The sequence below is a fragment of the Pseudoflavonifractor intestinihominis genome, assembly GCF_040096055.1.
Lineage (GTDB): Bacteria > Bacillota > Clostridia > Oscillospirales > Oscillospiraceae > Pseudoflavonifractor > Pseudoflavonifractor intestinihominis.
Genome location: NZ_JBBMFK010000012.1, coordinates 1 through 56139, shown reverse-complemented (window position 1 = coordinate 56139; position 56139 = coordinate 1). Strand labels below are relative to the sequence as shown.

Here is a 56139-nt window from a genome sequence, read left to right as displayed (position 1 = left end):
AGTGCGCCATTGCCCTGCGGGCCATTGCGGCGGGCATGGCCGACTGATATACAAAGTGTAATTATACAAAATGTAATCACTGAGACAGCGGCAAAAAATTGGCTTTATCGGCCTAGATACCGAGAAAAATAGAACATTTATCGACAGAAAGGGCGGGCTCCGAAGAGCCCGCCCTTTCCCTATGTAGATATAGTTAACATAACCTGTTTTACATAATATTTTGTCATAATACACAAAAATAATTTTTTTGCTTTATATTTCTTGCGTTGATTCTTCGAAAGGAATATATTATTATTCATAAACTAGGTTAAAAAGAAGGTCTGTCACTTGAAATTGGGATTTATTGGTGCTGGCAATATGTCGGGCGCAATTTTGGACGGCGTTTTAAAGGGCGGCCTTCTCCAGGCGGAGCAGCTGTGGGTCTCCAACCGCCACCAGGATAAGCTGGAGCGCTTTGCCCGACTGGGCGTCCACACCACCACGGACAACTGCCGGGTGGCCCGTGAAGCTGATCTGGTCATCCTTGGCATCAAGCCCCAGATGTTCGGCGAGGTGCTGCCCCAGATTGCGGATGAGGTGAAGGGCAAAGGCGTGCTCTCCATTTCGCCCGGGTACTCCCTGGCTTGGCTGCGGGAGCAGCTGCCCGGCTGTCACGTGATGCGGGCCATGCCCAACACGCCGCTGCTGGTGGGAAAGGGCTGTACCGCCCTGGCGCAGAAGAGCGGCGATGTGCCCGAGGACCTCTTCGAGGAGGTAAAGGCCGTGTTCTCTTCCGCGGGCGAGGTGTTTGTGGTGCCGGAGGATCTGATCGACGCGGTGATCGCCATCGCCGGCTCCTCGCCGGCCTATTTCTTCCGTATGGCCGACGCCATGGTGCAGGCCGGACAGGCCCTGGGCCTGGAGCCGGAGCAGGCGCTGCGTATGGCAGCCCTCACCATGGAGGGCTCGGCCCGCATGCTGCTGGAGAGCGGGAAGACCGCCGGGGAGCTGGCTCGGCAGGTATGTTCGCCCGGCGGCACCACGCTGGCGGCTCTGACCGCCTTTGACGACCACCACTTTGAGGGGATGGTGAACGAGGCCATGGAGCGCTGTGTCCGCCGCTCTCAGGAGCTGGGCAAGTAAGGCTGTCCTTCTAATTCCTCCGGGGCACGCATAGGCTGTCGTGGAGGTGACGGCCATGCGCAGAGCTGTGGCAGGGGTGTGGGATGTCCCAGCGGAGGGCGGAGGACCCGCCCTTGCAGTGATCGGGGTCTGCTTTTTCCTGGGCAGCGCGGCAGGGTGCCTGCTGGCCGCCGCAGCGGGAGGCAGCGGTGCGGAGAGCCTGACGGCCTACGTTCAGGGTTTTCTCTCAGCCGCAGGGGAGGGGAGCGTACAGCCGCCCGCCCTGCTTCCGCTGATGTGGGATGTGCTCCGCTGGCCCATTTTTACGGTGGCTCTGGGGTTTACCGCCCTGGGGGTACTCGGTATTCCAATCTTATTTTCCGTCCGGGGATTTCTGTTGTCCTTTGCAGTGTCCTCCTTTGTTCGAATGTTCGGCAGTGAGGGCTGCTTTGCGGCCGCGCTGATTTTCGGTGTATCCGGGGCAGTCAGCATCCCGACGCTCTTTGTTCTGGGCGTTCAGGGGCTGGCGGCGTCGGCCCGCCTGGCCGGGCGGACCATGGGGGAGAGCAGGAGAGGCTCCCCCTTCGGCCGGGCCTACTTTTTGCGCTGCGGCATGTGCGCCGGGGCGTTCTGTGTGTGTATACTGCTGGAATATCTGGCGGTCCCCACCCTTGTGGCGTGGGCGGCCGGAATGCTGGCGGCATAGGCGTGTCCCTGCCAAAGGGCAGAGCCGCCGAATTCTACATAGGATGGAGACGCGGCAGGGGATGGATTATTTAAAAGAGTATGAGTCATACCTGAAGACAGAGAAAAAGGCGTCCCTCAACACACTCAGCTCCTACCTGCGGGATATCCACCAGTACGCAGGCTGGCTGGAGGGGGAGAACCTGACGGCGGAACAGGCCGGGCAGGCGGATGTGGAGCGATATGTGAAGCATCTGTCCGCCAAGGGGAAGTCTGTGGCCACGGTGACCAGAAGTCTGGCCTCTATGAAGTCCTTTTACAATTTCCTGATCGGCGCCGGTGTGGTGACCGTCAATCCGGTGCGGGGGATTACCCCCGCCAAGGTGGAGCGCAAGCTGCCCCAGATCCTCACCAGCAAAGAGGTGGACCTGTTTCTGGAACAGCCCGACCCCTCCGACGCCAAGGGCTGCCGGGACAAGGCCATGCTGGAGCTGCTGTATGCCACAGGAATCCGGGTGTCCGAACTAATCGGATTGAACCTGGAGCATGTCAATCTGTCCGCGGGCTTCGTCCGCTGCGTGGGGCGGAACAAGGAGCGGATCATCCCGCTCTATCCCGCCGCTGTGCGCGCCCTGACCAACTATGTGACCCAGGTCCGGCCCCAGATGATCGAGCACCCCGACGAGAAGGCCCTGTTTGTGAATATGAACGGGGAGCGCATGAGCCGCCAGGGCTTTTGGAAGATCATCAAGCATTATCAGGAGAAGGCGGGCATCCGCAAGGACATCACGCCCCACACCCTGCGTCACTCCTTTGCGGCCCATCTGCTGGAGAACGGTGCGGACCTGCGGTCCATCCAGGAGATGCTGGGCCACGCCGACATCTCGTCCACTCAGATATACGCCCAGCTGGTGAACCAGAAGCTGAAAGACGTGTACAACAAAGCCCACCCCCGGGCATAAGATGAGAGTGGATACCGGATTTTTATTTACAATTCTCCTTCTAAAACAGCAGACGCCGCGGCAAAATCTGCCGCGGCGTCTGCTGTTGCTGTACGCAATTCTTTGTTGCGCCATATCCTCTGCCGTGATAAAATAAGATCCGTATGTATACCCAGGAGGTTGCCATGATCATTTTGGGAATAGACCCGGGCTTCGCCATCGTGGGCTTCGGGGTGCTGGAGGCGGTGCCGGGGCGGCAGAGGCTGATCCGGTGCGGCGCCATCACCACTCCGGCAGGGCTGCCGCTGCCCACCAGGCTGCTCCAGATCTCCGACGATATGGCCACCCTGCTCCGGCAGTTCAGGCCGGAGGCCATGGCGGTGGAGGAGCTGTTCTTCAACCAGAACGTGACCACCGGCATCGGCGTGGCCCAGGCCAGAGGGGTCATCCTGACCGAAGCGGAGCGGGCCGGCGTCCCTATTTTTGAGTACAGCCCGTCCCAGGTCAAGCAGGCGGTGGTGGGGTACGGCAAGGCGGAAAAACGGCAGGTGATGGACATGACCAAACACCTGTTGGGGCTGAAGGACGTGCCCAAGCCGGATGACGCGGCGGACGCCGTGGCCATCGCCCTGTGCCATGCCCGCTCGTCCTCGTCCCGATTGTCCCTGCTGGACTCCGCCCGGCCGGGCAGCGGGCGGTACGCCGCCCGGGACGACCGCCGCTGATAACCGACAAAACACTTGTGAGGAACCGATATGTTTTACTATGTGAAAGGCCCTGTGGTCCACATGGCGCCCTACCTGGCCGTTGTGGACTGCGGCGGGGTGGGCTATGCCTGCCGCACCACCAACAGCACCCTTGCCCGGCTGCGGAAAGGGGAGGCCGCCACACTCTACACCCACCTCAACGTCCGGGAGGACGCCATGGAGCTCTACGGCTTTGCCAGTGAGAACGAGCTCAGCTGCTTCCAGCTGCTCATCGGTGTGTCCGGCGTGGGCCCCAAGGCGGCGCTGTCCATCCTGTCCTCCACCACTCCCGAGGGACTGGCCACGTCCATCATCACCGGTGACGAGAAGTCCCTCACCGTGGCCCCCGGCATCGGCAAGAAGATCGCCCAGCGCATCATTCTGGAGCTGAAGGATAAGCTGGCCAAGGGTCAGCTCTCCACCCCCGGCGGTGAGAGCTACGGCGGTACCGGCGTGACGGTCATCCCCCAGAACAAGGCCAGCGAGGCCGCGGCCGCTCTGGCTGTTTTGGGATACAGCCAGGCCGAGGCGGCAGCCGCCCTGAAGAACATCGATATGGAGGCCCTGGCCCTGGAGGAGATCATCAAGCAGGCGCTGAAGAAGATGGTGAAGTAAGCGTAAAAACAGCCGGGGGACATGAGGTCCGTCCGGAAGAGGAAGTGAGCATTTGAGCATCGATTTTTCGGAGAGCGGCTTTGAGACGGAAGAGCCTCTGGTGACCACGTCCCTGACCCGGGACGATGAGAACGAGGGCTCTCTCCGCCCCAAGACCCTCTCGGAGTACATCGGCCAGAAGAAGGCTAAGGGCAACCTGGAGATCTTCATCCAGGCGGCCAAGATGCGGGGGGAGCCCCTGGACCACGTGCTGCTCCACGGCCCCCCGGGCCTGGGCAAGACCACCCTGTCCGGTATCATTGCCAACGAGATGGGGGTCAATATCCGCATCACCTCCGGCCCCGCCATTGAAAAGCCGGGAGATCTGGCGGCCCTGCTGACCAACCTGCAGGAAAACGACATCCTGTTCGTGGATGAGATCCACCGGCTCAACCGCTCGGTGGAGGAGATCCTCTATCCCGCCATGGAGGACTTTGCCATCGACATCATCATCGGCAAGGGTCCCTCCGCCAACTCCATCCGGCTGGATCTGCCCAAATTTACCCTCATCGGCGCCACCACCCGGGCAGGGCAGCTGTCCGCCCCTCTGCGGGACCGGTTCGGCGTCACGCTACGGCTGGAGCTATATACCCCCGAGGAGCTGGCCCTGATCGTCACCCGCTCGGCGGGCATCCTGGGGGTGCCCATTGAGGCGGATGGCGCCATGGAGATCGCCCGGCGGAGCCGGGGCACACCCCGTATTGCCAACCGCATGCTCCGCCGGGTGCGGGACTTCGCCCAGGTGCGGGCGGGGGGCGTCATTACCCGGGATGTGGCCGACCAGGCCCTCAGCGCTCTGGAGGTGGACTATCTGGGACTGGACGCCGTGGACCGCCGGATGCTTACCAGCATCATCGAACACTACGGCGGCGGCCCTGTGGGCCTGGAGACCCTGGCGGCCACCATCAACGAGGAGGCCGTCACCCTGGAGGATGTGTACGAGCCCTATCTGATGCAGATGGGCTTTCTCACCCGCACGCCCAGAGGGCGCTGTGTCACCCGCCGGGCCTATGAGCATCTGGGGCTGCCCGTGCCCCGTGGCGACGGTCTGGACCAGCTGTCGTTCTGACGAAAAGCCAACACGGGACTGTGTCCCAGAAAATAAACAGCGCAGAAAGGATTGTTTCTGAATATGGGAAAATTGTTCGGTACTGATGGAATCCGCGGCGTGGTCAACGCCGGACTGGACGCCGACCTGGCCTATAAGGTGGGTCTGGCGGCTGCTCAGGTGCTCACCAAGGAGGGCAACCACAAGCCGCTGGTGGCCATCGGCAAGGACACCCGCATCTCCTCCGACCTGCTGGAGGGCGCCCTGATCGCCGGCCTCTGCTCTGCTGGCGCGGATGTACTCCATCTGGGCGTCATCCCCACCCCTGCCGTGGCCTGGATCACGGTGGACAACAACGCCGATGCGGGCATCGTCATCTCTGCCTCCCACAATCCCTTTGAGCACAACGGCATCAAGATCTTCAACGGCCAGGGCTTCAAACTCTCCGACGCCCTGGAAGGGGAGATCGAGGACATCATCCTCTCCGGCAAGGAGGTGCCCCTGAAGACCCACGGCGACATCGGCCGGGTCATCTACGCCGACCAGAAGGAGCGGGAGGACTATATCGACCACCTGGCCTCCACCGTGACCAGCGACCTGGGCGGGATGCGCATCCTGGTGGACTGCGCCAACGGCGCCTCCTCCGCCACTGCCGCCCGGCTGTTCGACCGCTTCCCTGAGCTGCACACCGACGTCATCAACGCCGACCCTGACGGCGTGAATATCAACAACGGCTGCGGCTCCACCCACCTGGACAAACTGTGCACCATGGTCAAGGCCGGCGGTTACGACCTGGGTCTGGCCTTTGACGGCGACGCCGACCGCTGCCTGGCCTGCGACGAGATGGGCAACGAGATCGACGGCGACCAGATCATGGCTGTCTGCGGTCAGGACCTGATGAGCAGGGGAGAGCTGCCTGGCAACGCCGTGGTGGCCACCGTGATGAGCAACCTGGGTCTGCATGTATTCTGCCGGGAGCACGGAATGCAGCTGCTGTGCACCGACGTGGGCGACCGGAACGTGCTGGAGAAGATGGAGGAGTGCGGCTATGTGCTGGGCGGCGAGCAGTCCGGCCATATGATCTTCCGCCGTTACGCCACCACTGGCGACGGCCAGCTGACCGCCCTTCAGCTTCTCGCCCTGCTGCACGCCTCGGGCAAGAAGGCCTCCGAGCTGGTGGCGGACTGCAAGCGCTATCCCCAGCTGCTGGTGAACGTGGCCGTGGCCGATAAGGCCAAAAAGGCGGAGATCATGGCCAACGCAGATCTGAAGGCCGCCATCGCCCAGCAGGAGGCCCGGCTGGCAGGGGACGGCCGTATCCTGGTCCGTCCCTCCGGCACCGAGGCCCTGATTCGGGTGATGGTGGAGGCCAAGGACGAGGAAACCGCCAAGTCCTGCGCGCACGAATTGGCAAATCTGATTAAAACACTCTGAGATTTTTCAGGCGCTTTAAAATAATTTGCATAAAACTATTGACAAATACCGGTTCTTCTGCTTTAATAGGTAAGGAGATTTGGAATGAAGCCACAGGATCAGGACTACCAAAAGCTGTCAGATGAGGCACTGTGTATCCAGGCTGCGTCAGGGGATCGCCTGGCGGAAGAGACCTTGGTCATCCGGTACAACCGCTTGGTGCGCATGTGTTCCCGCCCGCTCTTCCTGGCCGGGGGAGACAGTGAAGACCTGATTCAGGAGGGGATGGTTGGCCTGCTGGCCGCCATTCGGGTCTATGACCCGTCCAAAGGTGCTTCTTTTCATACTTATGCGGAGACCTGCATAAGGAACCGTCTCCTGTCCGCGGTGAAGGCGGCGTCCCGCGATAAGCACACGCCGCTGAACAACTACATCTCATTCGAAACCCCTTTCTTTGATGGAAAGACCGACCACTATGCTTATGGTACAGACCAGGAGCGTCTGGAGAACCCTGAGACCATTATGATCGGCAGGGAAGAGCTCCGGGAGCGCTTGGGTGTGCTGAAGGGCCAGCTGTCCGGTTTCGAAGCGAAAGTCCTCGGACTGTATCTGAACGGACTGTCCTATGATGAGATTGCAGCCGAGGTAAAACGGTCCCCGAAATCGGTGGACAACGCTGTCCAGCGCATCAGGCGCAAGGTGGCGAGGCATTTCCAGTCTGGCGATATCAGCGCAAGCTGAACGCAAATATTACATGTCCCAGCAAAGTAGGTTTATCCTGACCTGGGCAAAGAGTCAAAGAGAGGGTATCATCATGTTTGAAGACAAGACACTCGTATGCAAGGAATGTGGCAAGGAGTTCGTGTTCACCGCTGGTGAGCAGGAGTTCTATGCCGAGCGCGGCTTCCAGAACGAGCCCCAGCGCTGCAAGTCCTGCCGTGACGCCCGCAAGAACGCCGCCCGTGGCCCCCGTGAGTACTTCACCGCCACCTGCGCTGCCTGCGGCGGCGAGGCCCGGGTTCCCTTCGAGCCCAAGTCCGATCGTCCCGTCTACTGCAGCGAGTGCTTTGCTCGTATGCGTGGGCAGCAGTAATTCGCGCGATAAAAACGCCCGGTGCATGTGCACCGGGCGTTTTTCATCTGTCCGAAGCCGAGAAAAATCGAAGATGGAAGAAAAAACAGAATCTCCATCTTGCATTATTGAAGGAATTAGGATATACTACCCATATCCTAGAGATTTACGGAGGTAACCACCCATGGTTCAGATTACGAAGGATACCATTATCGGCGACATCCTGGACATCGCCCCCGAGACCGCGCCCCTGTTCCTCTCCATCGGCATGCACTGCCTGGGCTGCCCCTCTTCCCGTGGCGAGACCGTGGAGCAGGCCTGCATGGTCCACGGCGTGGACGTGGACGCGCTGCTGGCTGAGCTGAACAAGATGACCGCCGGCGCTGCCCAGTAATCAATACCGCAAGAGAGAGCGGCTCCGGCCGCTCTCTTTTTTTAAACAGAAGAGGTGAAGACGTTGCGCGTTTATGAGCTTTCGCCCCGGCTTCAGTCGGTGGCGGATCTGGTGCCGGAGGGGGCCCGTTTTGCAGATGTGGGTACGGACCACGCCTATCTCCCGGTCTGGTTGGTGCTGCAGGGGAAGATCGACCGGGCGGTGGTATCCGACCTGCGGGAAGGGCCGTTGAACCGGGCCCGGCAGACCGCAGCCCACTACGATGTGGAGGAGAAGCTCTCCTTCCGGCTCTGCGACGGCCTGGCGGGCATCTCTCCCGATGAGGCGGACACCATCTCCATCGCCGGAATGGGCGGGGAGACCATCGCGGAGATCCTCACCGCGGCCCCCTGGGCAGGGCAGGAGGGCCGCCGGCTGATCCTCCAGCCCATGACGGCTCAGGAGCAGCTCCGGGCCTGGCTTTGGGACCACGGCTTCCGTATCCAGCGGGAGGTGCTGACCCAGGAGGGGCGGACGGTCTATGTCACGCTCCTGGCCGTGCCGGGGGAGGATGGACCCTACACGCCCGCCGAGGCCTGGGCCGGGCGGCAGCATCAGGGCATGGACGCGCCGCTGAGAGGGCAGTATCTGGAGAAGCTGCTCCGCCGGGCGGAGGCCGCCGCCGCCGGCGTGGTCCGGTCCAGCAAGCCGGAAGACGCCGCCCGGGCCAGGGAACTGGAAGAGGTGGCCGCAGGCCTGCGGCAGATGAGAGAGGAGTGGAATACATGGCAACGGTAATGGACGTATATCGCTTTCTGGATGAAAAAGCCCCTTTTAATACTCAGATGAGTTTTGACAACGCCGGGTTCCTGGTGGGGCGCGGTGACAAGGAGGTGCGCACCATTCTGGTGGCCCTGGACATCACCGGGGCAGTGGTGGAGGAGGCCGCCCAGGTGGGCGCGGAGCTGATCGTATCCCACCATCCGGTCATCTTTATCCCTGCCAGGCACGTCACCGACCAGGACTCTGCCGGGCGCAAGCTGCTGGCGCTCCTGGAGCACAATATCGCCGCCATCTGCGCCCATACCAATCTGGACATCGCCCCCGGCGGCGTCAATGATGCCCTGGCCCAGGCCCTGGGGCTGGAGCAAATCGGGCCCTTCAGCGAGGACGGTTTGGGCCGTACCGGCGTAATCTCCGGCGCGCCCAGCGCGGAGGCCTTTGCCGCTCAGGTGAAGGAGCGGCTGGGCGCCAACGGCGTCCGCTTTGTGGATGGGGGCCGCCCGGTCCGGAAGGTGGCCGTGGGCGGCGGTGCCTGCGGAGACATGGTCTCCACCGCGGTGGCCTGCGGATGCGACACCTTTGTCACCTCGGACGTCAAGTACCACGAATTCCAGGATGCGGAGGCGCTGGGCCTGAATCTGATCGACGCCGGACACTATCCCACAGAGAATGTGGTGTGCCCTGTGCTGGCGGACTGGCTCCAGAAGGGCTTCCCCGGCCTGCGGGTGTACCTGTCCTACCGCCACCATGAGGTGTTTTCCTACTGCTGACGGCCTGCGAGGGGTTGAAAAGCGTACTTTTTTGTGGTATACTGTCATACGCGAATTTTCAAGAGAGGAAGTATTCCAATGTCTGGACATTCCAAATGGCACAATATACAGAAGACCAAGGGCGCCGCGGACGCCAAGCGTTCTCAGATTTTTACCAAGATCGCCCGTGAGATGATCGTGGCGGTCAAGACCGGCGGCAGCGGGGATCCCGCCAACAACTCCCGTCTGGCCACCGTCATCGCCAAGGCCAAGGCCGCCAACATGCCCAACGACAACATCAAGCGCACCATCGACAAGGCGCTGGGCTCCGGCAACACCGACAGCTATGAGAACGTGGTGTACGAGGGCTATGGTCCCTGCGGCGTGGCCGTGATCGTGGAGGCCCTCACCGACAACCGCAACCGCACCGCTCCCTTTGTCCGCCACATCTTTGACAAGTACGGCGGAAACCTGGGCGCCACCGGCTGTGTGTCCTGGTCCTTTGACCAGAAGGGCGTGATCGTCATCGAGCGGGAGGACCTGGACGAGGACACCGTGATGATGGACGCTCTGGATGCCGGCGCTGACGATATGAGCGCGGACGAGGACTGCTTCGAGATCACCACCTCTCCCGATGCCTTTGGCGACGTGCTGGCCAAGCTGGAGGAGAAGGGCTATGTGTTCGCCTCTGCCGAGGTGGAGATGGTCCCCCAGAACTACGTCAAGCTGGAGAATGAAGAGGACGTCAAGAACATGGAGAAGCTCATCGACTTCCTGGAGGAAAACGACGACGTCCAGAACGTGTACCACAACTGGGAGCAGGAGTAACCTGCCTGACAGCATCTGAAAAGCGTGCTCTGTGCGAAAGGCGCAGGGCACGCTTTTTGTCTGTATTCCATACTGCCTGCCGGATGATCCGGCAGGCCGTTTTTTGTGTGGGACAAGGATTCATATTCCGCCGTGGACGTTCATAGGATTGTTCCGGTGATACAGGCTGCAAAAGAGGAGGGTTCCTATGGACAGAGGCATGACAGAGGACGCGGGCGCCCGGTTCCGTCAAGCGGCGGCGCTGCTGCCGTCCCGGCTGCGTCAGGCGGCGGAGGGGCTGAGCAGGGAACAGCAGAGCCGGGCGGAGGAGCTGCGGCTGAGGAACGGCTATCCCATCACGGTCTCCGGGCCGGAGGGGGAACAGGTCATCCCGGGCTGTGAGCAGCAGAGGCTGACAGAGCGGGATTTAGGCCAGGTGCTGGAGATTGCCACCCAGGCCTCCGCCCACACGGTACTGGAGCAGGTGCGCAACGGGTTTGTCACAGTCAGGGGCGGGCACCGCATCGGCATCTGCGGCAGCGGCGTGGTGCGGGACGGCGAGGTGTGCAACCTGCGGCGGCTGTCCTCGCTCTCTATTCGGGTGGCCCGCTCAGTGCCGGGCATTTCCGCCGGAATTTTGGACGGGCTCACAGTGGGCGGAGTGCTCCAGAGCACGCTGATCCTCTCGCCGCCCGGCGGCGGGAAGACCACGCTGCTGCGGGACATCATCCGTGCGGTCTCCGACGGGGACGGGGTCGCACCCATGCGGGTAGGCATCGCCGACGAGCGGGGCGAGCTGGCCGCCATGTACGACGGCCTGCCCCAGCTGAACGTGGGGCGCCGTACCGACGTGCTGGACGGCTGTCCCAAGGGGACGGCGCTGCTGATGCTGCTGCGGGGCATGAACCCCCAGGTGCTGGCAGCGGACGAGATCACCGCCCCGGCAGACTGTGCGGCCCTGGAGGCGGCCGCCAACTGCGGCGTGACGCTGCTTGCCACCGCCCACGCCTCCGGTACGGAGGACCTGTCTTCCCGCCCACTGTACCGCCGTCTGCTGGATGGGGGGATCTTCCGGCGGGTCGTTCTCATCCGGGGCAGCGGAAGGAGCCGGACCTATCAGGTGAAGCGGCTGGAGGGGGGAGCGGCGTGCTGAGGCTTTTGGGCGCGGTGCTCCTCACCGGCGGCGCGGGCGCTCTGGGATTCGGCGCGGCAGCACGGCTGAACCGCCATGTGCGCACCCTCCGCCTGCTGACAGAGGCGCTGGAGCGGATGGAGCGGGAGCTCTCCTTCCGCCTCACCTCCATCCCCGAGCTGTTCACCCTTCTGGCTAGCCATCTGGCCCCGCCGGTCGGGCCGTTCTTTGCCCGCTGCCGGGACAGCCTCTGCCACCTAGGAGACGAGCGGCTGGAGGATCTGTGGCGGAGCGCTCTGGCGGACTCCGACCTGGATCTGGAGGGGGAGGAACGGCAGGTCCTGGAGACGCTGGGGGGCATCCTGGGCCGGTACGACGGGGAAGGGCAGACCCAGGCCCTGGCCCTGGCCCGGGCCCAGCTGGAGCAGTGCCTGGAGGCGGCTGTGGCCGAGCGGGCCAGAATGGGCAAGATGTACGGCGCGCTGGGTCTGGCCGCCGGCGCATTTCTGGTGATCGTACTTCTGTGAGGCGCAATACTCCGCCGCAGGGCGGAGGAAAGGGGAAGTTGAACCGCAATGGACGTGGATCTGATTTTTAAAATTGCCGCCATCGGCATTCTGGTCTCCGTACTCAACCAGGTGCTCACCCGCTCCGGGCGGGATGAGCAGGCCACCATGATCACGCTGACCGGTCTGGTGGTGGTGCTGATGATGGTGGTGCAGGAGATCAGCGATCTCTTCAGCCTGGTGAAGAACCTGTTCGGCCTATGACGGACGTCCTGAAAATCGCCGCTGTGGCCATTGCGGCGGCCCTGTGCGCGGTGGTGGTGAAAAAGCAGGTCAGGGAGCTGGCTCTGGTGTTGGCGCTGGCCGCTGGCGCAGTCATCCTTACCGCGGCCCTGGGGGCGCTGGAGAGTGTACGGGCGCTGTTGGACGAGCTGGCCCAGCTGGCAGGGCTGGAACCGGCTGTTCTGGCCCCGGTGGTCAAGACAGTGGGGGTGGCCATCATCACCAGAGTGACGGTTGAGGTCTGCAAAGACGCCGGAGAAGGGGGGATCGCCGCTTTTGTGGAGATCGCCGGTTCAGCGGTGGCGCTGTATCTGGCGCTCCCGCTGGTGCGGGCGGTGCTGTCCGCCATCACCGGATTGCTGTGAGAGGTGTACCAATGAAGGCATACAGAACATGTGCTGTCGCCCTGGCTCTGTTGGCGCTGCTCTGCTGCGGGGCAAGGGCCGTGGAGACAGAGGACACGGTGCTGACCGCCCAGTCGGAGGCGCTGGACCTCCACGGCCTGGAGCAGGCGGCGGAGGAGTACGGCGGCGGACAGGCCATCACACCGGATACCAGCCTGGACGATGGGCTCCAGGCCATTCTGGACACGGGGAGCGACCAGGTGTTCGGCGTAGTGCGCAAGGCAGTGCGCAGCGGTGTGCTGCTGCTGGCGGTGGTGCTGCTGTGCGCCCTGGCCGACGGGATGAAGGCAGCCGGCCAGTTGGGCGGCGGCATAGACGTGGTATCGGTGGCTGGAGCACTGGCTGTCACCGCCGTGGCGGCGGCAGATGTAAACACCCTGGTAGGGCTGGGCCGGGAGGCGCTGGACAACATGGACATGTTCTCCAAGGTGCTTTTGCCCACCATTACCGCCGCGGCCGCTGCCAGCGGAGCGCCCGGCAGGGCGGCAGCCCGGCAGCTTGCCACCGTGCTCTTTTCCGACGTGCTTCTGACCCTGATCACCCGGCTCCTTATCCCGTTGGTCTATGCCTACATCGCCGCCTCAGCCGCCTATGCAGCCCTGGGCAACGAGGGACTCAAGCGCATCGGCGGCGTGCTCAAATGGGTGGTGACGACAGTGCTCACATCGGTGCTCATCCTCTTCGTGGGCTACCTGACTGTCTCCGGCGTCATCGCCGGTACTGCCGACGCGGCCACAGTGAAGGCGGCCAAGTTCGCGGTGTCCAGCGTGGTCCCCGTGGTGGGCGGCATCCTCTCCGATGCAGCGGAGACCGTCCTGGTGGGGGCTTCTGTGCTGCGGAACACGGTGGGGGTGTTCGGCATGCTCACCGTGCTGGGCATCTGCCTGGTGCCCTTCCTCCAGCTGGGCATCCACTACCTGGCCTACAAGCTGACCGCCGCGCTGACCGGCACCGTGTCGGCCGGCCGGGTCACCGGGCTCATTGACAGCATCGGCGGCGCCTTTGGGCTGGTGCTGGGCATGACGGGCGCCTGCGCTCTTTTGATGTTGGTATCCATTGTTTCGGCAATTTCGGTGGTGACGGTATGATAGAACTAATCAGGGACTGGCTGGTGGGTATCACCTGCGGCGCCATCATTGTGGCTTTGGCGGACGGCCTGTCGCCCAACGGGACAGTGCGGAAAATCGGCCGCCTCACCGGTTCCCTTGTGCTGGTGCTGGCCATGATCCAGCCGGTGCTTCGGATCGACAGCCGCACCCTCGCCGGAATTCTGACCGAGTACCGGGTAGAGGCCATGGGGACGGTGGACACGCTGGAGGAGGAGAACGGCAGATTGATGAAAGATATCATAGCCGACGAGACCAGCGCATATATTTTGGACAAGGCGGAGGAGCTGGGCGTTGTCTGCCAGGTCCGGGTGACCGCCTGGACAGAGTCGGGGGACTATCCGGTGCCCGATGGGGTTGAGATCACAGGCGACCTGACTCAGGGGGAGCAGGCAGCCCTCACCCGGGTAATCGCGGCGGAACTGGCCATCCCCGCTGAACGGCAGTGCTATGTGGAGGATGTGGAATGAAATGGACGTTTCAATGGGAGAGGCTGACCCAGAGGACGGCAGAACTCTTCCAAAAATACAAATATGTGCTTCTGGTTATTGCGGCCGGCATCGTGCTGCTTCTCCTGCCGCTGGGCGGAGACGACAGTTCCCCATCCGGCGGCACAGAGCGCCAGAGCGAAAGCGGCGGTGAGAGCTTTCAGGTGGAGGAGATGGAGCAAAAGCTGGAGCAGGCGCTCTCCAAGGTGGACGGGGCAGGGGAGGTGACAGTGGTTCTCACAGTAAAGAGCGGCGCCCGGCAGATCCTGGCCCAGGACGCCACCCGGTCCGGGGATGAGAGCTCCACCAGCACAGTGGTGGTGTCCACAGGCTCAGGTACGGAGGACACAGTGGTGCTCCAGCAGGTCTACCCCCAGTACCAAGGTGCGCTGGTGGTCTGTCCGGGGGGCGGCGACCCGGCGGTCTGCCTCAAGCTGGTGGACGCGGTGTCTGCGCTCACCGGGCTGGGCGCCGATAAAATATCCATATGCAAATCAAAATGACGATAAATGGTGAAAGGATTGGTTCAGTATGAAGCTCTGGAAACGAAACGCGGTGGTGGCGGCCATCGTCCTCTTTGTGTGCGTGGCGGTCTACCTCAACTGGTCCTACCACAAGGACAACAACGCGGATGCCGGGAAGACCCTGGGGGAAGCGGCGCTGGTGGGCAGCCAGACCGACGACCCTCTCCTGACCGGAAGCACGGTCTCCGCCTCTCCTTCGCCCTCGCCCAGCGCTGGGGCGGACGGAGAGACCTCCGGCCAGCAGACAGAGAACAGTGCGTCGGAGACGGGGAGCAGCAACTACTTTGACTCCGCCCGGCTCAACCGGCAGCAGGCCAGGGACAGCGCTCTCTCGCTGCTCCAGGAGGCCGCCGGGGATGAGAACGCCGACCAGGCCATGAAGGACGAGGCCAACGCCTCCATCCAGACCATGGCCAGCGTCACGGTCAGCGAGGCCCAGATCGAAAACCTGGTCACGGCCAAGGGCTATGCCGACTGCGTGGCCTTCATCGGAGACAACAGCGTGTCCGTGGTGGTATCCAACAACGGTTTGGGCCTCACCGACGCAGACGTGGCCAAGATCACGGAGATCGTCACCGACGAGACCGGCATGGAGGCCAGCCAGATCAAGATCATCGAAGCCACAGAGGAATAGCGCCGGAACAGCCGGACGGCCAGCCTGCGGGAGAGAAAAACGCAGGCCGGCTGCCCGGCTGTGCGCTTTCGGAAAGGTTTTCAGACAATGGGTAAAAATATGTTTGTTATTTTCGCCGGTTTGTGGTACAATGCTTAAAGATATCGGACCCTATACTGTACGACATAAGGAGTGTGACCTTTATGGGCGAAGGCAGAGAGTATGTTTCCCGCCCCGACGAGATGGGAAATATCCATATATCCGAGGATGTTATGGCGGTCATCGCCGCCGCCGCCGCGCTGGAGGTAGAAGGTGTCGGCAGCCTGGCGGCCAATCTGGGCAATGATCTGGTGGAGATGCTGGGCGGCAAGAAGAACCTGGCCAAGGGCGTCCGCGTCTCCAGCAACGAGGACGGCAGCCTGACCGTCGACGTGGGCATCCTGGTGAAGTACGGCTATACCATCCCCGAGGTGGCCGCCAAGGTGCAGGACGCCGTGTTCTCCAGCCTTGAGAATACCAGCGGCCTGACCCCCGCCTGCGTCAACGTGAACGTCACCGGCATCACCTTTGACCGGGACGCCAAGCGGCCTCAGTAACATCTCCCATAAAAAAGAGCATTGGGCGCGGCCCCCGCGCTCAATGCTTTTTTGCGTACAGGCGCAAAACTGGGGGTTTATCTTTGGTCGGACTTTGTATATAATAGGGTTATATTCATTGGACTATCCATTCATGAGAGAAATAGCAGGGCCGGCAGGACGGCCCGTGACGGAGGAAGAAACATGACCAGGACCAACGCCAGAGAAATTGCCGTGCACCTCACCTTTGAGCTCAGCTTTACCGACCAGACTGCCGATGAACTTCTGGATACGGCCCTGACGCGCGCGACCTTTGCGCTCATCGGGGAGGAAGAGCCTCTTTACGCCGAATATCCCAACGCCAAGCAGCGGGAGTACATAAGCGAGCTGGTGCGGGGGGTGTACCTCCACTGCCCCGAGCTGGACGACTACATCTCCCGCTACGCCATCGGCTGGACCTTCTCCCGGATCCCCCGGGTGGCGGTGGCCGTGATGCGGGTGGCCATGTACGAGATCCTCTACATGCAGGATGTACCCAATGCCGCAGCCATCAACGAAGCCCTGGAGATCGCCAAGGGGTATGAGACTCCTGAGGTCGTCTCTTTCATCAACGGCATTCTGGGCTCCTTTGTCCGCAAGGAGTCCATCCCCGAGCGGGTGTCCCCCTTCCAGGCAGAGGACATTTTTGATGCCGAGCCCGCCGCCGGGGAGGGGGAGGAGGCCCCCCAGGCATGACCGGACTACGCTGCCTGGGCCTTGACACCAGCAATTACACCACCTCCGTAGCTGTATTTGACGGGTCCTCGGGGGAGAATATCGGCCGCCTGCTGGATGTGCCCTCCGGGACTTTGGGCCTGCGCCAGAGCGACGCCCTGTTCCAGCATGTGAAGCGGCTGCCCGGTCTCTTTGAGCAGCTTCGCGGGAAGGAGCTGCTCCGGGATCTGGCCGCTGTGGGCGCCAGCACCCGCCCCAGAGCGGTGGACGGCTCTTACATGCCCTGTTTCCTGGCGGGAGAAGGACAGGGGAGAGCCCTGTCCGCCACCTTGGACGTCCCATTTTTCCCGGTGTCCCACCAGCAGGGGCATATTGCCGCCGCCGCCTGGTCTGCCGGGCGGATGGATCTGCTGGACGCGCCTATTCTGGCCTGGCACCTCTCCGGAGGCACCACGGAACTGCTGTACGTGGAGCCGGAGGGGATCAATGTCCGTGCCCAGGCCATCGGAGGCACCAGCGATATCTCTGCCGGCCAGCTCATCGACCGGACCGGGAAGCTGCTGGGGCTGGATTTTCCCGCGGGAAAGGCTTTGGACGCCCTGGCCCGGGAGTCTCAGAGTGAGAAACGCTTTAAGGTGAAGCTCAACGGCTGTTCTTTTTCTCTCTCCGGCGTGGAGAACCAGGTCAAAGCCCTGGCGGAGCGGGGGGAAGCCCCTGCCGACATTGCACGTTTTGCGCTGAACACCATCGCCGACGCGGTATCCAGAGCCACGGCGGTCGCCCTGGAGGAACATCCCGGACTGAGTGTGCTCTGCTCCGGCGGCGTGGCCTCCAATACGCTGCTGCGGGAGAGGCTGGGGGGCGCGGTCTTTGCCGAGCCCAGATACTCCACGGACAACGCCATGGGCGTAGCCATTCTGGCCTGGCGCAGCCTGCGGGCGGGGGAGCATGTCCATGAGAAATGACACGGTCTACTCAGTCTCCCAGGTCAACCAGTACATCAAAGATCTTCTGGACGGAAACGGCGCCCTCTCCGGCATCTATATCCGGGGCGAGATCTCCAACTACAAGATGTACCCCTCCGGCCATCACTATTTCTCCATGAAGGATGAGGGAGGCGCCATCCGCTGCGTCATGTTCCGCCGGGAGGCGTCCGCGCTTCGGTTCCGCCCGGAGAACGGCATGAAGGTGGTTGCCTTCGGCCGGGTGACGGTGTTTCCCCGGGACGGGCAGTACCAGCTCTACGTCAGCGCCCTGACGCCTGACGGCGTAGGCGACCTCTACGTGGCCTTCGAACAGCTCAAGGCCAAGCTGTACGCCGAGGGTCTGTTTGATCCGGCCCACAAAAAGCTGGTTCCACGTTTTCCGAAGCGCATTGCCCTGGTGACCTCAGCCGCCGGCGCGGCGGTGCGGGATATGCTGCGGATCCTGGGAGCCCGGTGGCCCATGGCTCAGGTGGCCGTGGTACCCGTGCGGGTCCAGGGAGCTGAGGCTCCCGGCGAGATCGCCGCGGCTCTGGGGTGGGTCAACCGGCTGGGCTGGGCCGACCTCATCATCACCGGCCGGGGCGGCGGCTCCATGGAGGACCTGTGGGCCTTCAACGAGGAGGTCGTGGCCCGGGCGATTTACGCCTCCCAGATCCCGGTGATCTCCGCTGTAGGCCATGAGCCGGATGTGACCATTGCCGATTTTGTGGCGGATCTGCGAGCCGCCACACCCTCCAACGCGGCAGAACTGGCCGTCCCCGATCAGAAGGACGTGGCGGGCAGATTGAACCAGCTGTCGGCCCGGATGGACCAGGCTATGACCCGGCGTCTGGGCGAGCTGTCCTCCAAATTGGAGCATCTGTCAGGCAGTCGCGCTTTACAGAATCCCATGAACTATATTGAGGACCGGCGGGTTCTGCTGGACTATCAGCGCACCCGTCTGGCCCACGGCCTCTCTGGCGCGCTGAACCGGGAGCGGCAGCGTTTTGCCCGGCTGGCGGCATCTCTGGATGCCATGAGCCCCCTGAAGGTGCTGGCCAGAGGTTACGCTATCCCACGCCGGGAGGACGGCACGGTGGTGCGATCCAAAACCGATGTGGTGGCAGGGGATACCCTGCACCTGCGGGTGGCGGATGGAGAAATTCCCTGTGTGGTAAAGGAGCATTGACAGATGGCAGAGAAGAAGCTGACCTTTGAACAGGCCATGGCCCGGCTGGAGGAGATCGTGTCCAAGCTGGAGCAGGGTGACGCGCCGCTGGAAGACGCGCTGGCCCTCTTTGAGGAGGGGACAAGCCTGATGAAAAAGTGTTCCACCATGCTGGACAAGGCGGAGCAGAAGGTCATCAAGCTGACCGCAGCTCCGGATGGGACGCCGGTGGAGCAGCCCATGGACCAGGGCGTGTGATTGGTTTTGCCCCAGGAGACGCGGTGTGTGGCGTCTCCTGGGTTTCCCGGCGCGAAACGGGCCGTTTCGGACCGCCGTGCCGAAGTTTTGCAGAACAAAGGAGTCGGGATGATGTACGAAGAAGTGCTTCGCGCGGATTGCGCCCTGGTGGAAAACTATCTGAGGCAGTGTTTTGCGGGACGGGAGTCCCGGGCCGATCTGTATGACGCCATGCTTTACAGCCTTCTGGCGGGCGGAAAGCGTCTCCGGCCCGTGCTGGCGCTGGAGACCTGCCGCATGTGCGGGGGAGACGTGAATACCGCTCTGCCCTTTGCCTGCGCGGTGGAGATGATCCATACTTATTCTCTCATCCACGACGATCTGCCCTGCATGGATGACGACGATCTGCGCCGTGGCCGGCCCACCAATCACAAGGTCTACGGTGAAGCCACGGCGGTCCTGGCCGGAGACGCCCTGCTGACTGCTGCCTTTGAGACCATTGCGGAGCACGGTACGTCCCTCGGTGCGGACAAGGCGCTGGCTGCCTCCGCCTGCCTGGGCCGTGCAGCCGGAGCCCGGGGCATGGTGGGCGGACAGGCGCTGGACATGGCGGGGGAGGGGCACTCTCTCTCCCTGTCAGAAGTGGAGGAACTCCAGCGTCTGAAGACAGGTGCGCTTATCTCCGCGGCAGCCGAGATCGGCTGTATTGTGGCCGGCGGCGGAGCGCAGGAGCGGGCTGCTGTGCGGCGGTACGCCGAACTGTTGGGCCTGGCCTTCCAAATCCGGGACGATATGCTGGATGTAGAGGGTGACGAGGCCAAGCTGGGCAAGCCCATCGGCTCCGACGCCGCCAACGAGAAAGTGACGTTTGTCAGCCTCAAGGGAATGGAAGCATGTGAAGCGCTGGTAAGCGAGAAGACCGAAGTGGCCAAAGAGGCGCTGCAGAGTACCTTCGAGGACGCCGGTTTCCTCTGCTGGCTGGCGGATAAACTGGTGAAACGGGAGAAGTGACCGCATATGGAATTGAATGCCGCCAATTACCATCTGGGCAACTTGATTCTGATTCTGGCCGCCGTGTCCTGGGCCGTGGCCCAGATACTGAAGGTGGTCATCCAGCTTTTGACCAAACGCCGGCTTGACTGGCGCCAGATTTGGGCCAGCGGCGGTATGCCCAGTTCGCACTCCGCCTTTGTCTCCGCCTGTGCCGCGTCCACCGGCATGCTGTACGGCTTTTCCTCGCCCCTCTTTGCCATCGCGGCCGTGGTGGCCATCGTGGTGATGTACGACGCCGCCAACGTCCGCAAGGCCGCCGGTGAGCAGGCCAAGATTCTCAACTATATGATGGACCACTGGAGTGAGATGAAACCGGAGCTCTTTGGAAAAGAGCTGAAAGAACTGCTGGGCCACACGCCCATGCAGGTGATCATGGGGGCGCTGCTGGGGGTCGCCATCGGCCTGGGAGGTACCTTCCTGATCTAATAAGTGATTCATACAGAGGTGCTTATGATTCAGCAAGCGGATATTCCGGATATAAAGAATATAACGGACTGTGAAGCTGAGACGCTTTGCACCCGCCTCCGTGCCAGCCTGATCGACTCGGTCTCCAAAACCGGCGGTCATCTGGCCTCCAACCTGGGCGCGGTAGAGATCACAGTGGCCCTTCACCGGGTGTTTGATTTTACCCGTGACCGGTTGGTCTTTGATGTGGGACACCAGTGCTATACCCATAAGATCCTCACAGGGCGGGCAGACAAGATGTCCAGCCTGCGCACATTCGGCGGCATGTCCGGCTTTCCAAAACCGGCGGAGAGCTGCTGTGATGCCTTTATCGCCGGTCATGCATCCAACTCGGTGTCCGTGGCCACCGGTATGGCCAGGGGACGGACGCTGCTGGGGGATAATTACTATGTGATCGCTCTCATTGGTGACGGCGCGCTTACCGGCGGTCTGGCGTATGAGGGCCTCTCAGATGCCGGCAACAGCGGCGAACGAATGCTCGTCATCCTCAACGACAACGGCATGTCCATCACCAAAAACGTGGGCGGCATTGCTGAACATCTGGCCAGACAGCGCCTGAAGCCCCAGTACCTGCGGTTCAAGAAGGGATATCGTAAGGTAACCGGTACGATACCCGGGGGGAAAACCCTTTACCGCATCACCCACAGGATCAAAAAAGCGGTCAAAGAGACCCTGCTGCCCTGCTCCTTTTTTGAGGATATGGGCTTCACCTATCTGGGCCCGGTGGACGGCCATGACGTGAAGGGACTGACCAGCCTTCTCCGGTATGCGAAGGATATCGAGGGCCCCGTCCTGCTCCATGTAAGGACTGTAAAGGGGAATGGGTATACACCTGCAGAGCGGAATCCGGATCGTTTCCACGGTGTGGGCCGCTTTTGTGTCCAGACGGGAGAGCCGCTGTCGGCAGGGAGCCCCAATTTCTCTGCCGCTTTTGGCGGGACGCTGTGTGAGTTGGCGGAGAAAGACAGCAGGATCTGTGCCATTACAGCGGCCATGCGGGATGGTACAGGGCTGGGGGAGTTTTTCTGCCGCTTTCCGTCCCGCAGCTTTGATGTGGGAATCGCGGAGGGCCACGCCACTGCCATGGCCGCCGGAATGGCCAAGCAGGGTATGGTACCTGTTTTCGCGGTCTACTCCACCTTTCTTCAGCGCGGCTATGACATGCTGATCCATGACGTTGCCATTCAGGGCCTCCATGTGGTCTTTGCGGTGGATCGGGCCGGTCTGGTGGGAGAGGACGGCGAGACCCATCACGGCGTCTTTGATGTGGCATTTCTGGACACAGTCCCGGGCATGACTGTACTCTGCCCGGCCAGTTTTTCTGAGCTGAAGACGATGCTGGCCTATGCCATCCAGGAGGTGCAGGGGCCCGTGGCGCTGCGCTACCCCCGCGGCGGTGAGGGGGCATATACGGCGGATTCCGGCACCGGGCCCGCCGTCCTGCTGCGGCAGGGAAGTGATGTGACGCTGGTCGGGTACGGCGTTATGATAAACGAGGTGCTCCGCTGCGCCGAATTGCTCCAGCAGCAAGGAATATCGGCTGATGTTGTGAAGCTGAATACCATTACACCGATTGATATCCATACGATCCAGAATTCTCTTTCTAAAACCGGTCGCCTGCTCGTGGCGGAAGATGTCATGGATGCCAACTGTGTGGGCCGTCGGATTGCCGCAGAACTGGCCCTGGCCGGTTCGCCGGCCGCCAACGTGGCGCTGTGCAACCTTGGACGTTCTTTTGTGACCCACGGTTCTGTGGCAGAACTGCGAAAGCTCTGCGGATTGGATGGAGAAAGTCTCTGCCGGAAGGCGATGGAGGTCTGTACACGTGGCTAAAAAACGATTGGATGTCCTGCTCTGTGAGCGCGGACTGATGGAGAGCCGTCAGAAGGCGCAGGCTGTCATTATGGCGGGGCAGGTCTATGTGGCGGGCCAGAAGGTGGATAAGGCCGGGGCCCAGACGGAAGAGACCGCCGAAATCGAGGTGCGAGGCAAGACGCTGGCCTATGTCAGCCGCGGCGGACTGAAGCTGGAGAAGGCCATGCAGTCCTTTCCCATTACGCTCTCCGGGGCGATCTGCGGAGATATCGGCGCCTCTACCGGCGGCTTTACAGACTGTATGCTGCAAAACGGCGCTGCCAAAGTCTACGCCGTGGATGTGGGCTATGGACAGCTGGCTTGGAGTCTGCGGAGCGACGAGCGTGTGATCTGCATGGAGCGGACCAACGCCCGGTACCTCACCCACGAACAAATTCCCGATGAGCTGGATTTTGCCAGCATTGACGTCTCCTTTATCTCCCTGCGGCTGATCCTGCCCGCTGTGCGGGGCCTTCTGAAGCCGGATGGACATGTGGTCTGTCTGGTCAAGCCCCAGTTCGAAGCGGGAAAGGAAAAGGTGGGAAAGAAAGGGGTCGTGCGAGATCCGAAGGTCCACCTGGAAGTCCTGGAGCAATTTCTTGTCAACGCCAGAGATGCCGATTTCACTGTAAAGGATATGACCTTTTCACCTGTTCGGGGACCGGAAGGAAACATCGAATACCTGGGGTTCCTGGCTGCCGGAGGTTCAGACGATACCTGGGACGGAGATCTTGAGGCTCTGGTAGCGGCCTCTCATAACGCCTTAGAGAAGGAATGAGTTTATGAAAGTTGTGCTGAGCCCCAACCCATACCGGGACAAGGGGCTGCGGGCGGCTCAGGCCGCGGATCGTATCCTGAAGGCCGCCGGTGTGGAGACCTCCATCTGCCTCCCGTTCATGCCGGAGAAGAGCAGCCGGGTAGAGCTGCCTAAAAACCTGCATTTTTCCGACATGCAGCATGAGCTGGCCGGGGCAGATGTTCTGATCTGCTTTGGCGGTGACGGCACAATCCTCCATGCCGCAAAGGATGCCAATACTTACAATGTCCCGATCCTGGGGGTCAATCTGGGCAGCGTGGGCTTTATGGCGGAGCTGGAGCAGGGCGAGCTGCAGCAGCTGACCAAGCTGGCCTCAGGAAAGTACAGCGTGGAGTCCAGAATGATGCTGGACGTCAAGGTATTTCACGAGGGAAAACAGGTCTATGAGGACATCGCCCTGAATGACGCCGTTATCACCAAGGGAGCGGTGGCCCGAATCATCGATTTCTCTGTATACGGCGACCGAAAACAGATCTCCGACTTTGCAGGCGACGGCGTAGTGGTCTGTACCCCTACGGGCTCCACCGCCTACTCCATGTCAGCTGGCGGCCCCATTGTAGAGCCGACAGCGGAAAATCTGATCGTGACGCCCATCTGTGCCCACGTGCTCCACTCCCGGAGCATGGTGCTCAGCCGCGACAGGACAGTGGCCATCCGAATGGGCCGCCTGGCCAGAAAGACCGCCTATCTGTCGGTAGACGGCGGAAAGGCACACAAGCTCTCCGGCGGCGATGTGGTAGAGGTCAAAAAGTCCAAGGCCCAGACCAGGCTGGTATGTCTCACCGGCCGCAGCTTTTACGATATTCTCCATCAGAAACTTGGAAACGGGTGAAAAGCATGAAAAGTAAGCGACAGGAGGAGATCCTCCGCATTATTGAAGAGGTGGATGTAGAGACCCAGGACCAGCTGCTGGAGCAGCTCCGTCTCCGGGGCGTCACCTCCACCCAGGCCACCATCTCCCGGGATATCAAGGAGCTCCACCTGATCAAAGAGCTGACCGGATACGGGACCTACAAGTATGTGGTGTCCGAGCGCAAGACCTCTCTCAACTTTGCCGGGCGCCTGCGCACGATCTTCAAGGAGGGTGTCACCTCTTTTGACGTGGCGCAGAACATCGTGGTGGTCAAGACCATGCCCGGCCTGGCCTCGGCGGCCTGTGCCGCGGTGGACGGCATGGAGATCCCGGATCTGGTGGGCAGCCTGGCAGGGGACGACACCGCGCTGCTGATCATGCGCACCAATGAGGCGGCCGCCGAGTTCTGCAATGAGATCCACAAAATGCTGAAGTAAGTTCCGCCGGATGGACGGTGATTGCTGTGCTCTCTCTGCTTCATATTGAAAATATCGCGGTGATCGAATCGGCGGATATCCGGTTCGATGCCGGATTCAACGCTCTGACCGGCGAGACCGGCGCGGGAAAATCCATTGTGATCGACGCCATCGGCGCGGTCATCGGCGAGCGCACCAGCCGGGATCTCATCCGTACCGGCGCCAAATCCGCCCTGGTGGAGGCGGTTTTCACCGATCTTCCCAAGCTGTCCTGGTTTGAGGAGAACGGGGAGGGGCCGGACGAGGAGGGCAATCTGATCCTCCGCCGGGAAATTCACCCGGACGGCAAGAATACCTGCCGTCTGGGCGGACGTCTGCTCACGGTGTCACAATTGAAGGCGCTGGGCAGCCAATTGGTCAACATCCACGGCCAGCACGACGGCCAGCAGCTGCTGGACGAACGGTGCCATCTGAGCTATCTGGACTCCTTTGGCGGGACCAGTGAAGCTCTGACGGACTATCAGACGGTCTACGGCGGGCTGACCGCCATCCGGCGGGAGATGGACGCCCTGCGCATGGACGAGGCGGAGCGGGCCAGGCGGATCGACAGTCTCAACTACCAGATCGCGGAGCTGGAACGTGCTCAGCTCAAGGCAGGGGAGGAGGCCGCACTGACCGAGCGCCGCACCCTGCTGCGCAACGCGGGCAAGCTCATCGAGGCAGTGGAGCGGGCCTGCTTTGCCCTGTCTGGAGATGAGGACAGGGACGGCGCGGCATCCCTTCTGGCCACTGCGGAGGACGCACTGGGTCCGGCGGCCAGTATGAGCACAGAGGCGGCCGGGATTCTGGAACAGGTCTCCGAGCTGCGCTGCACGGCGGACGATGTGGCGGAAACCCTGCGGGACCTGCGGGAGAGCTTTGACTTTGAGCCCGGCGAACTGGATGAGCTGGAGAGCCGACTGGATATCATCTACCGCCTGAAAAAGAAATACGGCAGCTCCGAGGAGGAGATGCTGGCTTATCTGGACCGGTGCAAAAAGGAGCTGGATGAGATCCAGTATGCCGACGACACCATTGTCCGCCTGGAAAAGAAATACGCCGTTGCGCTGGAGCAGGCAAAGCGTAAAGCGGAATTACTTTCCGGAGCACGCCATAGGGCGGCTGAGGCCCTCCAGAGCCGGATCCAGAAGGAGCTGGCCCAGCTGGATATGCCCAAGGTCCGCTTCCAGGTGGAGTTCGGCACCAAGTCCTGCGAAGAGGGATTGGACAGCACTGGTATGGACGAGGTGCAGTTCCTCATGTCCGCCAACGTGGGAGAGGCCCTGAAGCCCATCCAGAAGATTGCCTCCGGCGGCGAGTTGGCCCGTATCATGCTGGCGCTGAAAAATGTGCTGGCTGAGAACGATGATGTGACCACCCTGGTCTTTGATGAGGTGGACACCGGTGTCTCCGGCCGTGCCGCCCAGAAAGTGGCGGAGAAGATGGCAGATGTGGCCCGCCACAAGCAGGTGCTGTGTGTCACCCATCTGCCCCAGATCGCCGCCATGGCGGACGTCCATTTCTCTGTTCAGAAGGGAGAACGAAAGGGAAGGACCTTTACAGAGGTTGCCCGGCTGGACCGGGACGCCCGGAAAGCGGAGCTGGCCCGTTTGACCTCCGGAGATGTCATCACCGCCGCTTCGCTGGCCAGCGCGGGGGAACTGCTGGACGGCGCCGCCCTGTATAAGAGCGGCAGAAATGTGACCTGAAAACCTGCTTGTCACGGTGCTCTGTCCATGTGGGGTTGACAAGTTGAAAACACTGTGGTATAGTGCAGATAATTTCAGATTGCCATCGCGATGATGAGGAGAAGTACCCGGCTGCCGCCGTTCAGAGAGCCCCCGTTTTGGTGCGAGGGGGAGGGAGGCGCTGGTGAAATACACCTCGGAGCAGCCGCCTGAACACGGGAGACCGCTATTAGGGCTGTGTCGGGTGCGCCCGTTACCGCGCCGGGGTGTGTTGGCACTCCATGAGGCCGTCTCTGTGAGGAGCCGGCGAACCAGAGGTGGTACCGCGTTGTTTTTACGCCCTCTGTCCGCAATGGACAGGGGGCGTTTTCTGTGTCCGAAGGGGAGTATGGTATGGAACGGGAGACATGCATCCGCTGCGGCGGTGAAATGGCCCACATCGGGCAGGAACAGCTGCAAATGGGAAAATTCAGCTGGCTTTTGGGCGGGCTGGACAATCTTGTCTCGGGTGCTCTGACCGTGGATATCTATTGTTGCCGCCAGTGCAAAAAGCTCGAGTTCTACGCTGTGGAGCCGCCAGAAGCAGAGACTGAAGGCAGCATTGCGCGAATCCCGTGCCCCTACTGCGGCCAGCTCCATGAGATGGATGACGCCAGGTGTCCATACTGCGGAAAAAGACTCTTTTGATGAAATAGAAGAAGGAGAATTGACATGACCATTTACGACGAACTGAAAGCCCGCGGCCTGGTGGCCCAGGTCACCGATGAAGAGGAGATCAAGGAGCTCATCAACAACGGCAAGGCCACCTTCTATATCGGCTTTGATCCCACTGCCGACTCCCTCCATGTGGGCCACTTTATGGCTCTGATGCTGATGCGCCGCCTCCAGAAGGCGGGCAACCGGCCCATCGCCCTCATCGGCGGTGGCACCGGCATGGTGGGCGACCCCTCCGGCCGTACCGATATGCGCTCCATGATGACCGTTGAGACCATCCAGCACAACTGTGAGTGCTTCAAGAAGCAGATGAGCAAGTTCATCGACTTCTCCGAGGGCAAGGCCCTGATGCTCAACAACGCCGACTGGCTGATGAAGCTCAACTATGTGGAGCTGCTGCGTGAGGTGGGCGCCTGCTTCTCCGTCAACAACATGCTGCGGGCGGAGTGCTACAAGCAGCGCATGGAGAAGGGCCTTAGCTTTCTGGAGTTCAACTACATGATCATGCAGTCCTACGACTTCTACCACATGTTCCAGACCGTGGGCTGCAATCTCCAGTGCGGCGGCGACGACCAGTGGTCCAATATGCTGGGTGGCACCGAGCTCATCCGCCGTAAGCTGGGCAAGGATGCCTACGCCATGACCATCACCCTGCTGCTGACCTCTGAGGGCAAGAAGATGGGCAAGACCCAGAAGGGCGCCGTCTGGCTGGACCCGGCCAAGACCACCCCCTACGAGTTCTACCAGTACTGGCGCAACATCGGCGACGCCGACGTGCTCAAGTGCCTGCGGATGCTCACCGACCTGCCTCTGGAGCAGATCGACGAGATGGATAAGTGGGAGGGCGCCCAGCTCAACACCGCCAAGGAGATCCTGGCCTATGAGCTGACCAAGCTGGTCCACAGCGAGGAGGAGGCCGTGAAGGCTCAGGATGCGGCCCGCGCCCTCTTCTCCCAGGGCGGCGACAAGGCCAACATGCCCACCACCACTCTGACCGCTGACGACCTGACCGACGGCGCTGTGGCTGTGCTGGACCTGATGCTCAAGTGTGGTCTGGCCCCCTCCAAGAAGGAGGCCCGCCGTCTGGTGGAGCAGGGCGGCGTGGAGGCCGACGGGGTGAAGGTGACCGACATCACCCGCACCTTTACCGCCGACGAGCTGTCCGGCGAAGGCATCATCCTGAAGAAGGGTAAGAAGGTCTATCATCGCGCTCTGCTGGGCTGATAAGAGACGGGCATCCCCAAGGGGATGCCCGTTTTCCATTGCGTCCTTACACCGGGCATGATACAATAGAACCAAGTGGAAAGGGGAAGTGAAGCATGGAGGAACAGGAGCCCAAGCGAAAATGGTATATTCTGGACGGCCGGGCAGTGTCCAATCTGTTGGTGGTGCTGATCGGCATTCTCTTCTACATGGCGCTGGACAGTTTTGGAGCACTGCAAAAAAAGGTCGATGAGTTTCTGGGTGTGCTCTCTCCCTTTATTGCCGGTTTCGCCATCGCGTATCTGCTCAATACGCCCATGGACTTCTTTGAACGCAGGGTCTACTGCAACCTGAAGCGCAAACGGGGCCTCTCCGTGCTGACGGTGTATCTGATTGCACTCATCGTGGTAGTTATCCTGCTCAACCTGATCCTGCCCCAGGTTGTCGAGAGCGTCGTGGCCCTGGTGAGCAATATGTCCACATACATCAGCAATCTGAATACTTTTGTCCAGGGTCTGATTGACCAGTACCACCTGGAAGGGGAGGGCATTACCGATCTGGTGTCTCTCTATCAGGATGTCCTGAACCGGGCCACCGCGTGGGCATCCCAGAAGATGCCCGAACTGCTGAGCCTGGGCGTCAAAGTGGGCAATGTGGTTATCTCCGCCGTCACGGCGCTGATCTCCTCCATTTATATGCTGGCAGGAAAGGGCAGGCTGGTTCCGCAGCTCAAAAAGATGATCTACGCCTTTCTGCCCACAGCCAAGGCCAACCGCTTTTTAGGGATCTGCCGCCATGCAAACGGCGTATTTGTGGGCTTTATCAACGGAAAACTCATTGACAGCGCCATTATCGGTGTGCTGTGCTTTATTTTGAATCTGATTTTCCGCATTCCGTTCCCCATGCTGGTGGCAGTGGTGGTGGGTGTGACCAATATCATCCCCTTTTTCGGTCCGATCGTGGGCGCCATCCCCTGCGTGATGATCCTGCTGATTGTAGATCCCTGGGCAGCGTTGCGCTTCGGCGTGCTGGTCATTGCTCTCCAGCAGTTTGACGGCAATATTCTGGGCCCCAAGATCCTGGGCGACAGCACAGGCCTCAACGCGATCTGGGTTCTGGTGGCCATCGTGGTGGGCGGAGGACTGTTTGGATTCCCTGGCATGCTATTAGGTGTGCCCACCTTCGCGGTCATCTACGCCCTGGTGCGGGAATGGACCAATAACCGTCTCCAGGCCAAAGGCATCGACGGCAACGGGAATCCGGTTCATACCTCTGGCCAGGGTGAGGACCATCCGAAGGAATAACGTGGATATGCAAAAAAGCTCCGATTCCACATGGAATCGGAGCTTTTCATGCTAAAGTGGCAAGTAAGCCTGTAAGCCGGGTTCTGTCTTTTAAGACAGCCATCTATCTAGCCGTACCGTTGCCGGCACGATCAAGCCGCCTCCTGAGAACGGCCGGGCCGGCCATATGTTCTCCCACGGCGTTGCTCCGGATAGAGGTTACAGCGACGAGCAGTTCCCAGTCGTCGGGCGGGCTCTTACCTCCGCCTTTCCACCCTTACCACGCAGCGCGTGGCGGTATATCTCTGTTGCCCTTTTCCTAGGGTCGCCCCCGGCGGGTGTTACCCGTTATCCTTGCCCTGTGGAGCCCGGACTTTCCTCATATCGGGCCTTTCGGCCTCGATCCGCGGCTGTCCAGCTTACTTGCAACGGGATATATTGTACCGTATGAGAAAGGAAATGTCAAATGAAACTGGGGCATTCTTTTGCAATGCGTATAGTTACGATTGAAATTTATGTGCCTAGGCTATATAATATAAAAGTTAAGGACTGATTTTTCCGAAGGGGGGAATTCCTATGAATTCCACAATACAGGAATATTTAGATTCCCTGCGGGGAAAGCGCATTGCGGTTATCGGCATTGGCGTTTCCAACACGCCGCTGATCAAGATGCTGCTGCGGGCCGGACTGTCCGTGACGGCCTGCGACAAGAAAGAGCGGAAGGACTTTGACGGCCTGATCGAAGAGCTGGAGAGCCTGGGGGCAGAGGTGCGCCTGGGACCCGACTACATGGATGGTCTGGACCAGGACATCATCTTCCGGACCCCTGGTCTGCGGCCCGACGCCACGCCTCTGCTGGCTGCCCGAGAGCGGGGGAGCATCATCACCTCGGAGATGGAGGTGTTCTTCCAGGTCTGTCCCTGTGAGATCATCGCCGTCACCGGAAGCGACGGAAAAACCACCACCACCACGATCATCTCCGAGCTACTGAAAAAGGCCGGGTATAACGTCTACGTGGGCGGCAACATCGGCAAGCCCCTGCTGGCGGAGACCCCCAACATGGAGCCGGACGACATGGTGGTGCTGGAGTTGTCCTCCTTCCAGCTGATGACCATGGATATGAGCCCTGAAATTGCCGTCGTCACCAACGTGGCTCCCAACCATCTGGACGTACATAAGTCTATGGAGGAGTATGTGGCGGCCAAGGAGAACATCTTCTCCCACCAGAGTACAGATGATCTGGCTGTATTCAACTGGGACAACGAGATCACACGGGGCTTTGCCGAGAAGGCGCCCGGAAATGTGATGTGTTTCAGCCGCCGGGAGATCCTGGAGCGGGGCGTCTATGTAAAGGACGAGGCCATCTGGTGTGCTGACCGGGATGGACACCGGAAGGTGCTCCCGCTGTCTGACATTCTCCTGCCCGGCAACCACAACGTGGAGAACTATATGGCCGCCATCGCCGCGGTCAACGGCCTGGTGTCCGACGAGACCATCCGGCTCTTTGCCCGCAGCTTTGGCGGGGTGGAGCACCGTATCGAGCTGGTGCGGGCTGTGGACGGTGTCCGGTACTACAACGACTCCATCGCCTCCAGTCCTACCCGGACCATCGCCGGTCTCCGCTCCTTTGAGGAGAAGGTCATCCTCATCGCCGGCGGATATGATAAGCATATTCCCTTTGACGTGCTTGGCCCTGAGATCATAGAGCATGTAAAGGAACTTATCCTGACAGGCGATACAGCGGAGAAAATCCGTGCGGCAGTGGAAAACGCGCCGGGCTATAACGGTAGCAATCCGCCTATCCGCATGTATCAGGACTTCGAGCAGGCGGTTCTGGCCGCCCACAGCATGGCTCAGCCCGGAGACGTGGTCATTCTCTCCCCGGCCTGCGCCTCCTTCGACCGGTTTAAAAACTTTATGGAGCGGGGCAACACCTTCAAACGGATCGTGCGGGAGCTGTAACCCCCTAGAAAGAGGAAGTGAATCACTTGGATATTCGAAACGCGCTGGAGCGGCTGTGCAGCCAATGTGCACCCTCCGGCTTTGAACGCCCCGCGGCTGAAGTGGCCGCGGAGCTTCTGCGTCCCTTTGTGGACGAGGTGTCCATTGACAGGATGGGCAATGTGATCGGCGTGCGCCGCTGTGGCCGCAAGGATGCGCCCCGGCTGCTGCTGGATGCCCATCTGGACGAGATCGGCCTGATTGTCACTGGTGTGGAAAATGGGTTCCTCCGTTTCCGCAGCATCGGAGGCGTCGATCCCCGGATGCTGCCCGACCGGGAGCTGACCATTCTCACCAATCCCCCCATTTTTGGCGTGGTGGCATGTATGCCCCCCCATGTGCTCAAGAAGGGGGACTCCGACAAGGCTCTCCCCCTGGATAAGCTCTTCATCGACATCGGCATGAGCCAGGATGAGGCGGAAAAGGCCGTGCCTGTAGGTACCCCCATTGTGTACCGGGGCAGCTGCTTCCCCCTGGGGGAGGAACAGATGTGCGGCAAGTCCATGGACGACCGGGCCTGCTTTGTAACCCTGCTCCGGGCGGCTGAGCTGCTGAAGGACAAGGAGCTGGATGTGGACCTCTACATCATGGGCAGCACCAGGGAGGAGGTCTCCGGCGCCGGCGCCAAGGCCGGAACTTTTGCCATTGACCCGGACTATTGCGTCGCGGTGGATGTGACCCACGGCCGGACGCCGGACGGCCCCAAGGACCGCTCCTGCGAGCTGTTCGGCGGCCCTGCCATTGGCATCGGTCCCAATATGACCAGCTGGATGACTCGCCGCATGAAGGCCAAGGCAGAGGAGAACCAGATCCCCTGGCAGCCTGAGGTGATGGCTGGACACACCGGCACCAACGGCTGGCACATGCAGATCAGCCGGGAGGGTGTGGCCACCTCTGTCATCTCTCTGCCGCTGAAGTATATGCATACCCCCATCGAGGTACTGGCCCTGGAGGACGTGGAGTCAGTGGCAAAGCTGCTGGCCGCCTTTACCGAGGGCCTGGGAGAGGAGGCGGAAGCCCTGTGCTGAAAGATACCATTCGTGAGCTGTGCCTGCTGGACGGCGTGTCCAGCTTTGAAGAAGACGTGCGGGCCTACATCAAGGCCGCGGCCGCCCCTTATGCCGACGAGATGCGGGTGGACCCCATGGGCACCCTGATCGTGTTCAAGAAGGGCAAAAAGTCCACCGGTTCCAAGCTGCTGCTGGCCGCCCATATGGATGAGGTGGGCCTTATCATCCGCAGCATCACCGATGATGGCTACCTGAAATTCGCCTGCGTGGGCGGGATCGACCGCCGGGTGCTCATCGGCAAGACCGTCCGGGTGGGGAAGAGCCGCATTCCCGGCGTCATCGGCCTGAAAGCCTACCATCTGGTCAGCGAAGAAGAGGAAAAGAAGGTCCCCAAGGTAGAGGACCTCTATCTGGATATCGGCGCCAGAAGCAAGGAAGATGCGGAGAAGCTGGTTGAGATCGGTGACTTTGCCGCCTTTGACAGCGACTGGACCGAGTTTGGCAGCGGCTTCGTGAAGGCCAAGGCCCTGGATGACCGGGCAGGCTGCGCCGTCATGCTGGAGCTGATGAAGGAGGAGCTGCCCATGGACTGCACCTTTGCCTTTACGGTGCAGGAAGAGGTGGGCTGCCGCGGCGCCTTCGGCGCGGCCTTCTCTGTTGATCCGGAGATCGCCCTGGTACTGGAGACCACCACTGCCGCCGACCTGGCCGGAACGCCCGCCCATAAGCAGGTCTGCATCCTCGGAAAGGGGCCGGTCATTCCCTTTATGGACGGCGGTTCTGTGGCTGACCGGGGGCTCTTTGAACTGATGCGGAATCTTGCTGAGGAAAATCAGATTCCCTGGCAGACCAAGAGCTATATCTCCGGCGGAAACGACGCCGCCGCCATCCAACGCAGCCGGGAAGGCGTGCGTACCATCGTGATGAGCGCCGCAGTCCGTTATCTTCACGCCCCCGCCAGCGTGGCCTGTCTGGGGGACTTTGACCATATCTTAAATCTGGCACGGCTTTTCATCGGGGCCATTGCCGGACAGGAGGAGTAAATCAAAATGGATATTCTAAAGACGCTCCAGGCGCTCGATGCCTGCCACGGCCCCGCCGGCGATGAGTCCGGCATCGCCGATGCTATTGAGGCGCTGGCCGCCCCTTACGCCGACAAGATCAAGCGGGACACCATGGGCAACCTGATTGTACGCAAGAAGGGCAAGGGCCCCAAGATCATGTTTGCCGCCCACATGGACTCCATTGGCTTTGTTGTCACCCACATCGACGAGCACGGCTTTCTCCGGTTCGGCAAGGTGGGCGGACTGCACGCCTTTGACCTGCTGAGCACCCCTGTCCGCTTCAAGAACGGCGTCCGGGGCGTGGTCTGCCTGGATAACGAGGTGGAGCCCAAGGACATGACCCTGGAGGACCTGTATCTGGACATCGGCGCCAAGGACGCCGAGGAGGCCAAGCGCATGGTCCGGGTGGGGGACACCGCCGTCTATGACACGGCTACCTTTGCCGCCGGAGACCGCATTATCTCCCCCTACATGGACAACCGCATCTCCTGTGTGGTGCTGCTGATGGCCCTGGAGCAGCTGAAGGACAGCGACAACGACCTGTACTTCGTCTTTACTGTTCAGGAGGAGCTGGGTCTCCGGGGTGCCCGCACTGCTGCCTTCGGCATTGACCCCGATTTCGGCGTGGCGGTGGATGTGACTCCTGCCGACGACGAGATGAATCCCAAGCACTCCGGCAGCAGCGTGACCGGCGGGGGAGCGGCCATCAAGGTGATGGACGGCTCGGTGATCTGCCACCCCCAGGTAGTCTCTGCAATGGAGAAGCTGGCGGAGGAGAAGGGGATCAACTTCCAGATGGACGTGATCCGGGCCGGCGGCACCGACGCGGGTGCCATCCATCAGACCCGCTCCGGCGTGCCCAGCGGGGGCATTTCCATTCCCTGCCGCTATGTACACTCGCCTGCCGAGATGGTGGACTGCCGGGACGTGGAGGCCTGCGCCGCACTTGTGGCCGCCTTTGCCGAGGCCGGCCACAAGGACTGATTTTTATCCCATATAGGCAAAAACTCAGACAGAATGGAATGTGTAAAAAACAATGCCTTTACAGTTAAGTGACAAGGTTCTCGCTCTGGCGGCCCAGGCCCAGGCTGATCTGCGGCCCCAGTTTGACCGCATTGACGCCATTGCCGAGGAGAACACCCGTAAGGTCCTCTCCGCATTTCAGAAGCACCGGGTGGCGGAGGGCTATTTTGCCGGTACCACCGGTTACGGATATGACGACCTGGGCCGGGACAAACTGGATGAGATCTACGCCGATATCTTTGGTACGGAGGACGCGCTGGTCCGGGTTCAGTTCGTCAACGGCACCCACGCCATCACCTGCGCCCTTTTTGGCGCGCTGAAGCCGGGGGATATCCTGGTTTCCGCTGTCGGAGCGCCCTATGACACCCTTCTGGGTGTCATAGGCGTGGTGCCCAAGGGGCATGGCTCCCTGATGGAGTACGGCGTGGGATACCGTCAAGTTGAATTACTTGACAATGCGCCTGACAAGGCAGGTCTGGCCGCTGCAGTGCGGGATCCCAAGGTAAAAGCCGTACTGATCCAGCGGTCCAAGGGCTATTCCACCCGCTCCTCGCTGTCGGTGGCTGAAATCAGTGAGCTGTGTGCGGTGGTGCGGGAGAACAATCCCGATGCCGCTATTCTGGTAGACAACTGCTACGGCGAGTTTGTCGAAACCATCGAGCCCACACAGGCCGGCGCCGACCTGGTGGTAGGCTCTCTCATCAAGAACCCGGGCGGCGGTCTGGCCCCTGCGGGCGGATATATCGCCGGGCGGCATGACCTGGTAGAGGGGGCTGCCATGCGCCTTACCGCCCCCGGTATCGGCCGGGAGTGCGGCGCCTCTCTGGGCAGCAACCGCAGTCTCTATCAAGGACTTTTCCTTGCCCCCCATACCACAGCCCAGGCGGTCAAGACAGCGGTGTTCGCTGCCCGCATGATGGAGCTACTGGGTTACAAGACGGAGCCCGCCTCCGATGCCGTGCGGCACGACATCATTCAGATGATCCATTTCGGCAGTCCCGAGCCTCTCAAGCGGTTCTGCAAGGGCATCCAGTTCGGCGCTCCCGTGGACTCCTACGTGACCCCCGAGCCCTGGGATATGCCCGGCTACGACTGTCAGGTGATCATGGCCGCCGGCGCCTTCATCCAGGGCGCATCCATCGAGCTGTCCTGTGACGCCCCCATGCGGGAGCCCTACACGGCCTATCTCCAGGGCGGCCTGACCTATGAGAGCGGCAAAGCCGGTGTCATGCTGGCCGTGGAGGAACTGCTGCGGGAGGGCTGAATTTCCCGTTTTAAGACGAGCCCGGCCGCGCATAGACTCTCCATAGGGGGTGACCCGCATGGAGAGATGGCGGCGTTATTTCTGGCCACGCCGGCGGCTCCGGCAGCGCATCAGGCGGCGTGGGAGCGGCATCCAGCTTCTCCTGTCCGCCGCTCTCGGCCTGGGGCTGGCGCTGGTGCTCATCGGTTTTCTGGATAGCAAGGCGCGGCCTGTCATTGCCGCCATGGCGGAGAGCCGGGTAAAAAACATCGTCACGGGCATGATAGAGATGGAAATCGGCAAAACCCTGGCCCGGGAGGCGGTGGCTTATGACGATATTATCACCTTTCGGACCGACAGCAGCGGCCGAATCACCGCCTTTACCAGCGATTCCGCCGAGATGAACCGTCTGCGGACGGAGCTGCTCAGCACAGTCGTCGCCCAGATCGATACGCTGGACACCGGGATGTTGGGCATCCCGCTGGGAAACCTGCTGCCCTTTTCCGCTCTGGCGGAGAAGGGACCGCTGCTTCCGGTACGGATTCGCTCGGTAGGTGGCGCGGAGGCCACGTTTGAGCACGTGTTCACGGCAGCGGGCATCAACCAGACCCACCACCAGATCATGCTGGACCTGACGGTCTCCCTGACTCTGCTGATTCCCGGCGGACCACTGGACACCCAGGTGAGCACGCAGGTCTGCGTGGCGGAGACCGTTCTGGTGGGCGAGGTGCCGGACACCTATCTGGCACTCTCCGGCCAGTCCGGATAAAGTCCGGATAAAATCGTAAGAAAAGCGCAAGAAACCGCCCTTTTTTCTGTGATAGAATGGCATTAAAACAGAAGAGAGAGGTGCCGGAATGAATACGCTGCTGTGGTACTGGGAGATCACCTGGGACTATATTTACGAGATGCTGCCCTGCATGGCGCTGGCCGCCGTGGGCTTTTTTCTGCTTCGGCCCACCCGGCGGCGCCGCCTTGAACGGCTGAATCTGGCCAGCGGCGTCTGGCGGGAGGGTGCGCTGCTGGTCTTTGTGCTCTTCTGCGCCGGACTGGCTGCCCTGACTGTGTTTCCGTCGGGGGTCTGGGGCGCGCTGATGCACGGCTATCCGCCAGCGGAGAGCTGGTTCGGCTGGCATGGCTACGGCATGTACCTTCAGGTCACCATCCTGACGGAGCTGTTGGAGGGCAGTGAATGGGTCCGCTATATGCTGTTGGGCAACGCGGTCATGTTCCTGCCCCTGGGATTTTTCCCGGCGCTGCTGTGGCGGCAGCCCCGGTGGTGGCGGTCCGTTCTGGCTGCCGGAGGCGCCTCGCTGTTCATTGAGATCATACAGATTTTTGTGGGCCGCAGCAGTGATATCAACGATTTGATCCTCAACACCCTGGGTGGTCTGGCTGGATATGGCCTTTACAGGCTGCTGGCCCGGCTGGTCCCCAAGTTTACCCGAAAATTCCAAGTGGAGGTCCCCGATGGACGAGATTCAGGAGATAGCACTGCTCCGGGCGGAGCTGAATAAGGCCAGCTACGAGTACTATGTGCTGGATAACCCCACCATGTCCGACTACGACTTTGACCACAAGCTCCGCCGCCTGGAGGAGCTGGAGCAGGCCCACCCCGACCAGATCACGGAGGATTCCCCCACCCGCCGGGTAGGGGGACAGGTGGCCGAGGGCTTTGCCGAAGTGGTCCACGAGGTGCCGCTGGAGAGCCTTCAGGATGTCTTTGACCTGGAGGAGCTGGGAGATTTTGTCCGCCGGGTTCAGGAGAGTCTGGACGGCGGCGTGGAATTTGATGTGGAGCCCAAGGTGGACGGCCTCTCCGTGGCGCTGGAGTATCAGGACGGCCTCTTTGTCCGGGGTGCCACCCGGGGCGACGGCCGGGTGGGGGAGGACGTGACCGAGAACCTGAAGACCATTCGCTCGCTGCCTCTCCGGCTGCCGGAACCCATTCCCCGCCTCATTGTCCGGGGCGAGGTCTATATGTCCAAGAAGGTCTTTGAACAGCTCAATGAGGAGCGGGAGATCAGAGGTGAAGCCCTCTTTGCCAATCCCCGGAACGCCGCGGCTGGCTCCCTGCGCCAGTTGGACCCCAAGGTGGCGGCGGCCCGCCGGCTGGACATCGTGGTCTTCAACATCCAGAAGGCAGAGGGAGTGGAGTTCCGCACCCACACGGAGACTCTGGACTATCTGGAGCGCCAGCAGTTCCGGGTGATTCCCCGCACCCTGTGCATCAGCATGGAGGAGATCGGTGCCCGCATTGCCGCCATTGGCGATGGTCGCGAGGCGTTTCCATACGACATCGACGGCGCTGTTGTAAAGTTAAATAGCCTTGCAGACAGAAAAGTTCTGGGTTCCACCGCGAAGTTCCCCCGTTGGGCGGCTGCCTATAAGTATCCGCCCGAGCAGAAGGAGAGCGTGGTAGAGGACATTGTGGTCCAGGTCGGGCGGACCGGTGTCCTTACGCCCAAGGCGGTTGTAAAGCCTGTCCGCCTTGCAGGTACCACGGTGACCAACGCCACCCTGCACAACCAGGATTTCATCACAGAGAAGGACATCCGTATCGGGGACACCGTGCTGGTCCAGAAGGCGGGCGAGATCATCCCGGAGATCGTCTCGGTGGTGAAGGATAAGCGGCCCGAGGGGACCGTGCCATACCATCTGCCCGACCGCTGCCCGGTGTGCGGCGCGCCGGTAGCCAGAGACGAGGACGGGGCCCACGTCCGTTGCACCGGCGCGGAATGTCCCGCCCAGCTGCTGCGGCACCTGGCCCACTTCGCCTCCCGGGACGCCATGGACATCGACGGCCTGGGACCTGCGGTCATGGAGGCCCTCATCAACGCCGGTATGGTAAAGACACCTGCGGATCTCTACCATCTGGCACCGGAGGCTGTGGCCCAGCTGGACCGAATGGGGAAGAAGAGCGCGGAAAATCTGGCCGCCGCCATTGACCGCTCCAAGAACGCCGGATTGGCAAGGCTGCTCTTTGCCTTCGGTATCCGCCAGGTGGGGCAGAAGGCGGGCAAAATTCTGGCCGCCTATTTCTCCACCATGGATGCCCTGCTGGCCGCCACCGAGGAGGACTTTACCGCCGTCCCCGATGTGGGCGCCATCACCGCCAAAAGCCTCTGGGAGTGGCTCCACAGCCCCCAGAGCCAGCACCTTATTCAGGCGCTGCGGGAGGCCGGCGTGGTGATGGAGAATACCGACGCTCCCACCGGCGACGCGCTCTCGGGCAAGACCTTTGTGCTGACCGGCGCCCTGGAGCACTTCACCCGTGACGAGGCAGGCGCACAGATTGAGGCACTGGGCGGTAAGGTGTCCAGTTCAGTGTCCAAGAAGACCAGCTATGTGGTGGCAGGTGAGGCCGCCGGCTCCAAACTGAAAAAGGCCCAGGATCTGGGTATTTCGGTGCTGACAGAGGAGGAGTTCCTCGCCATGCTCCGGGAGCTGGGCGCCACAATTTGATTGACCCACAGAGAAAGACAGCGGCAGCGGCCGGCTCCCAGGAGCTGGCCGCTGCTTCTATCTTTCCTGCGTTTTTCTGTACCAGGCCGCTTTTCTGCACCGCTTCCACCCTGCGGACGTATACTGGATTGGGCATGCTCTGGCAGACTGGAAAGTCTGAACGGCGCTGTCCGGACACACCGCAGGAAGGAGGCGCGCTGATGCGTCTGCCCAGCAAACGAGCCGTAAAGACTGCCGCAGCCTGCGCGCTGGGCGCGGCGGTACTGCTCTTTCCCGGAAGCGTGTTAATGCTGGCTGCCGGCACTGCCCTGGGCTTCTGGGGCTGCATCCGGCTGGAACAGCGAAACCATCGGTCACAGTGAGGAGGTATTTGGATGAAAATCGTTGTGGTACGATCCCCAAAGGCGTTTCGTGGTATTCTGAGGGCTATTTTTGGCCTGCGCTGACATATTGCCCACCCCTTGTACATAGAATTTCACAGCATGAAATGGGCGGAAGGCCCCTACAAGGAGTGGAATGCAATGGAGCTGACATTAAACCGCAACAGTCTGAGCTGCTATGATGCCGTGCTGGAGACCACGGTGTTCCATGAGGAGACCATGGAGATGATTGTCCCGGACGCCTGCCCCGATATCCTTCGCATTGTGGATACCGCCGGGATGGTGTGCGTCAAGGACAAGGGGACCCAGGAGGGACGGGCGGAGATCACGGGCACTGCCCGCTGTTCTGTGCTCTACCTGCCGGAAGGGGAGAGCGGACTGCGCCGCATCGAGGCCAATATTCCGTTTTTCTGCACCGCTGACGGCCCTGGCATCACGCCGGGCTGCTCTGTGGTGGCCGTCCCCAGAGTACAGGCGGCCGACACCCGAGTCGTCAACCCCAGAAAAGTGGTGGTGCGGGTCAATCTGGCCATTGACCTGCGGGTGTATGCCAAAGGCGAGAACAGTCTGTGCTCCGGCGCTGAGTGGGAGGCCGGCATGGTGGTGGAGCAGCTGAAGGAGACCCAGGATACTTACACCGCAGTCTGTGTACAGGAGAAACCTTTTACATTCTCTGACGACCTGACCATCTCCGGCAGCCGCCCCGAGGCGGAGGAACTGCTCAAATACCGCCCTGATCTGGTGTGCAGTGAATCCAAGATCATCGGCAACAAACTGATTTTCAAGGGAGAGGTGGTGCTCCATCTCTGCTATCGGGCCGGAGATGGGGCGCTGTGTACCGTGGACTATGAGCTTCCCTTCTCCCAGATCATGGAGGTTTCGGGGGCAGGGGAGGAGGCGGACTGCGACCTGGAGGTCCTCCTGACGGACCTGACCTGCACCCTGAGCCCGGGGGATGGGCGGACCATCTCGGTGTCCATGGGACTGCTGGCCCAGGCCGTGGTGTGGGAGCGTCGGAGCGTGGAGCTGCTGACCGACCTGTACGGTGTCTCCTGCGAGCTGACGCCGGAGTTCCAGCCCTGCACCTTCCACAGCCTGCTGGAGCGGAGCGTCCGCCGGCAGACTGCCCGGGAAATCATGGAGACCGGGACCATGGCCAAGCTGGTATCCGATGCCAGGGTGAGCATCGGCCAGGTGACCCAGGTCAGGGAGGCAGACCGGCTCACCCTTACCGCCGAGGCCATGCTCACAGTGGTATATACCGCCGAGGACAACGAGGTCTACGCTGTGTCCAGGCAGGTGACGGTGCCCTGCCAGCTGGAGCTGCCTGAGGGCAGCACCTGTACCTGCTCCTGCCGGTGTGCGGGGGAGATCTACGCCACCCCCACCAGCGGCGGGATCGAGGTCCGGTTCGATCTGGACTTCGCCTATCTGGCCCAGAGCATCCGGCGGGTCTCCGCCGTGGCGGATGTACAGGTAGGGGAGGCAGAGCCCAGGGAGGACGCGCCGTCCATTGTCCTGCGGGTGGTGAGCCATGAGCGGCTGTGGGACATCGCCAAGGCCTACCGCACCACCATGGATGATATTCTCCAGGCCAACGAGCTGGAAAGCGGCACAGAGCTGGCTGGCCGGCTTCTGCTCATTCCCAAGCGGCGTTGACCACATTCAGGACAAAGTACGCCCTCTCCGCGCTGTCGGAGAGGGCGTTTTTCTGTGCTCAGCAGTGCCTTCCAGTGCCCGGAGGCCCAAATGGAGGCCGGGATTTCCCTGTCATAAACCACGGCTTATCCCCATACCTATATAGGGAAAGCCAGGCTTGCTCGCCCATGCCTGAATCGTCCGCAAGGAGGAGTTGAAGTGGAACACCGTAAGATCTATGAGGATATCGCGCTGCGCACGGAGGGCGATATCTATATCGGCGTGGTGGGGCCGGTCAGGACGGGAAAATCCACCTTTATCAAACGCTTTATGGAGACCCTGGTCATCCCCAACATCGAGAACGTCTACCGCCGGGAGCGGGCCAGGGATGAGCTGCCCCAGAGCGGCTCGGGCCGAACTATCATGACAGCCGAGCCCAAGTTCGTCCCCGAGGAGGCGGTGGAGATCGCCATGGAGGACGGGGCCGCCTTCTCCGTGCGGCTGATCGACTGCGTGGGATATATGGTGCCAGGTGCGGTGGGCTCTCTGGAGGACGCAGCGCCCCGCATGGTCACCACGCCCTGGTTCGACCATGAGATCCCCATGTCTGAGGCCGCCGAGATCGGCACCCGGAAGGTCATCGCCGAGCACTCCACCATCGGCATTGTGGTCACCACCGACGGCACCATCACCGACATTCCCCGGGAGGACTACTTAGAGGCGGAGGAGCGGGTCATCACCGAGCTGAAGGAGCTGGGAAAGCCCTTCCTGGTGGTGCTCAACTCGGCGGAGCCGGGCTCGGAGCGGGCCAGGGCCATCCAGGCCGACCTGGCCTCCCGGTACGATGTCACCTGCATCTGCGTCAACTGCCTGGAGCTGGACGAAAACGCGGTCACCAGCATCATCAAAGGCGTGCTCTACGAGTTCCCGGTGAAGGAGCTGGACCTGTTTCTGCCGTCCTGGGTGGATGCGCTGCCCTACGGGCACCCCATCAAGAGCGGACTGTACGCCGCCATCCGCTCGGCGGCAGAGGGGATGCGGCGAATACGGGACGTGGAGCGGGCAGTCTCCGCCATCGGCCAGTGTGACAACGTGTCCTCCGCCAAGGTCAACACCATCAGCCTGGGCACCGGTCTGGCCTCGGCCTCCCTGGAGCTGCCCAGAGGGCTCTTCTACGACACCATCTCCCAGCAGTCCGGCTTTACCATCCACGACGACGGCGACCTGATGGGCCTGCTCACCGAGCTGTCCGGGGTCAAACGGGAGTACGATAAGGTGGCGGACGCCCTGCGGGAGGTGAAGGAGACCGGGTACGGCATTGTGGTGCCCGGCACAGATGAACTCAAGCTGGAGGAGCCGGAGATCGTCCGGCAGGGGGGACGGTACGGTGTGCGCCTGAAGGCCAGCGCCCCCAGCATCCATATTATATGGAGCAAACAGAAGTGCAGAAGTTCTCAGTCAACAAAGACGGATTACATTTTATGTAAATTGGTTTGTGGCACTGTAGAAGGTGAGCCCGTTGCAGAAAGTAAGCTGCAACGGGCTCACCTTCTCTATTTGATATTGATTTTTTGATATTTTGATATTATTATAATCAAAATACATATTTTTATAGGAGTGATACGTTGTGGGGAAGGAAGGGAAGGAGAAAAAAGCGAGGGGGAAGAAAAAGTATGATTTTGTATACTGGAAGTATGACGGCGGGCAGATCGGTTCTTTCTTAACTGAAGAATATGACCCTATCATGCCTTCCTTGGATTGCAAACGTACTGATTTTTTCAAAAGAGAAATGAAACCAAACAAACATAATAAAATATTGATGGAGGAGTTGGCTCAGAGCAAAAAAATTAAAATTAGGGATTGTGTACAACTGAAGCTTCCGATTGACGGCACCAGCTATCTATCGAAGGGTAAAAAGAAAACAAAGCTAGACATTGACGAGTGCTACAAAGAGTTTGCTAAGATGTTTTCCCCTGAGAAGGGACCGAAAGCAAAAGTGTTTATTGTCAAGCTCTTGGCGGTCGTGCTGTCCAGCTATTTTATCAAGAACGCCTTGCGTCAGAAAGACGTTCTTAATATGTACCCGCTACTTAATGCCTCTGCAGCTTTGTGTGCAGTGATTCGGAACTGCGGATCGGATGACGCAATCTATGCTTTGAGAATACTCTGCCATAGCCTGATGGTATCTACGACAAAAAAGGAAAATGGCGAGTTTAAAATCAAGGCACCCACAGTATTGCCTGTGAAGGGAAAGCAGAAGTTACTCAATAATGCCTGGATTCGCCCAAGAAAAATCGAAACGGATTTTAAATGGCCCGCACCTTATCGGGATACGGCGGTTATGCTAGACGGTCGTTTTTTCCAAAAATCTGATATAAATAATTTCCTGTTTATAAATCCTTGGTGTACTGCTGTAATCTATGCGAAAAAGTTTGAACATACGCGTCTTTGCGTTGAACTTGATGGAAAAAATATGCTGGATCAACTAAAGGTTGATTGGAATATTGATGCTGTTAATAAGCTCATTGCAGAATATATTCCATTTATCAACAATACATTTGACAAGCGTAGCCATGCGAATGACTCACAGGATCGCTCCTATGCAGATATTTGGGTCGAAGCCGGCGAATACCTGGCCAACTACATGATAACGAAAAAAGGAGAAGAGATTGGCTATACTGAACGGTTTAAACAGCGCATCCTCCTGTCTGCTCTGCTTTCCTTTGTCGATTTTATTTCTAGCTCGTGTAACATTTTACCGGACGACGTGCAGAATCTGAAGCGAGAACTGCTGACGGCCCTGCTACCTGGGTGTTGCCCTTCAAAATCTGAGGAAGAAGTCCAGGTAATCCACTTCCCTGCGTTTGATGAAATTTTAAGAGAACTTATATCTCCTGAAAACATGAATCATTTCTATCCAATTACAAAGAAAGGGCAGGTTCACCCAACACAACAACCAGACGGCACAGAAATTTGGGGTTACGTGAGAAAATATAGAGACGAAGAAAGTAATAAGAAAAAAATCAATATTGCATTTTTCAGGGATGTACTGATTAAAATTGTTGAAGAAAAGTATCCGCAATGCGGCAATTTTGGTGAAGTTCTAGCTGTCATCAGAAAAAGAAACCCGGCTTACTTACACAAAACTCCTAATATCAAATGCAGGACAGCGAAAGGTGGAGAGCAGCGTACTATTCTTGCCTGTCGGCTGATTCTGGATGAACTGCCTATTTCGGACGAAGTCAAACAGGCATTTAGACAGATGCTTCCTAAGAATGATAAATAATTTAATCCGGTAATAGAAAAAAGCACGGCACTCGAAAACGCCTTAGTCTCTCGTTTTGAGACTAAGGCGTTTTTTCCATAGTTGGACAAAATTCATCTTTGATTTGCAGCTCAACATCCGTAAAAAAGATGAGAGGAGCTCGCAAAATGTTTACATCAGAAAAACATACCTTATCGCAGGATTGCCTCAAAGAGATCAAACTACAGATTAATCAGCGGCTATTCGAAGCGGGATTGATTTCTAACGATATGTACAGGTTGGCACAGGAGCGGATCGTAAATGGAGAGTAATTTATCATAGCTCTGTAGTCGCTTGCATAATACATATAACCTCTTTTCCTATTTTCTTCTCTATTTCTTCCTGAACTCTCTATATATGGACTTTGGCCGCAGTTTACAGAATTGAGTGAGATACTTCAAACAAAAGCCAAACTGAAGCTTTTAGAAAAATTTTGTGGAATAGGTTCTCATTGATTCCTATTTAATTTTAGGAGAGGACTATGACGCAAAATTTTTCTAAAAGTTCTTTATCACGCCTTTTTATAGTGAAAAGTACGATACCCTCGTACTTTTCACTATAAAAAGGCGTGATTATCTGACTTTTGTTATCTGGAGAAGCACCAAACGCTATTATCTTTTGATTGGCTATAAACAGATATATAGATTATCACGAAAGGAAGTGCTTCTATGGATCTCAAAAAATCAGTCAAACAAGCGACAATTACACTTGGCATCAAAGGTGAGTTGAAAGAAGATCAGTACAAGGCTATCAAGGATGGGATGGATGGTCATGATCTTTTGGTGATTGCACCTACATCCTATGGTAAATCTGTTATACCACAGGTCCTCGCTCTTGTCGAACAAGGACTAACCGTTGTCGTAGTTCCTACATTGTCTCTCCTCCACGACCAGGTAGAACAGCTTGAGCAGCGAAATATCATCGTAGGTGCTATTGCTTCTGACTGTGGGCTATGGACTGAATCTGACATTCAAGATGCATTAGATCAGTATGGCTACCTCATTCTTTACACCACGCCCGAGTCGCTGTGGAAACTAGATGTGTCTAACATTCCAGTATCCCTACTAGTAGTAGATGAATGTCACTGCGTCACGTCTTGGGGATATGGGTTCCGTGAGGACTATCTGAAGATTGGTACTTTTGTGGATCAGCTCTACTACCGCCCGCAAGTTATTGCAATGACGGCTACGGCCCCCATTGCAGACCGTAAGGAAATCAAAAAGCTCCTACATATGAGACATGTAAAAGAGCATGTAGTTAGTCTGTATCGTCCGAAGCTTACATTTTCCGTCCATTCTTTTGTTTCAGAAGATGCACGCCAAAAAAAGTTAAAAAGTCTTCTCAAGCAACACATGAAATCCGACAGCGGCTCCTGTATCGTCTACTGTAATACCAAGGCAAACGCCAAGGACATTTACGATTTGGTAAAGGAGTGGTACCCCAAACACGCTGCGATTTGCCATTCCAACCTACCGAACGGTGAGCGCAAACGGAATGAACAAGCCTTTATGCGTGGAGAACGCCGTATCATGGTAGCGACTTCTGCGTTCGGCATGGGTATCAACAAAGCAGATGTGCGCCTGGTTATCCACTACAACCTCCCATTATCTATCATCGACTACTATCAGCAGGCTGGACGCGCAGGACGGGACGGAGAAAAGGCCAGGTGTATCCTGCTTTACAACAAATCTGACTATGATATGAACCGGTATATAATCGAACAGAACCAAGAATCAAAGGCACTGGACTACTCTCTGAATGCCCTTGACGAGATGAAAGAGTATGCGGATTCCGAGAACGGTTGTATGGTTCAACGGATGCTGACCGTTCTCGGAGACCCGATGGACCACTCCTGTGGTAAATGTACTATTTGTCAGAAAGCGAGGTCAAAGAAATGAGTGAAATTCTGATGGACTTTCAAGCTGGCGTCCACACCTATGAAATTAGCCAGCCACTCACGAAAAAGCAGTTCAAAACGATATACGGCCAAATGTGTGCCAGAGACCGGTTGATCCACAATAAGAAAGGTGGAGATTCCGGCGAGTCCTATGTTCTCCTGGACGAAGAGATGCCAGGTATCACAATTACTCTGTATCGCCCCCAAAAACGTCAAATATACCGGGTGAGTGTCAAAATTGAGCCCTGCCAGGTATTAGGTTCTGATGACCCCACAGAGCTCTACCAGTACTCCTGGAAGTCCTATGAGAAGCTGCAAAAACGCTGTAACCGCTATCTGGAGGAACTTTGCGTCCCCGGCGGTATTGATGATATGCAGATCTGCCGGTGTGATTTGACTTGTAATCTTTTCTTGGATAGCCAGGAGTATGTGGACGAATATCTCCGTATTTTGAAAAAATCTCACCTGATCCCTAAATATCGGGTAGATATATTCAAATGCAATGAGAAAAAGGCAAAAAATCCTCAACAGGCGAATCAACACTCGCACTGTATTCGTTGCAAGCAGGCGTCCCTTCTGTGCTATGACAAGATTGACCAGTTGAAGATGATTGGCCGTTGTCCAGAGAAGTTAGAGGATGCGGCAATTCTGCGGCTGGAAGCACAGTTGTCACGGCCGGCTCTAAAACGGGCTCTTAGTAGCCAAGCACTTTGGTACAACAGTACCCTTTTAAAAGAGGCATCTGGTGAAGCTACCAATGTCATCCAGGGCTATCTGAATAAGATGTTTCCCTGTGACGGTATCCATCTGCGCTATGAAGATGCCGTATCCGCTGTCTCAAAAATTAAGAAGAAAGCACAACAAGAACGAATGTTATATCTGCTCAAAAAAGTGAGCGACACTGCCACACTGGACAGCGCCGCTCAAAAGGTAAAGGATTACTATACAGATGTTAATGACAAAAAACTAAAGAAAATATATGCCAAGTTTAATAAGCAGAACATAAATCCTATTACATTACAGAACAGTAGCCACATTGAAAATATTCCGTCATTCAATGCGCTTGTCCGAGAATAACACATCTCGGTATCAAAGAAACTTCCTAAAAAGTTACGTGAAATAGCACATTATAGTTTGAATGAACTAACATTAATATAAAAAGTGGTGAGTTGCAATTTCTATGATGCTACTGTGTATCACCATTCTTAAATCACGTTAAGGAGACACAATTCACATGAAGTACATTGATTACAAGAATATGAAGGACTTCTACACCATTGATGAGGTTTGTAGGCTGTTTGAGATGGGGAAGAGTGACCTGCAACAGTATTCCGAAAAATACGGTATCAATCCAGTGGAAGATCAGTTCGGAAATTGGGGATTCCCGAGAAAGCAACTCTGTAAATTGCATAATGGAATCTATAAAGAGCAGAGAGCACAAGGTTGGGACAGGCCGCTTTATAATAACAGCAATTCCAAAAAGGGGCCTTGGGAATGAGCCGGGTATTCACAGTGAAGGAAGCCGCCGTTCTGCTCAAGACTACCCGCCAGCAGATCCGTAAAATGATTCAGTCCGGGGAACTTCCTGCGGTAAAGGTAGGCCGTGAGTGGCGGATTCCGGCGGAAGGTTTAAGTATATTTCTAATGACCTAAAAAAGCATAGGCGTGCGGAGAGATACTCCGCACGCCTATATATTTTCATCCTGACCCTCTTGAAGCGTCTTGAGTTCGCTTGTCAGCATAGCAGTGATGACCTTCATCTGGGAGGGTGTAGCAACTTGCCAGAGAGCAACTAATTCATCATTTGTCTCCAAGCCAATTCCTGGGAGAGAATCTATCAGTAATGAGTTTGGAGAAGCACCCAGAGCACTACAGAGGCTGACAAAGACAGGAAGGCTCGGAATCTTTGTCCCTCCCTCAATCTGCCGCAGGTAGGTCGCATTGATATTACAGAGCTCAGAAAGCTTTTCGCTGGTCAGACCATGATCTTTCCTAGCCTGCCGCAGCCGACCGCTAAATGCCTTTTTGTCCATAGGTACCCTCCATCTATAAGCTGAAAGATAATCATTTATACTCTTATAGCTTATGGTTCTATGGACAAATGCAATAGCCTCCACTATAATGCAAAATATAAGCTTATAGACTATAAATGGATGATAAAATTTTTCTGGTCTTTTTGTGGGAGTGACAATACCTGTCTACCCTGTCTGCTACAATAGGAACTGTAAACGAAAGATCAACAGGAAATGGAGGCATAGAGCGGATGGTAGAGAATTCTGATGGAAAGTCTGTTCGATTACTTACTATCTATTCTAGATTAGCTAATGGCGAGATATTGAACAAGTCACAGTTGGCACAGGAGTTCCATGTGACTGAGCGCAGTGTTCAGCGGGACATGGAAGATTTACGGACTTTTGTAACTGAGCAAATGCTTATGCAGGAAATCATCTACGATCCGAAAGCAAAAGGTTATCGTTTGGCTAATTCTGTACCTAAAAGCCTTACAAACAGTGAGATCTTGGCAGTTAGCAAAATACTATTGGAGAGCCGTTCCATGCGTCGGGATGAGATGATGCCAATTTTGGATAAGCTCATTGCGTGTTGTGTGCCTGCGGAAAATCGAAAAGCGGTTGGTTCTTTAATTGCAAATGAACGATATCACTATGTTGAACCCCATCATCAGAAGTATCTTTTGCCCGGACTTTGGGAGATTGGTTTAGCGATTCAGCAGCAGAATGTCATGGAAATCGAATATGAGAAGCTAGGCAAAAGCGGGACGGTTCACCGAGTGATTGAGCCAGTCGGTTTACTGTTTTCTGAGTATTACTTCTACCTAGCTGCGTTTATACGAAACATTGACAGAGAGAACTTCTTTGAAAATCCGGATGACCTGTTTCCCACAATCTACCGTCTTGACCGAATCCAATCTTTTCACGTCTTGGAGGAACATTTTCGCGTCCCCTATAAAGATCGGTTTGAGGAAGGGGAGTTTCGTAAGCGGGTTCAGTTCATGTATGGCGGAAAATTACAGCAAATCAAATTCCGCTACACAGGCCCATCTATTGAGGCTGTTCTGGATCGTCTTCCAACCGCACAGATCATTCAGCAGGACGAAGCCGGCTGGGTTATTGCAGCAGAGGTGTTTGGTAAAGGAATCGAGATGTGGCTCCGCAGCCAGGGCGATTACATCAGCATTGTAGATACTTGATATACAAGAATGGAGTGCTAAACCATGACCAAGTTTGAACAGAAAATTTCCAGCTATATGGATGCTGCTTTCCCTGTAATTTACATTCATACCTTTGAGGAGGAAAAGGCGAAAGTAGCGATTCAACATGCATCAGAGGGAGTTTCCGGAATCTCCATTTTGGAGTGGGACGGTACGGACCGTATTTGTGATCCCAGAACCGGCGAGGTGAAGTACGACGTTTCCAGCTATTCCCTGGCGGATATTCTGGATGATCGCATGGACTACTCTGCACGTCAAATTTTAATCCTTCGCAATCTGGACACTTTTCTGGATGACCCTGGTGTAATGGCCCGCTTAAAAAAGTTTGCGGAGCATATTCACTCCGGCCAGTTAGATGCCACCATCTTCCTTCTGTCTCCTACCTTGAACATCCCCAGAAGTTTTGAAAAATATATCACAGTTGTAGAAATGGATTACTTGAGTGTAGTGGAAATCCGTGCTGTCATCCGTGATTTCATAGCTGTACAGGAAATTCAGATTTCTGAATCGTTGGAAAAAGAATTAGCTACCGCATTTAAGGGGCTCTCTGAATTTGAAATCCAGAATATCCTACAACTGGCCTATTCTGAAAGCGGGGAGCTGACGAAGGCACAGGTTTCCCTAATCTTTGACCAGAAGCAGCAGATGATCAAAAAAGCCGGACTTCTGGAGATGATTCCCTTAAAAGAAAGCCTCTCGGATATTGGCGGCTTGGAGAACTTAAAAACCTGGCTAGAGCGCAAAGCTAATGTGTTGTCCAATATGGATGCAGCCGGACAGTTCGGTGTTGATGTTCCCAAAGGCGTTCTGATCGCCGGAGTTCCGGGCTGCGGCAAAAGTCTGAGTGCCAAAGCTGCCGCCAAGCTGTTCAATATTCCACTCCTACGTCTGGATATGGGACGGTTGCTGGGAAAATATGTAGGCGAGTCTGAGGCAAATATGCGCAGAGCTATCCAGCTCGCTGAGGCCATTTCCCCCTGCGTGCTTTGGATCGACGAACTGGAAAAAGCCTTCGCCGGAATCGGCGGTGATAGCAACGGCGCGGAGGTAACTACCCGGCTGTTTGGTAGCTTTTTGACCTGGCTCCAGGAAAAGAAGTCTACGGTCTTTGTCGTTGCTACGGCGAACGATATCACAAAGCTTCCCCCGGAGCTCATGCGGAAGGGCCGCTTTGATGAAATTTTCTATGTTGGACTGCCTCAAAGGGAGGAGCGGCGTAAAATTTTTGAAATCCACATTCGAAAGCGCCGTCACCAAGATTTGCCCAAGATCAATATTAACGCACTGCTGGATAAGACGGAGGGATACAGCGGAGCGGATATTGAAGGGGTTATTCGGGAGAGCGTGGAAAGCGCCTTTGCCGCCAATAAGACTGGGTTGACAACGGATGATATTTTACAGGTAATTGCTAACACCCATAGTCTCTCGGAAATTATGAAAGAACCCATCAAAAAAATGGAGCAGGAGTATCAAAACAGAAAGTTTAAAAATGCGTCGAAATAGAGAAAGGCGGACACCCCATGGATGAAGAATATATGCAGACGAGTGATTTTCCTTCTGATCTCAATTTGGAGGGAATGAGTGAGCGAGAGGCTCAGGTCATTAAAGCGGCGTTGAGCCGGTTTATGAAATCTTATCAAGAAAAGCCAGAAGAAGTAGACGATGAGACATGGTTGACGCAGCGTTTTCAGGAAGAGTTACCCAATCTAACACCTGAGCAGGCCCAAGCACTAAGCCGTGAAACTCTGGAAGAGATCCATCAATATGACAAAAATTTGACTTCTCTGAAAGAAGCTAAAGCCAAAGGAAAGACCACAGAAGAATGGTTTGCGGAAAACTCGACAGAAGCGGCCTCTGGGCTGTCCACACATGCCTTTGGACAGCAGATCACGGAGTTGGACACTGCTCTGTCCCAGGCAAATACACAGATGGCCCGTGTTATTACTACTCAGAGCGGCACAGTTAATCAGCAATGGAACTTAGACGGGTTTTTAGCAGAACAGCATCATGTCAACTCCTTCAATTTAGCTGCGCAGGCCAGTTCTTCCCCATTCCGGGCTGAAGTCTGTGTGCCAGGGCCAGGGCAGACCTATGGCAAAAACTCCTTTGATGTGGTCATCCGGGATCAGAGTGGCCACATTGTCCACCAGTATCAGTGTAAGTACGGTGCCAATGCAGAGGCCACGATTCAGATGATCCGTCGTGGCAATTATAACAATCAAACTCTCCTTGTGCCCCCGGAGCAGGTTGAGCAGGTACAGGCTGCGTTCCCCGGAAAAACGGTTGTAGCGCAGATCGGTGGCACAGATAAGGTTGGTGTACATTCGGAAGCGCTCACCAAAGCCGAAGCGAAAGAGCTCCAGTTTAAGGCTCAAAAATATGAGCAGATCCCTCAAGTAAATTGGGGTTCATTTGATACCAAAATGCTGGCAAAATACATGGGAAAGCAGGCGGCAGTGGCCGGTGTGCAGGGTGCCGCTATTGCCACCGGCTTTCATCTAGTGGGTAAATTGATTTCCCAAGAGCCGATGGACTCGCAGGAGGTAGTTTCTACTGCGTTGGAAACGGGCGTAGACTCCGGCGTAAAAGCTGCGGCGGCAGGAGCAATCAAGGTAGCCTCTGAGAAAAATTTGATTGGCGTGATTCCACCTGGAACGCCTATCCGAACTATTGCCGATATCGCTTGTGTTGCGGTCGAGAATGTAAAAATCTTATCCAGAGCGGCAAAAGGCGAAATTACGATGGGTGAAGCACTGGAGGAGATGAAGTGTACCACCACCGCTATGGTCTTTGGTCTGAGCTTGGGAGCCACCGGTGCCACGCTTGGAGCTGCGGCGTTGAGCTGGGTCCCTGTGGTTGGACCTGTTATTGGCGGCGTGATTGGTGGGACAATCGGCTATATGGCAGGTTCTAAGTTTGGGCAGGAGGTATATGAAGCGGCCAAGAAGGTCACGAATACTGCCAAAAAAGTTGTGCGCGCTGTTTGGGAGAGCGCAAAAACTGTTGCGAGAAAAATCCCACTTATTGAAAAACTCTTTTCATGAGGTGCATGATTATGACAAAAAAGATCAGATTCCCGCTGGAACTGGCAGATGGAACTCAGGCTCGTACATTGGAAGACCTACAGGAGCATTTTGACTTGGAATCAGTCCTGGGTTATTACAAAAATGGGAAACTGTTGACCTGGCTGAAAGACCGTTATCTGGAGAGTGAGGCCGACGCAATCCATGTATTGGATGAATCCGACCCCGCCTTTCTCGAACGGTTCTGTAATATATTTGGAGTTGAGTACACGGATGACTCTGTCGATTTAGAAGAAATAGCGCACCGGCAGGAGCGTTTGGCCAAGCTCCGTACCTACACGGATGAGGTCGAATTTATCGACCATATTGATTTTGTAGCTTTTAATCAGGAAGAACTGGCTGACTTGCTGGACGATGGACAGAAAGAAATTTATCTTTGCGGGAATCGGTTTGATATCCCGGTGTCTCAGTGTGGTGTGCACTACAAAGGAATTGCCAATCCAACTGTCCACCTCAGTGGTACATTGCCAGCGGATATACGTGCCATGGGAATCACATTCAAAAACTGTAACGTTGATAATTTCCCGGAATCAGAGTTTGTTATGAAGGAAGAAGTTGCTATCGTAGATACATATGAAAATACAGACGAAACGGAGAATAGCCCTGAAGATATTACACCGGACTCCCGTGGATATCTTCCGATTACTTCGAAAGAAGAACTGCGTAAGGCTGCAGAAGATGAGCCGCTCAGCATCTTCCTGAGACCGATTAAATGCGATTCCTATGCGGTCATCGACATTATGTTGTATGGCTATCATGGATATCTTACGGCGGCCGTCGATAAGGACAGGGAGATCATCAAGGCATATGATATCCGGTTCCCCAGAAAACCTGAAATCCGTCTTGACGATCTGACGGAAGAAGAGCTCGATGCAGTTATGACCCCATGGAGAGTATGCGGTGAATTTATGATGAATCGGCTTGCTACTCTCGGAGAAGCCAGAGAATGGATGATCGACAGTTTCAAGAGTACCCGCAATTTGATTATTCATTCTTCAGAGTTTTGCGGAAGCACGGAACTCGATCCTCCTGCAAAATCCAAATGGCGTAAAGTTAATCCGTATCCGAGATGTACCGATAAATACAAAGAATGGGAAGAAAGAAATAAGGACTGACTCTATTCGCAAAGGGGCATTATTATGACAAAAAAGATCAGATTCCCGCTGGAACTGGCAGATGGAACTCAGGCTCGTACATTGGAAGACCTACAGGAGCATTTTGACTTGGAATCAGTCCTGGGTTATTACAAAAATGGGAAACTGTTGACCTGGCTGAAAGACCGTTATCTGGAAAGCGAGGCAGAGGCAGTCGAGGCGCTGGACGAGACAGCGGTCGACTTTCAGAAACAGTTCTGTGAAGTTTTCGGTGTGGAGTATAGAGACCACTCCGTAGACCTGGCTGAGATTGAGCGGCGTCAGGCACGTATGGCGAAGTTGCGTACCTATACGGACGAAAAGGAGTTTATCGATCATATTGACCTAGTAGCATTTGACCGAGAGGAACTGGCTGATTTGCTAGATGAAGGTCAGAAAAAAATATACCTATGCGGAGACAAATTTAGTGTGCCGGTTTCTCAGTGTGGTGTACATTACATTGGTGTTAACTTGCCTGTTGTACACCTTAGTGGAAAGTTGCCAGAAAACTTGGAAGAAATCGAAATTGTTATTTGTGGTTGCGAAGTAGAAAATATGCCAAAAACCACTCCGGCCACGGCAGGGAAGGGTTGTCAGGAAGGGATACCCATTGAGGAAGAAACAGAGTTATACACAGCGGATGGAGGCTCGGGTATCCAAGATGAAGAAACTGCCTCGCTAGAAAATACCATGGCGGTAATTAGAGATTTAGAGGACGAATTAAATCAACTGGCTCATATCCAAGTACGAGTTTCAACCTGGATTAGTGTTGATCGTTCAGCGTGTGATGCGTGTGCCGCTCTCGATAGTGAATCGTTTCCTACTAAAGACAGATGTAGACGGGCAGCAGAACAGCGGTTAGAAAAAGCAATTAATGATACACAGAAAAAGATAGATGAAAAACTTAGATACTCAAGTGATAAGAGCATTTATGCTGCTTTCAAGAGGAACGTTGAATGCCATGTGGAGGACATAAAAAAGTTAATTAAACCTCTGTACAATGGGGGGTTATCAAAAACCGCAGATAGCATGATGCAATATCTAAAAGTGTCTAAATTTTATGAAAAGGCAAAGCAGATCAATAATACGTTAGCCTCTCAAGTCAGCCTCTATGGAATTTCTCATTACAAATCTGAGATCGAATATGATAGCTATGATCCCTCGGAATTTGAAACCGGACTCTCAAAATTACTTGCAAAGTCCCAGATTCGTTACGGGTTTAATTGTCATGAGGCAGTTTCCAAGATTGAACGTGATGCCCAGCAGTTCCTAGATGAACTTCAATCTGAATTTAATAGCCAAATGCAAGAATTTGTCTCATCCACAGTTGTAGAACCTATGAGAGAATTTCTCCTGAAACTGAGAAGCGAATTAAAAGAAAATCAAGCATCTTCATCAATGCTAGCTTTAAGTGAAGAAGAATCTGCAAAATCCGATGAAGATATCACGCCGGATTCCCATGGTTATCTTCCGATCACATCGAAAGAAGAACTGCGCAAGGCCGCAGAAGAGGAACCGCTCAGCATCTTCCTGAGACCAATTAAATGCGATTCCTATGCGGTCATCGACATTATGTTGTATGGCTATCATGGATATCTTACGGCGGCCGTCGATAAGGACAGGGAGATCATCAAGGCATATGATATCCGGTTCCCCAAAAAACCTGAAATCCGCCTCGATGATCTGACGGAAGAAGAGCTCGATGCAGTTATGACTCCGTGGGTAACCCCTGGTGTATTCAAAGATTCGAAGTTCAGTATGAATCGTCTTGCCACTCTCGGAGAAGCCAGAGAATGGATGATTGAAAGTTTCAAGAGCACCCGCAATCTGATTATTCATTCTTCAGAGTTTTGCGGAAGCACGGAACTCGATCCTCCTGCAAAATCCAAATGGCGTAAGGTTAATCCGTATCCGAGATGTAGCGATAAATACAAAGAATGGGAAGAAGAGCATGGAGGGAAATAAACTAGACTAACTATTACTTTCCGTTTTGTAACACATAAAAAATATAAATTATATTGATGAAAGGCCCTGGAGTTTCTCCAGGGCCTTATCTTAAACCTGGTGGGGAAAAATGTATGAATCTTATAGCAACAGTCAACCAAAAACAGCTTCTGGACGTGGTAGTGTCAAGAATTTTTCGCACTTTGGTTTACAGACTCTGGCGTGAATGAAATCAGCCAGCAATGGAGGTGTCCT

The 56139-nt window shown here is 57.3% G+C and carries 59 protein-coding genes, 1 other RNA gene and 1 other annotated feature (1 of these 61 only partly in view); of the genes, 58 read left to right on the top strand and 2 right to left on the bottom strand.

Annotated features, from left to right (window positions below; all coding sequences use genetic code 11):
• The 37 genes from scfB to WMO64_RS08485 all read left to right on the top strand — a co-directional run.
• A protein-coding gene (scfB, locus tag WMO64_RS08665; RefSeq protein ID WP_294520728.1) for a thioether cross-link-forming SCIFF peptide maturase crosses the window boundary here: on the top strand, positions 1–47 show its 3' end. The gene continues 1336 nt to the left of window position 1, outside the view; only the last 47 of its 1383 coding nucleotides appear in the window; its start codon lies off the left edge, out of view; its stop codon occupies positions 45–47.
• Between the two features lie 280 nt (positions 48–327).
• The gene (gene proC / locus WMO64_RS08660; protein ID WP_349231720.1) at positions 328–1122 is read left to right on the top strand and encodes a pyrroline-5-carboxylate reductase; all 795 of its coding nucleotides are present in this window, start codon (positions 328–330) and stop codon (positions 1120–1122) included.
• A 55-nt stretch (positions 1123–1177) separates the two neighbouring features.
• Entirely contained in the window at positions 1178–1807 is a 630-nt protein-coding gene (locus WMO64_RS08655; RefSeq protein WP_349231719.1) for a stage II sporulation protein M, read from the top strand.
• A gap of 61 nt (positions 1808–1868) precedes the next feature.
• Complete coding sequence (gene xerD / locus WMO64_RS08650; RefSeq protein ID WP_349231718.1) at positions 1869–2747, top strand: site-specific tyrosine recombinase XerD; 879 nt, start codon at positions 1869–1871, stop codon at positions 2745–2747.
• 164 nt (positions 2748–2911) lie between these two features.
• On the top strand, positions 2912–3451 hold the full coding sequence (gene ruvC, locus WMO64_RS08645) for a crossover junction endodeoxyribonuclease RuvC (RefSeq protein WP_349231717.1): 540 nt from the start codon (positions 2912–2914) through the stop codon (positions 3449–3451).
• A gap of 30 nt (positions 3452–3481) precedes the next feature.
• Complete coding sequence (ruvA, locus tag WMO64_RS08640) at positions 3482–4087, top strand: Holliday junction branch migration protein RuvA (protein ID WP_294520742.1); 606 nt, start codon at positions 3482–3484, stop codon at positions 4085–4087.
• A gap of 52 nt (positions 4088–4139) precedes the next feature.
• Positions 4140–5195, top strand: a complete 1056-nt coding sequence (gene ruvB / locus WMO64_RS08635; protein ID WP_294520744.1) for a Holliday junction branch migration DNA helicase RuvB — start codon at positions 4140–4142, stop codon at positions 5193–5195.
• A 63-nt stretch (positions 5196–5258) separates the two neighbouring features.
• Positions 5259–6608: a phosphoglucosamine mutase gene (gene glmM, locus WMO64_RS08630; protein WP_294520747.1), complete on the top strand. Its 1350-nt coding sequence runs from the start codon at positions 5259–5261 to the stop codon at positions 6606–6608.
• 84 nt (positions 6609–6692) lie between these two features.
• On the top strand, positions 6693–7328 hold the full coding sequence (locus WMO64_RS08625) for a sigma-70 family RNA polymerase sigma factor (protein WP_349231716.1): 636 nt from the start codon (positions 6693–6695) through the stop codon (positions 7326–7328).
• A 73-nt stretch (positions 7329–7401) separates the two neighbouring features.
• Entirely contained in the window at positions 7402–7680 is a 279-nt protein-coding gene (locus WMO64_RS08620; RefSeq protein ID WP_294520753.1) for a zinc-ribbon domain containing protein, read from the top strand.
• A gap of 163 nt (positions 7681–7843) precedes the next feature.
• A complete protein-coding gene (locus WMO64_RS08615) occupies positions 7844–8053 on the top strand; it encodes a DUF1858 domain-containing protein (protein ID WP_006572582.1) in 210 nt (69 codons plus the stop codon).
• Between the two features lie 54 nt (positions 8054–8107).
• The gene (locus WMO64_RS08610) at positions 8108–8830 is read left to right on the top strand and encodes a tRNA (adenine(22)-N(1))-methyltransferase (protein ID WP_294518227.1); all 723 of its coding nucleotides are present in this window, start codon (positions 8108–8110) and stop codon (positions 8828–8830) included.
• Entirely contained in the window at positions 8818–9585 is a 768-nt protein-coding gene (locus tag WMO64_RS08605; RefSeq protein ID WP_294518229.1) for a Nif3-like dinuclear metal center hexameric protein, read from the top strand. Before WMO64_RS08610 ends, WMO64_RS08605 begins: the two co-directional genes overlap by 13 nt.
• Before the next feature lie 78 nt (positions 9586–9663).
• Positions 9664–10392 (top strand): YebC/PmpR family DNA-binding transcriptional regulator, encoded by a 729-nt coding sequence (locus WMO64_RS08600; protein WP_294518231.1) that lies wholly within the window; start codon positions 9664–9666, stop codon positions 10390–10392.
• 187 nt (positions 10393–10579) lie between these two features.
• The gene (locus tag WMO64_RS08595) at positions 10580–11524 is read left to right on the top strand and encodes a stage III sporulation protein AB (protein WP_294518233.1); all 945 of its coding nucleotides are present in this window, start codon (positions 10580–10582) and stop codon (positions 11522–11524) included.
• A complete protein-coding gene (locus WMO64_RS08590; RefSeq protein ID WP_349231715.1) occupies positions 11518–12030 on the top strand; it encodes a stage III sporulation protein SpoIIIAB in 513 nt (170 codons plus the stop codon). The genes WMO64_RS08595 and WMO64_RS08590 overlap by 7 nt, the downstream gene beginning before the upstream one ends.
• Before the next feature lie 48 nt (positions 12031–12078).
• The gene (gene spoIIIAC / locus WMO64_RS08585) at positions 12079–12273 is read left to right on the top strand and encodes a stage III sporulation protein AC (protein WP_294518237.1); all 195 of its coding nucleotides are present in this window, start codon (positions 12079–12081) and stop codon (positions 12271–12273) included.
• Complete coding sequence (locus WMO64_RS08580; RefSeq protein WP_349231714.1) at positions 12270–12656, top strand: SpoIIIAC/SpoIIIAD family protein; 387 nt, start codon at positions 12270–12272, stop codon at positions 12654–12656. Before spoIIIAC ends, WMO64_RS08580 begins: the two co-directional genes overlap by 4 nt.
• A gap of 11 nt (positions 12657–12667) precedes the next feature.
• The gene (locus WMO64_RS08575; RefSeq protein ID WP_349231713.1) at positions 12668–13783 is read left to right on the top strand and encodes a stage III sporulation protein AE; all 1116 of its coding nucleotides are present in this window, start codon (positions 12668–12670) and stop codon (positions 13781–13783) included.
• The gene (locus WMO64_RS08570) at positions 13780–14271 is read left to right on the top strand and encodes a stage III sporulation protein AF (protein WP_294518243.1); all 492 of its coding nucleotides are present in this window, start codon (positions 13780–13782) and stop codon (positions 14269–14271) included. The genes WMO64_RS08575 and WMO64_RS08570 overlap by 4 nt, the downstream gene beginning before the upstream one ends.
• Complete coding sequence (locus WMO64_RS08565; protein WP_349231712.1) at positions 14268–14792, top strand: SpoIIIAG-related protein; 525 nt, start codon at positions 14268–14270, stop codon at positions 14790–14792. The genes WMO64_RS08570 and WMO64_RS08565 overlap by 4 nt, the downstream gene beginning before the upstream one ends.
• Before the next feature lie 28 nt (positions 14793–14820).
• Positions 14821–15447: a SpoIIIAH-like family protein gene (locus WMO64_RS08560; RefSeq protein WP_294518248.1), complete on the top strand. Its 627-nt coding sequence runs from the start codon at positions 14821–14823 to the stop codon at positions 15445–15447.
• A 182-nt stretch (positions 15448–15629) separates the two neighbouring features.
• Positions 15630–16022, top strand: coding sequence for an Asp23/Gls24 family envelope stress response protein (locus tag WMO64_RS08555; RefSeq protein WP_294518250.1), 393 nt, complete (start codon positions 15630–15632; stop codon positions 16020–16022).
• Positions 16023–16205: 183 nt separating this feature from the next.
• Positions 16206–16736 (top strand): transcription antitermination factor NusB, encoded by a 531-nt coding sequence (nusB, locus tag WMO64_RS08550; protein ID WP_294518252.1) that lies wholly within the window; start codon positions 16206–16208, stop codon positions 16734–16736.
• Positions 16733–17680, top strand: coding sequence for a Kae1-like domain-containing protein (locus WMO64_RS08545; protein WP_294518254.1), 948 nt, complete (start codon positions 16733–16735; stop codon positions 17678–17680). Before nusB ends, WMO64_RS08545 begins: the two co-directional genes overlap by 4 nt.
• Entirely contained in the window at positions 17670–18869 is a 1200-nt protein-coding gene (gene xseA, locus WMO64_RS08540) for an exodeoxyribonuclease VII large subunit (protein ID WP_294518353.1), read from the top strand. The genes WMO64_RS08545 and xseA overlap by 11 nt, the downstream gene beginning before the upstream one ends.
• Positions 18870–18872: 3 nt before the next feature.
• Entirely contained in the window at positions 18873–19106 is a 234-nt protein-coding gene (xseB, locus tag WMO64_RS08535; RefSeq protein WP_006572566.1) for an exodeoxyribonuclease VII small subunit, read from the top strand.
• Between the two features lie 111 nt (positions 19107–19217).
• Entirely contained in the window at positions 19218–20096 is an 879-nt protein-coding gene (locus WMO64_RS08530; protein ID WP_349231711.1) for a polyprenyl synthetase family protein, read from the top strand.
• Positions 20097–20102: 6 nt separating this feature from the next.
• The gene (locus WMO64_RS08525; protein WP_349231710.1) at positions 20103–20564 is read left to right on the top strand and encodes a divergent PAP2 family protein; all 462 of its coding nucleotides are present in this window, start codon (positions 20103–20105) and stop codon (positions 20562–20564) included.
• 24 nt (positions 20565–20588) lie between these two features.
• Positions 20589–22436, top strand: a complete 1848-nt coding sequence (gene dxs, locus WMO64_RS08520) for a 1-deoxy-D-xylulose-5-phosphate synthase (RefSeq protein ID WP_349231709.1) — start codon at positions 20589–20591, stop codon at positions 22434–22436.
• Positions 22429–23235 carry a TlyA family RNA methyltransferase gene (locus WMO64_RS08515; RefSeq protein WP_435412061.1) on the top strand — a complete coding sequence of 269 codons (807 nt, stop codon included), beginning with the start codon at positions 22429–22431 and terminating at the stop codon, positions 23233–23235. The genes dxs and WMO64_RS08515 overlap by 8 nt, the downstream gene beginning before the upstream one ends.
• Positions 23236–23239: 4 nt before the next feature.
• The gene (locus tag WMO64_RS08510; protein ID WP_294518266.1) at positions 23240–24106 is read left to right on the top strand and encodes an NAD(+)/NADH kinase; all 867 of its coding nucleotides are present in this window, start codon (positions 23240–23242) and stop codon (positions 24104–24106) included.
• Between the two features lie 5 nt (positions 24107–24111).
• On the top strand, positions 24112–24564 hold the full coding sequence (locus WMO64_RS08505) for an arginine repressor (RefSeq protein WP_294518268.1): 453 nt from the start codon (positions 24112–24114) through the stop codon (positions 24562–24564).
• Positions 24565–24590: 26 nt separating this feature from the next.
• A complete protein-coding gene (gene recN / locus WMO64_RS08500) occupies positions 24591–26291 on the top strand; it encodes a DNA repair protein RecN (protein WP_349231707.1) in 1701 nt (566 codons plus the stop codon).
• Positions 26292–26372: 81 nt separating this feature from the next.
• Positions 26373–26617 (top strand) — a binding site (T-box leader).
• A gap of 46 nt (positions 26618–26663) precedes the next feature.
• Positions 26664–26957, top strand: a complete 294-nt coding sequence (locus WMO64_RS08495; RefSeq protein ID WP_349231706.1) for a zinc ribbon domain-containing protein — start codon at positions 26664–26666, stop codon at positions 26955–26957.
• Between the two features lie 24 nt (positions 26958–26981).
• Positions 26982–28208 carry a tyrosine--tRNA ligase gene (gene tyrS / locus WMO64_RS08490; RefSeq protein WP_349231705.1) on the top strand — a complete coding sequence of 409 codons (1227 nt, stop codon included), beginning with the start codon at positions 26982–26984 and terminating at the stop codon, positions 28206–28208.
• A gap of 95 nt (positions 28209–28303) precedes the next feature.
• Positions 28304–29491, top strand: a complete 1188-nt coding sequence (locus WMO64_RS08485) for an AI-2E family transporter (protein ID WP_349231704.1) — start codon at positions 28304–28306, stop codon at positions 29489–29491.
• 56 nt (positions 29492–29547) lie between these two features.
• Here WMO64_RS08485 and rnpB read toward each other — a convergent pair.
• Positions 29548–29896, bottom strand: an RNA gene (gene rnpB, locus WMO64_RS08480) — RNase P RNA component class A.
• 150 nt (positions 29897–30046) lie between these two features.
• Between rnpB and murD the strand changes: the two genes are divergently transcribed.
• From murD to WMO64_RS08400, 16 genes are all read left to right on the top strand, one after another.
• The gene (gene murD / locus WMO64_RS08475; RefSeq protein WP_349231703.1) at positions 30047–31432 is read left to right on the top strand and encodes a UDP-N-acetylmuramoyl-L-alanine--D-glutamate ligase; all 1386 of its coding nucleotides are present in this window, start codon (positions 30047–30049) and stop codon (positions 31430–31432) included.
• Positions 31433–31458: 26 nt separating this feature from the next.
• Positions 31459–32499 carry a zinc-binding metallopeptidase family protein gene (locus WMO64_RS08470; protein ID WP_294518278.1) on the top strand — a complete coding sequence of 347 codons (1041 nt, stop codon included), beginning with the start codon at positions 31459–31461 and terminating at the stop codon, positions 32497–32499.
• Positions 32493–33524 (top strand): M42 family metallopeptidase, encoded by a 1032-nt coding sequence (locus tag WMO64_RS08465; protein WP_349231702.1) that lies wholly within the window; start codon positions 32493–32495, stop codon positions 33522–33524. Before WMO64_RS08470 ends, WMO64_RS08465 begins: the two co-directional genes overlap by 7 nt.
• Positions 33525–33530: 6 nt before the next feature.
• The gene (locus tag WMO64_RS08460; protein WP_349231701.1) at positions 33531–34529 is read left to right on the top strand and encodes a M42 family metallopeptidase; all 999 of its coding nucleotides are present in this window, start codon (positions 33531–33533) and stop codon (positions 34527–34529) included.
• Positions 34530–34581: 52 nt separating this feature from the next.
• Positions 34582–35832, top strand: a complete 1251-nt coding sequence (locus tag WMO64_RS08455) for a methionine gamma-lyase family protein (protein WP_349231700.1) — start codon at positions 34582–34584, stop codon at positions 35830–35832.
• A gap of 58 nt (positions 35833–35890) precedes the next feature.
• A complete protein-coding gene (yunB, locus tag WMO64_RS08450; protein WP_349231699.1) occupies positions 35891–36580 on the top strand; it encodes a sporulation protein YunB in 690 nt (229 codons plus the stop codon).
• Between the two features lie 88 nt (positions 36581–36668).
• Complete coding sequence (locus WMO64_RS08445; RefSeq protein ID WP_349231698.1) at positions 36669–37328, top strand: VanZ family protein; 660 nt, start codon at positions 36669–36671, stop codon at positions 37326–37328.
• Entirely contained in the window at positions 37282–39276 is a 1995-nt protein-coding gene (ligA, locus tag WMO64_RS08440) for an NAD-dependent DNA ligase LigA (protein ID WP_349231697.1), read from the top strand. Before WMO64_RS08445 ends, ligA begins: the two co-directional genes overlap by 47 nt.
• Before the next feature lie 200 nt (positions 39277–39476).
• Entirely contained in the window at positions 39477–39638 is a 162-nt protein-coding gene (locus WMO64_RS08435; RefSeq protein ID WP_349231696.1) for a hypothetical protein, read from the top strand.
• A 159-nt stretch (positions 39639–39797) separates the two neighbouring features.
• On the top strand, positions 39798–41315 hold the full coding sequence (locus tag WMO64_RS08430) for a DUF3794 and LysM peptidoglycan-binding domain-containing protein (RefSeq protein WP_349231695.1): 1518 nt from the start codon (positions 39798–39800) through the stop codon (positions 41313–41315).
• Between the two features lie 198 nt (positions 41316–41513).
• Positions 41514–42869, top strand: coding sequence for a stage IV sporulation protein A (gene spoIVA, locus WMO64_RS08425; protein ID WP_349231694.1), 1356 nt, complete (start codon positions 41514–41516; stop codon positions 42867–42869).
• Between the two features lie 52 nt (positions 42870–42921).
• Complete coding sequence (locus WMO64_RS08420; protein ID WP_349231693.1) at positions 42922–44580, top strand: hypothetical protein; 1659 nt, start codon at positions 42922–42924, stop codon at positions 44578–44580.
• 686 nt (positions 44581–45266) lie between these two features.
• Complete coding sequence (locus WMO64_RS08415) at positions 45267–46496, top strand: RecQ family ATP-dependent DNA helicase (RefSeq protein ID WP_349231692.1); 1230 nt, start codon at positions 45267–45269, stop codon at positions 46494–46496.
• Positions 46493–47572: a hypothetical protein gene (locus WMO64_RS08410; RefSeq protein WP_349231691.1), complete on the top strand. Its 1080-nt coding sequence runs from the start codon at positions 46493–46495 to the stop codon at positions 47570–47572. Before WMO64_RS08415 ends, WMO64_RS08410 begins: the two co-directional genes overlap by 4 nt.
• 157 nt (positions 47573–47729) lie before the next feature.
• Positions 47730–47993, top strand: a complete 264-nt coding sequence (locus WMO64_RS08405) for a hypothetical protein (protein WP_349231690.1) — start codon at positions 47730–47732, stop codon at positions 47991–47993.
• Positions 47990–48148, top strand: a complete 159-nt coding sequence (locus WMO64_RS08400; RefSeq protein ID WP_349231689.1) for a helix-turn-helix domain-containing protein — start codon at positions 47990–47992, stop codon at positions 48146–48148. The genes WMO64_RS08405 and WMO64_RS08400 overlap by 4 nt, the downstream gene beginning before the upstream one ends.
• Positions 48149–48183: 35 nt before the next feature.
• On the opposite strand, the gene WMO64_RS08395 is transcribed toward WMO64_RS08400, so the two are convergent.
• Complete coding sequence (locus WMO64_RS08395; protein WP_349231688.1) at positions 48184–48528, bottom strand: helix-turn-helix domain-containing protein; 345 nt, start codon at positions 48526–48528, stop codon at positions 48184–48186.
• A gap of 230 nt (positions 48529–48758) precedes the next feature.
• Here WMO64_RS08395 and WMO64_RS08390 point away from each other — a divergent pair, with 230 nt between their 5' ends.
• Genes WMO64_RS08390 through WMO64_RS08370 form a run of 5 tightly spaced genes read left to right on the top strand, consistent with a single transcriptional unit; the run spans position 48759 to position 55905 of the window.
• Complete coding sequence (locus tag WMO64_RS08390; protein ID WP_349231687.1) at positions 48759–49703, top strand: helix-turn-helix transcriptional regulator; 945 nt, start codon at positions 48759–48761, stop codon at positions 49701–49703.
• A gap of 24 nt (positions 49704–49727) precedes the next feature.
• On the top strand, positions 49728–51227 hold the full coding sequence (locus WMO64_RS08385) for an AAA family ATPase (RefSeq protein ID WP_349231686.1): 1500 nt from the start codon (positions 49728–49730) through the stop codon (positions 51225–51227).
• A gap of 17 nt (positions 51228–51244) precedes the next feature.
• A complete protein-coding gene (locus WMO64_RS08380; protein WP_349231685.1) occupies positions 51245–52768 on the top strand; it encodes a hypothetical protein in 1524 nt (507 codons plus the stop codon).
• 11 nt (positions 52769–52779) lie between these two features.
• Positions 52780–53922: a ferredoxin reductase domain-containing protein gene (locus WMO64_RS08375; RefSeq protein ID WP_349231684.1), complete on the top strand. Its 1143-nt coding sequence runs from the start codon at positions 52780–52782 to the stop codon at positions 53920–53922.
• 24 nt (positions 53923–53946) lie between these two features.
• Positions 53947–55905, top strand: a complete 1959-nt coding sequence (locus WMO64_RS08370; RefSeq protein ID WP_349231683.1) for a hypothetical protein — start codon at positions 53947–53949, stop codon at positions 55903–55905.
• Positions 55906–56139 lie beyond the last annotated feature (234 nt).

What these genes read in the sequence shown, in the direction of transcription:
- WMO64_RS08655 (WP_349231719.1), top strand. Translation starts at nt 1,178, where the DNA reads ATGCGCAGAGCTGTGGCAGGGGTGTGGGATGTCCCAGCGGAGGGCGGA.
- xerD (WP_349231718.1), top strand. Translation starts at nt 1,869, where the DNA reads ATGGATTATTTAAAAGAGTATGAGTCATACCTGAAGACAGAGAAAAAG.
- ruvC (WP_349231717.1), top strand. Translation starts at nt 2,912, where the DNA reads ATGATCATTTTGGGAATAGACCCGGGCTTCGCCATCGTGGGCTTCGGG.
- ruvA (WP_294520742.1), top strand. Translation starts at nt 3,482, where the DNA reads ATGTTTTACTATGTGAAAGGCCCTGTGGTCCACATGGCGCCCTACCTG.
- glmM (WP_294520747.1), top strand. Translation starts at nt 5,259, where the DNA reads ATGGGAAAATTGTTCGGTACTGATGGAATCCGCGGCGTGGTCAACGCC.
- WMO64_RS08625 (WP_349231716.1), top strand. Translation starts at nt 6,693, where the DNA reads ATGAAGCCACAGGATCAGGACTACCAAAAGCTGTCAGATGAGGCACTG.
- WMO64_RS08620 (WP_294520753.1), top strand. Translation starts at nt 7,402, where the DNA reads ATGTTTGAAGACAAGACACTCGTATGCAAGGAATGTGGCAAGGAGTTC.
- WMO64_RS08615 (WP_006572582.1), top strand. Translation starts at nt 7,844, where the DNA reads ATGGTTCAGATTACGAAGGATACCATTATCGGCGACATCCTGGACATC.
- WMO64_RS08605 (WP_294518229.1), top strand. Translation starts at nt 8,818, where the DNA reads ATGGCAACGGTAATGGACGTATATCGCTTTCTGGATGAAAAAGCCCCT.
- WMO64_RS08600 (WP_294518231.1), top strand. Translation starts at nt 9,664, where the DNA reads ATGTCTGGACATTCCAAATGGCACAATATACAGAAGACCAAGGGCGCC.
- WMO64_RS08595 (WP_294518233.1), top strand. Translation starts at nt 10,580, where the DNA reads ATGGACAGAGGCATGACAGAGGACGCGGGCGCCCGGTTCCGTCAAGCG.
- spoIIIAC (WP_294518237.1), top strand. Translation starts at nt 12,079, where the DNA reads ATGGACGTGGATCTGATTTTTAAAATTGCCGCCATCGGCATTCTGGTC.
- WMO64_RS08580 (WP_349231714.1), top strand. Translation starts at nt 12,270, where the DNA reads ATGACGGACGTCCTGAAAATCGCCGCTGTGGCCATTGCGGCGGCCCTG.
- WMO64_RS08575 (WP_349231713.1), top strand. Translation starts at nt 12,668, where the DNA reads ATGAAGGCATACAGAACATGTGCTGTCGCCCTGGCTCTGTTGGCGCTG.
- WMO64_RS08570 (WP_294518243.1), top strand. Translation starts at nt 13,780, where the DNA reads ATGATAGAACTAATCAGGGACTGGCTGGTGGGTATCACCTGCGGCGCC.
- WMO64_RS08565 (WP_349231712.1), top strand. Translation starts at nt 14,268, where the DNA reads ATGAAATGGACGTTTCAATGGGAGAGGCTGACCCAGAGGACGGCAGAA.
- WMO64_RS08560 (WP_294518248.1), top strand. Translation starts at nt 14,821, where the DNA reads ATGAAGCTCTGGAAACGAAACGCGGTGGTGGCGGCCATCGTCCTCTTT.
- WMO64_RS08555 (WP_294518250.1), top strand. Translation starts at nt 15,630, where the DNA reads ATGGGCGAAGGCAGAGAGTATGTTTCCCGCCCCGACGAGATGGGAAAT.
- nusB (WP_294518252.1), top strand. Translation starts at nt 16,206, where the DNA reads ATGACCAGGACCAACGCCAGAGAAATTGCCGTGCACCTCACCTTTGAG.
- WMO64_RS08545 (WP_294518254.1), top strand. Translation starts at nt 16,733, where the DNA reads ATGACCGGACTACGCTGCCTGGGCCTTGACACCAGCAATTACACCACC.
- xseA (WP_294518353.1), top strand. Translation starts at nt 17,670, where the DNA reads ATGAGAAATGACACGGTCTACTCAGTCTCCCAGGTCAACCAGTACATC.
- xseB (WP_006572566.1), top strand. Translation starts at nt 18,873, where the DNA reads ATGGCAGAGAAGAAGCTGACCTTTGAACAGGCCATGGCCCGGCTGGAG.
- WMO64_RS08530 (WP_349231711.1), top strand. Translation starts at nt 19,218, where the DNA reads ATGTACGAAGAAGTGCTTCGCGCGGATTGCGCCCTGGTGGAAAACTAT.
- WMO64_RS08525 (WP_349231710.1), top strand. Translation starts at nt 20,103, where the DNA reads ATGGAATTGAATGCCGCCAATTACCATCTGGGCAACTTGATTCTGATT.
- dxs (WP_349231709.1), top strand. Translation starts at nt 20,589, where the DNA reads ATGATTCAGCAAGCGGATATTCCGGATATAAAGAATATAACGGACTGT.
- WMO64_RS08510 (WP_294518266.1), top strand. Translation starts at nt 23,240, where the DNA reads ATGAAAGTTGTGCTGAGCCCCAACCCATACCGGGACAAGGGGCTGCGG.
- WMO64_RS08505 (WP_294518268.1), top strand. Translation starts at nt 24,112, where the DNA reads ATGAAAAGTAAGCGACAGGAGGAGATCCTCCGCATTATTGAAGAGGTG.
- WMO64_RS08495 (WP_349231706.1), top strand. Translation starts at nt 26,664, where the DNA reads ATGGAACGGGAGACATGCATCCGCTGCGGCGGTGAAATGGCCCACATC.
- tyrS (WP_349231705.1), top strand. Translation starts at nt 26,982, where the DNA reads ATGACCATTTACGACGAACTGAAAGCCCGCGGCCTGGTGGCCCAGGTC.
- WMO64_RS08485 (WP_349231704.1), top strand. Translation starts at nt 28,304, where the DNA reads ATGGAGGAACAGGAGCCCAAGCGAAAATGGTATATTCTGGACGGCCGG.
- murD (WP_349231703.1), top strand. Translation starts at nt 30,047, where the DNA reads ATGAATTCCACAATACAGGAATATTTAGATTCCCTGCGGGGAAAGCGC.
- WMO64_RS08460 (WP_349231701.1), top strand. Translation starts at nt 33,531, where the DNA reads ATGGATATTCTAAAGACGCTCCAGGCGCTCGATGCCTGCCACGGCCCC.
- WMO64_RS08455 (WP_349231700.1), top strand. Translation starts at nt 34,582, where the DNA reads ATGCCTTTACAGTTAAGTGACAAGGTTCTCGCTCTGGCGGCCCAGGCC.
- yunB (WP_349231699.1), top strand. Translation starts at nt 35,891, where the DNA reads ATGGAGAGATGGCGGCGTTATTTCTGGCCACGCCGGCGGCTCCGGCAG.
- WMO64_RS08445 (WP_349231698.1), top strand. Translation starts at nt 36,669, where the DNA reads ATGAATACGCTGCTGTGGTACTGGGAGATCACCTGGGACTATATTTAC.
- ligA (WP_349231697.1), top strand. Translation starts at nt 37,282, where the DNA reads ATGGACGAGATTCAGGAGATAGCACTGCTCCGGGCGGAGCTGAATAAG.
- WMO64_RS08435 (WP_349231696.1), top strand. Translation starts at nt 39,477, where the DNA reads ATGCGTCTGCCCAGCAAACGAGCCGTAAAGACTGCCGCAGCCTGCGCG.
- WMO64_RS08430 (WP_349231695.1), top strand. Translation starts at nt 39,798, where the DNA reads ATGGAGCTGACATTAAACCGCAACAGTCTGAGCTGCTATGATGCCGTG.
- WMO64_RS08415 (WP_349231692.1), top strand. Translation starts at nt 45,267, where the DNA reads ATGGATCTCAAAAAATCAGTCAAACAAGCGACAATTACACTTGGCATC.
- WMO64_RS08410 (WP_349231691.1), top strand. Translation starts at nt 46,493, where the DNA reads ATGAGTGAAATTCTGATGGACTTTCAAGCTGGCGTCCACACCTATGAA.
- WMO64_RS08405 (WP_349231690.1), top strand. Translation starts at nt 47,730, where the DNA reads ATGAAGTACATTGATTACAAGAATATGAAGGACTTCTACACCATTGAT.
- WMO64_RS08400 (WP_349231689.1), top strand. Translation starts at nt 47,990, where the DNA reads ATGAGCCGGGTATTCACAGTGAAGGAAGCCGCCGTTCTGCTCAAGACT.
- WMO64_RS08395 (WP_349231688.1), bottom strand. Translation starts at nt 48,528, where the DNA reads ATGGACAAAAAGGCATTTAGCGGTCGGCTGCGGCAGGCTAGGAAAGAT.
- WMO64_RS08390 (WP_349231687.1), top strand. Translation starts at nt 48,759, where the DNA reads ATGGTAGAGAATTCTGATGGAAAGTCTGTTCGATTACTTACTATCTAT.
- WMO64_RS08385 (WP_349231686.1), top strand. Translation starts at nt 49,728, where the DNA reads ATGACCAAGTTTGAACAGAAAATTTCCAGCTATATGGATGCTGCTTTC.
- WMO64_RS08380 (WP_349231685.1), top strand. Translation starts at nt 51,245, where the DNA reads ATGGATGAAGAATATATGCAGACGAGTGATTTTCCTTCTGATCTCAAT.
- WMO64_RS08375 (WP_349231684.1), top strand. Translation starts at nt 52,780, where the DNA reads ATGACAAAAAAGATCAGATTCCCGCTGGAACTGGCAGATGGAACTCAG.
- WMO64_RS08370 (WP_349231683.1), top strand. Translation starts at nt 53,947, where the DNA reads ATGACAAAAAAGATCAGATTCCCGCTGGAACTGGCAGATGGAACTCAG.